44 protein-coding genes, 3 pseudogenes and 2 riboswitches are annotated in these 49589 nt (G+C 59.0%); of the genes and pseudogenes, 22 read left to right on the top strand and 25 right to left on the bottom strand.

All coding sequences use genetic code 11. The features are described from left to right. Window positions 1-170 precede the first annotated feature (170 nt). The gene (locus FQ182_RS27345) at window positions 171-1796 is read right to left on the bottom strand and encodes a methyl-accepting chemotaxis protein (RefSeq protein ID WP_149414633.1); all 1626 of its coding nucleotides are present in this window, start codon (window positions 1794-1796) and stop codon (window positions 171-173) included. A 237-nt stretch (window positions 1797-2033) separates the two neighbouring features. Here FQ182_RS27345 and FQ182_RS27340 point away from each other — a divergent pair, with 237 nt between their 5' ends. From FQ182_RS27340 to FQ182_RS27330, 3 genes are read left to right on the top strand one after another with little or no spacing between them, the layout of a single operon-like run. Further along, on the top strand, window positions 2034-3461 hold the full coding sequence (locus tag FQ182_RS27340) for a nucleobase:cation symporter-2 family protein (RefSeq protein ID WP_149414632.1): 1428 nt from the start codon (window positions 2034-2036) through the stop codon (window positions 3459-3461). A 12-nt stretch (window positions 3462-3473) separates the two neighbouring features. Next, the gene (locus tag FQ182_RS27335; RefSeq protein WP_133103273.1) at window positions 3474-3938 is read left to right on the top strand and encodes an LEA type 2 family protein; all 465 of its coding nucleotides are present in this window, start codon (window positions 3474-3476) and stop codon (window positions 3936-3938) included. A 19-nt stretch (window positions 3939-3957) separates the two neighbouring features. Further along, window positions 3958-4506 carry a GNAT family N-acetyltransferase gene (locus FQ182_RS27330; protein WP_149414631.1) on the top strand — a complete coding sequence of 183 codons (549 nt, stop codon included), beginning with the start codon at window positions 3958-3960 and terminating at the stop codon, window positions 4504-4506. Between the two features lie 7 nt (window positions 4507-4513). Here the strand turns inward: FQ182_RS27330 and FQ182_RS27325 are convergent, their stop codons facing one another. Beyond that, a complete protein-coding gene (locus FQ182_RS27325) occupies window positions 4514-4765 on the bottom strand; it encodes a hypothetical protein (protein WP_133103269.1) in 252 nt (83 codons plus the stop codon). 164 nt (window positions 4766-4929) lie between these two features. Between FQ182_RS27325 and FQ182_RS27320 the strand changes: the two genes are divergently transcribed. Further along, complete coding sequence (locus FQ182_RS27320) at window positions 4930-5250, top strand: YqjD family protein (protein ID WP_149414630.1); 321 nt, start codon at window positions 4930-4932, stop codon at window positions 5248-5250. Between the two features lie 45 nt (window positions 5251-5295). Here FQ182_RS27320 and FQ182_RS27315 read toward each other — a convergent pair whose 3' ends face one another. Further along, complete coding sequence (locus FQ182_RS27315) at window positions 5296-6333, bottom strand: Ldh family oxidoreductase (RefSeq protein ID WP_149414629.1); 1038 nt, start codon at window positions 6331-6333, stop codon at window positions 5296-5298. Window positions 6334-6639: 306 nt separating this feature from the next. Here FQ182_RS27315 and FQ182_RS27310 point away from each other — a divergent pair, with 306 nt between their 5' ends. From FQ182_RS27310 to FQ182_RS27280, 7 genes are all read left to right on the top strand, one after another. Next, window positions 6640-7632: a FecR family protein gene (locus FQ182_RS27310; RefSeq protein ID WP_149414628.1), complete on the top strand. Its 993-nt coding sequence runs from the start codon at window positions 6640-6642 to the stop codon at window positions 7630-7632. A 340-nt stretch (window positions 7633-7972) separates the two neighbouring features. Continuing rightward, on the top strand, window positions 7973-8434 hold the full coding sequence (locus FQ182_RS27305; protein ID WP_149414627.1) for a hypothetical protein: 462 nt from the start codon (window positions 7973-7975) through the stop codon (window positions 8432-8434). Then, the gene (locus tag FQ182_RS27300) at window positions 8431-8991 is read left to right on the top strand and encodes an adhesin (protein ID WP_149414626.1); all 561 of its coding nucleotides are present in this window, start codon (window positions 8431-8433) and stop codon (window positions 8989-8991) included. The genes FQ182_RS27305 and FQ182_RS27300 overlap by 4 nt, the downstream gene beginning before the upstream one ends. A 67-nt stretch (window positions 8992-9058) precedes the next feature. Beyond that, entirely contained in the window at window positions 9059-9802 is a 744-nt protein-coding gene (locus FQ182_RS27295; protein WP_149414625.1) for a hypothetical protein, read from the top strand. Between the two features lie 62 nt (window positions 9803-9864). Continuing rightward, a complete protein-coding gene (locus tag FQ182_RS27290; RefSeq protein ID WP_149414624.1) occupies window positions 9865-10545 on the top strand; it encodes a C39 family peptidase in 681 nt (226 codons plus the stop codon). Window positions 10546-10582: 37 nt separating this feature from the next. Beyond that, entirely contained in the window at window positions 10583-11335 is a 753-nt protein-coding gene (locus FQ182_RS27285) for a hypothetical protein (RefSeq protein ID WP_149414623.1), read from the top strand. Between the two features lie 49 nt (window positions 11336-11384). Next, a complete protein-coding gene (locus FQ182_RS27280; protein WP_149414622.1) occupies window positions 11385-12674 on the top strand; it encodes a transporter in 1290 nt (429 codons plus the stop codon). A gap of 64 nt (window positions 12675-12738) precedes the next feature. Here the strand turns inward: FQ182_RS27280 and FQ182_RS27275 are convergent, their stop codons facing one another. Beyond that, complete coding sequence (locus FQ182_RS27275; RefSeq protein WP_149414621.1) at window positions 12739-14064, bottom strand: sigma-54 dependent transcriptional regulator; 1326 nt, start codon at window positions 14062-14064, stop codon at window positions 12739-12741. Window positions 14065-14405: 341 nt separating this feature from the next. Between FQ182_RS27275 and FQ182_RS27270 the strand changes: the two genes are divergently transcribed. Continuing rightward, a complete protein-coding gene (locus tag FQ182_RS27270) occupies window positions 14406-14672 on the top strand; it encodes a hypothetical protein (RefSeq protein WP_149414620.1) in 267 nt (88 codons plus the stop codon). Window positions 14673-14840: 168 nt separating this feature from the next. On the opposite strand, the gene FQ182_RS27265 is transcribed toward FQ182_RS27270, so the two are convergent. From FQ182_RS27265 to tnpA, 5 genes are all read right to left on the bottom strand, one after another. Beyond that, entirely contained in the window at window positions 14841-16124 is a 1284-nt protein-coding gene (locus FQ182_RS27265; protein ID WP_149414619.1) for a hypothetical protein, read from the bottom strand. Window positions 16125-16407: 283 nt separating this feature from the next. Then, complete coding sequence (locus FQ182_RS27260; protein ID WP_149414618.1) at window positions 16408-17232, bottom strand: Cof-type HAD-IIB family hydrolase; 825 nt, start codon at window positions 17230-17232, stop codon at window positions 16408-16410. Then, window positions 17229-18752 carry a glucose-6-phosphate dehydrogenase gene (zwf, locus tag FQ182_RS27255; protein ID WP_149414617.1) on the bottom strand — a complete coding sequence of 508 codons (1524 nt, stop codon included), beginning with the start codon at window positions 18750-18752 and terminating at the stop codon, window positions 17229-17231. Before zwf ends, FQ182_RS27260 begins: the two co-directional genes overlap by 4 nt. Then, window positions 18749-19753, bottom strand: a complete 1005-nt coding sequence (gene gnd / locus FQ182_RS27250; RefSeq protein WP_256666352.1) for a phosphogluconate dehydrogenase (NAD(+)-dependent, decarboxylating) — start codon at window positions 19751-19753, stop codon at window positions 18749-18751. The genes zwf and gnd overlap by 4 nt, the downstream gene beginning before the upstream one ends. Before the next feature lie 86 nt (window positions 19754-19839). Next, on the bottom strand, window positions 19840-20256 hold the full coding sequence (gene tnpA, locus FQ182_RS27245; protein ID WP_149414615.1) for an IS200/IS605 family transposase: 417 nt from the start codon (window positions 20254-20256) through the stop codon (window positions 19840-19842). A gap of 21 nt (window positions 20257-20277) precedes the next feature. Here tnpA and FQ182_RS27240 point away from each other — a divergent pair, with 21 nt between their 5' ends. The 5 genes from FQ182_RS27240 to FQ182_RS27225 all read left to right on the top strand — a co-directional run bounded on the left by FQ182_RS27240 (window position 20278) and on the right by FQ182_RS27225 (window position 26649). Next, window positions 20278-21489, top strand: coding sequence for an RNA-guided endonuclease TnpB family protein (locus FQ182_RS27240; RefSeq protein ID WP_149414614.1), 1212 nt, complete (start codon window positions 20278-20280; stop codon window positions 21487-21489). Between the two features lie 302 nt (window positions 21490-21791). Then, window positions 21792-21968: a DUF6026 family protein gene (locus tag FQ182_RS29940; RefSeq protein ID WP_178114540.1), complete on the top strand. Its 177-nt coding sequence runs from the start codon at window positions 21792-21794 to the stop codon at window positions 21966-21968. 167 nt (window positions 21969-22135) lie between these two features. Continuing rightward, the gene (locus FQ182_RS27235; RefSeq protein WP_149414613.1) at window positions 22136-23875 is read left to right on the top strand and encodes a phosphoethanolamine transferase CptA; all 1740 of its coding nucleotides are present in this window, start codon (window positions 22136-22138) and stop codon (window positions 23873-23875) included. 157 nt (window positions 23876-24032) lie between these two features. Then, a complete protein-coding gene (locus tag FQ182_RS27230) occupies window positions 24033-26273 on the top strand; it encodes a TonB-dependent siderophore receptor (RefSeq protein ID WP_149414612.1) in 2241 nt (746 codons plus the stop codon). 154 nt (window positions 26274-26427) lie between these two features. Then, entirely contained in the window at window positions 26428-26649 is a 222-nt protein-coding gene (locus FQ182_RS27225) for a hypothetical protein (protein WP_149414611.1), read from the top strand. Between the two features lie 193 nt (window positions 26650-26842). Here FQ182_RS27225 and FQ182_RS27220 read toward each other — a convergent pair whose 3' ends face one another. From FQ182_RS27220 to FQ182_RS27175, 10 genes and pseudogenes are all read right to left on the bottom strand, one after another. Beyond that, window positions 26843-27334 carry a GNAT family N-acetyltransferase gene (locus FQ182_RS27220; RefSeq protein ID WP_149414610.1) on the bottom strand — a complete coding sequence of 164 codons (492 nt, stop codon included), beginning with the start codon at window positions 27332-27334 and terminating at the stop codon, window positions 26843-26845. 115 nt (window positions 27335-27449) lie between these two features. Further along, window positions 27450-28559, bottom strand: a complete 1110-nt coding sequence (zapE, locus tag FQ182_RS27215) for a cell division protein ZapE (protein WP_149414609.1) — start codon at window positions 28557-28559, stop codon at window positions 27450-27452. 43 nt (window positions 28560-28602) lie between these two features. Then, a pseudogene (locus tag FQ182_RS27210) lies at window positions 28603-28957 on the bottom strand (nuclear transport factor 2 family protein). Then, window positions 28917-29259: pseudogene (locus FQ182_RS27205) on the bottom strand (helix-turn-helix transcriptional regulator); the annotation flags it as partial. The pseudogenes FQ182_RS27205 and FQ182_RS27210, both read right to left, overlap by 41 nt. Window positions 29260-29402: 143 nt before the next feature. After that, on the bottom strand, window positions 29403-32060 hold the full coding sequence (gene pepN / locus FQ182_RS27200; protein WP_149414608.1) for an aminopeptidase N: 2658 nt from the start codon (window positions 32058-32060) through the stop codon (window positions 29403-29405). A gap of 13 nt (window positions 32061-32073) precedes the next feature. Continuing rightward, window positions 32074-32904, bottom strand: a complete 831-nt coding sequence (locus FQ182_RS27195; protein ID WP_149414607.1) for a DUF2797 domain-containing protein — start codon at window positions 32902-32904, stop codon at window positions 32074-32076. Continuing rightward, window positions 32901-33161, bottom strand: coding sequence for a YeaC family protein (locus FQ182_RS27190; RefSeq protein ID WP_133103236.1), 261 nt, complete (start codon window positions 33159-33161; stop codon window positions 32901-32903). Before FQ182_RS27190 ends, FQ182_RS27195 begins: the two co-directional genes overlap by 4 nt. A gap of 30 nt (window positions 33162-33191) precedes the next feature. Continuing rightward, complete coding sequence (locus tag FQ182_RS27185) at window positions 33192-34061, bottom strand: rhomboid family intramembrane serine protease (RefSeq protein ID WP_149414606.1); 870 nt, start codon at window positions 34059-34061, stop codon at window positions 33192-33194. Continuing rightward, on the bottom strand, window positions 34058-35032 hold the full coding sequence (locus tag FQ182_RS27180) for a metallophosphoesterase (RefSeq protein WP_178114542.1): 975 nt from the start codon (window positions 35030-35032) through the stop codon (window positions 34058-34060). The genes FQ182_RS27185 and FQ182_RS27180 overlap by 4 nt, the downstream gene beginning before the upstream one ends. Continuing rightward, window positions 35029-35919, bottom strand: coding sequence for an NAD(+) kinase (locus tag FQ182_RS27175; RefSeq protein ID WP_149414605.1), 891 nt, complete (start codon window positions 35917-35919; stop codon window positions 35029-35031). Before FQ182_RS27175 ends, FQ182_RS27180 begins: the two co-directional genes overlap by 4 nt. 143 nt (window positions 35920-36062) lie before the next feature. Here FQ182_RS27175 and FQ182_RS27170 point away from each other — a divergent pair, with 143 nt between their 5' ends. Further along, entirely contained in the window at window positions 36063-37013 is a 951-nt protein-coding gene (locus FQ182_RS27170) for a DUF1853 family protein (protein WP_149414604.1), read from the top strand. Between the two features lie 51 nt (window positions 37014-37064). On the opposite strand, the gene FQ182_RS27165 is transcribed toward FQ182_RS27170, so the two are convergent. Genes FQ182_RS27165 through cobW form a run of 4 tightly spaced genes read right to left on the bottom strand, consistent with a single transcriptional unit; the run spans window position 37065 to window position 43590 of the window. Further along, on the bottom strand, window positions 37065-37667 hold the full coding sequence (locus tag FQ182_RS27165; protein ID WP_149414603.1) for a VWA domain-containing protein: 603 nt from the start codon (window positions 37665-37667) through the stop codon (window positions 37065-37067). Window positions 37668-37720: 53 nt separating this feature from the next. Beyond that, the gene (locus tag FQ182_RS27160) at window positions 37721-38725 is read right to left on the bottom strand and encodes an ATP-binding protein (protein WP_149414602.1); all 1005 of its coding nucleotides are present in this window, start codon (window positions 38723-38725) and stop codon (window positions 37721-37723) included. Window positions 38726-38751: 26 nt separating this feature from the next. Further along, on the bottom strand, window positions 38752-42525 hold the full coding sequence (cobN, locus tag FQ182_RS27155; RefSeq protein ID WP_149414601.1) for a cobaltochelatase subunit CobN: 3774 nt from the start codon (window positions 42523-42525) through the stop codon (window positions 38752-38754). Between the two features lie 3 nt (window positions 42526-42528). Further along, entirely contained in the window at window positions 42529-43590 is a 1062-nt protein-coding gene (gene cobW, locus FQ182_RS27150) for a cobalamin biosynthesis protein CobW (RefSeq protein WP_149414600.1), read from the bottom strand. Window positions 43591-43688: 98 nt separating this feature from the next. Then, window positions 43689-43891, bottom strand: a riboswitch (cobalamin riboswitch). Between the two features lie 42 nt (window positions 43892-43933). Next, window positions 43934-44159: riboswitch (cobalamin riboswitch) on the top strand. 95 nt (window positions 44160-44254) lie between these two features. Between cobW and FQ182_RS27145 the strand changes: the two genes are divergently transcribed. From FQ182_RS27145 to cobM, 4 genes are all read left to right on the top strand, one after another. Next, window positions 44255-44443, top strand: coding sequence for a CbtB domain-containing protein (locus FQ182_RS27145; protein ID WP_149414599.1), 189 nt, complete (start codon window positions 44255-44257; stop codon window positions 44441-44443). Window positions 44444-44454: 11 nt separating this feature from the next. After that, the gene (locus tag FQ182_RS27140) at window positions 44455-45159 is read left to right on the top strand and encodes a CbtA family protein (RefSeq protein WP_149414598.1); all 705 of its coding nucleotides are present in this window, start codon (window positions 44455-44457) and stop codon (window positions 45157-45159) included. Then, window positions 45156-45569 carry a cobalamin biosynthesis protein gene (locus FQ182_RS27135; protein ID WP_149414597.1) on the top strand — a complete coding sequence of 138 codons (414 nt, stop codon included), beginning with the start codon at window positions 45156-45158 and terminating at the stop codon, window positions 45567-45569. The genes FQ182_RS27140 and FQ182_RS27135 overlap by 4 nt, the downstream gene beginning before the upstream one ends. A gap of 83 nt (window positions 45570-45652) precedes the next feature. Beyond that, window positions 45653-46399 (top strand): precorrin-4 C(11)-methyltransferase, encoded by a 747-nt coding sequence (gene cobM / locus FQ182_RS27130; protein ID WP_149414596.1) that lies wholly within the window; start codon window positions 45653-45655, stop codon window positions 46397-46399. 953 nt (window positions 46400-47352) lie between these two features. On the opposite strand, the gene nfuA is transcribed toward cobM, so the two are convergent. Together nfuA and FQ182_RS27120 are read right to left on the bottom strand one after the other, a co-directional pair. Beyond that, a complete protein-coding gene (gene nfuA, locus FQ182_RS27125) occupies window positions 47353-47937 on the bottom strand; it encodes a Fe-S biogenesis protein NfuA (protein WP_149415341.1) in 585 nt (194 codons plus the stop codon). A gap of 93 nt (window positions 47938-48030) precedes the next feature. Continuing rightward, window positions 48031-49476 (bottom strand): annotated as a pseudogene (locus FQ182_RS27120) (fatty acid cis/trans isomerase); the annotation flags it as partial. Window positions 49477-49589: the final 113 nt, after the last annotated feature.

Here is a 49589-nt window from a genome sequence, read left to right as displayed (position 1 = left end):
TAAGCGAGGCACCAAGTGGTGGGGCAAGAGCGCTTTGGTTACTTTCGTCTGGGCCGGCATTCCGGCTTTTCGAAAGTGACACGCCGTAAGGGCGTAACCCTAATCCGCCCTGACCAAAATAACGGATATGCCCCCAGCCCACACTAACCCTGCGTACGCTACAGATCAGGTCAGATCACAAACCTTGCAACCATCCCACTCAAATCCACCGCCAGCCTCGACAGTTCATGACTGGCGGCGCTGGTCTGGTTGGCGCCCGCCGCCGATTGGGTCGCAAGATCGCGAATATTCACCAGGTTGCGGTCCACTTCACGGGAGACCTGGGCCTGTTCTTCCGAAGCGCTGGCGATCACCAGATTGCGTTCGTTGATCAGGCTGATGGACTGGGTGATCTGCTCCAAAGCCACCCCGGCAGCACGGGCCATCACCAGGGTGTCTTGGGTGCGCTGGTTGCTTTGCTGCATGGACTGCACCGCTTCCCCGGTGCCGTTCTGGATACCGGCGACCATTTTTTCGATTTCCTGGGTCGACTGCGCAGTGCGATGCGCCAGCGCCCGTACTTCATCGGCTACCACGGCAAAACCGCGTCCGGCTTCACCGGCCCGCGCCGCTTCAATCGCCGCATTGAGGGCCAGCAGGTTGGTCTGCTCGGCAATCGCGCGGATCACATCCAGCACCTTGCCGATATCGCGGCCTTGAGTGGCCAGGCCTTCGATCATGACTGAGGTGTTCTGCACGTCCTGGGTCATAGTCTGGATCGCGCCGACGGTTTCCACCACGCGATCACGCCCTTCCCGCGCGGCCTGGTTCGACTGGCTCGACGCCTCGGAGGTGGATACAGCGTTGCGCGCCACTTCTTCCACGGCGGCGGTCATTTCGTTGACGGCGGTGGCGGCCTGGTCGATTTCGTTGTTCTGCTGCTGCAAGCCCTTGGAGGCTTCTTCGGTGACGGCACTGAGTTCTTCGGCAGCGGAGGCCAGTTGCGTGGCCGAGCCCGCAATGTGCTGGATAGTCTGGCGCAGATTGATCTGCATGGAGGCCAAGGCGCCGAGCAGGCGGGCCGGTTCGTCCTTGCCGTCGACCTCAATGACTTTGGTCAGGTTGCCAGCGGCGATGGTTTCGGCAACTTCCACTGCTTTGCGCAACGGGGTGACGATGCTACGGGTCAGCAGCCAAGCCAGCAGTATGGTCATCAGCGCCGCCGCCACCGATACCACGATGATGCCGGTGATGGCGTCTCGATAGCTTTGGCCCGCATATTCACCGGCCTGCCTGGCGTCGGCGACATTGATGGCAATCAATTTGTTCAACTGCTCGCCCATCTGGTCGGTGCCGTCCTTGATTCTGCCGTTGATCAGGGCGCGCATCTCTTCCACCTTGTTCTGCTGGGACAGTGCCAGCATCTCGGCCTGGGCCTTGAGGTAGTTATCCAGGGTGGTGACGAATGTTTTGTACAGCGCCGCTTCTTCATAACCGGCAGGCAGCGCCGCGTAGCTGGTTTGTGCCTGCCTGAGCTTATCCAGCAGTACCCCAATGCGCGTCTGAGCTTCCTGCAGCGCGGCGGGCTCGCGATTGACCAGTACACGAAATGACAAGATCCGCAGGCGCAGGACGTTTTCGGTCATGTTGCCGAGAAAGCCGACGCTGGGCAGTTGGTTGGCCCCCATGTTCACCGAAGTCTGGCGAATCAGGGTCATGCGGTTGACCGCAAACACCCCCAGGGCAATGACAAACAACGCAATGAACGCAAAACCGAGAAAGGCTCGAGGTGCAATATTCAGATTACGCAGGGACATAGGACGACTCTCAGAAGGTGATGGCTACGAGCATCCTTGCCGCGACACGGCCATCGAGCGTCAACGCGCTACCAATGACCGTTCGGCGCCACTGTTGTCATTAGTGTGTGGACCTAACAAGAGGTATCGGCAGGCTTGAGCATTTTATGCAGGGAGCGGAGAAATATATTTTCACACTTTTGACCGTTGACGCTTTCTGGCATCCTGCGCCTCCACTTTCTGACCCGAGCCTGAATTTTGTCTGACGCTCAAGCCCCTCGCCCCCGCTATAAATCCGACCTGATCTATGGCCTCGAAGACCGGCCGCACTTCACCGCGGCAATGTTTGCCGCGCTGCAGCATGTGCTGGCCAGTTTTGTCGGCATCATTACCCCGACCCTGATTGTCGGCGGCGTACTGGGCCTGGAAAGCGAGGTACCGTACCTGGTGAGCATGGCGCTGTTCGTTTCGGGGCTGGGCACCTTTGTCCAGGCACGGCGCTTTGGCCCGGTGGGTTCCGGGTTGCTGTGTCTGCAAGGCACCAGCTTTTCCTTTATCAGCGTGATCCTGAGCGCCGGCTTCATGGTCAAGGCCCGAGGTGGCGGCACCGATGAAATCCTCTCGACTATCTTTGGCATTTGCTTCTTCGCGGCCTTTATCGAGGTGGTGCTTAGCCAGTTCATCGGCAAGTTGCGCAAACTGATCACCCCGGTGGTCACCGGCACCATCATTACGCTGATGGGCCTGTCGCTGATCAAGGTCGCGGTCACCGACATGGCCGGTGGCTTTGGCGCCAGCGACCTGGGGGCGGCCAGTAATATGGGATTGGCAGCGCTGGTATTGCTGACCATCGTGGTGCTTAACCGTTTCAACAATCCGTTCCTGCGCCTGGGCTCGATTGTGATCGGCTTGACCCTGGGCTTTGTGGTCGCCTGGTGGATGGGCCGCGTCGACCTGGCAGCGTTGCCACAACTGCCGCTGATCAGCGTGCCGGTGCCGTTCAAGTACGGCTTTTCCTTCGACTGGGTAGCGTTTATCCCGGTAGCGGTGATCTTCCTGATTTCGCCCCTGGAGGCAGCGGGTGACCTGACCGCCAACTCGATGATTTCCCAACAGCCGGTCAAGGGCCCGCTGTATATCAGGCGCATCAAGTCTGGGCTGTTGGCCGACGGCCTCAACTCGGTGATGGCCGCCACCTTCAACAGCCTGCCGATGGTGACCTTTGCGCAGAACAACGGTGTGATCCAGTTGACCGGCGTGGCCAGCCGCTATGTGGCGTATTTCATTGCTGGCCTGCTGGTGATGCTGGGGCTGTTCCCGATGATTGGCGCGGTGCTGCAATTGATGCCCAAACCGGTGTTGGGCGGCGCGACGCTGATCATGTTCGGCACGGTGGCAGTGGCCGGGATCAAGATCCTCGCCGAGGCCGGTCTGCATCGGCGCAATATGCTGATCGTGGCCATCTCCCTGGGGATGGGCCTGGGCGTTGCGGCAGTGCCGGAAGTGCTGCGCGAACTGCCCAAGGCGCTGCACAACATCTTTGAGTCGCCGATCACCGTCGGAGCGTTCTGCGCTATCTTGCTGAACATCTTCCTGCCTGAGGAGTTCATAACGTTGCAAGAAGATGAATTTGATCCGGAGTCGTCGACCCTCAAGGTTATGCAGGACCCGGACGTCACGAAATAGGAGTACCTTGTCATGCGCAACCTCGTTGTCCTGTCCCTGCTGTTGTTTACCCTGAGCGCCTGCGCGTTATTCCCCAATCGCGACCCGGTGAACATCAATGTAGTGGGTATCGAGCCGTTGCAAAGCCAGGACCTGGAAGTGCGCTTCGCAGTGAAACTGCGGGTACAGAACCCCAACGAAACCGCCATCGACTACAACGGCGTGGCCCTGGACCTGGAGGTTAATGGCCGGCCGCTGGCAGCTGGGGTCAGTGATCAGCAGGGTTCCATCCCACGCTTTTCCGAGACCGTCCTGACGGTGCCGGTAAGTGTTTCAGCTTTTTCTGTGTTACGTCAGACCCTGGGCCTGAGCCAGACCCAGAGCTTGAACAACCTGCCCTACGTCTTGCGGGGCAAGCTGGCGGGCGGGCTGTTCGGGACCATGCGCTTTGTCGATCGCGGCACCCTCGACCTGCCGAACGCGGCCGCTACCTGGTAAACAAGGAGGTCACCACTACATGGACGTACTACCGACGCTGTACACCGAACGCTTGATCCTCAAACCCCTGACCCTGGACGATGCCGAGGGTATCCAGCAGCAGTTTCCTCACTGGGAAGTGGTGCGCTACCTCAACGCCATGGTGCCCTGGCCCTACCCGGCCGATGGTGCTCGAACCTACCTGGAAAAAGTCGCCCTGCCCGCTATCGCTGCGGGTTGCGAATGGCATTGGTCGATCCGTCTTAAAACCGCACCTGAGCAGTTGATTGGCAACGTCAGCCTGATGGATGAGCTCGACAACAACCGTGGTTTTTGGTTGGGCCCGCACTGGCAAGGCCAGGGCTTGATGGCCGAGGCCAGTGCAGCAGTGACCGAGTATTGGTTCGACGTGCTCAAGCGCCCGCTGATGCGGGTGCCCAAGGCCGCGCCTAACCTGGCGTCGCGGCGGCTTTCCGAGCGCACCGGCATGCGCTTGATCAGAAGCGACGAAGGCAGGTTCGTCGAAGGTAACTTTCCTCGGGATATCTGGGAAATGACCCGCGAGGAATGGCTGCTTAGTCAGCGATAAAACGCAGTTACTTGGCCGCCATCAACCGATTGACTTCACTACGCACCATGTTGGCGAACTCCGGCGGCGACATGCCGTCCAGCTCCGAGCGCACCCATTCAGCCCATTTGCCCTTGCGCTTGGCGCGCTCGCCGAACAAGCGGGCCCCCTCGCCCTTGGCCTTGCCCAGGTTGCTTTGCCACAAGTCATACAGACGGGACTTTTCATCTTCGAGCTCAGCGCGCTCGGCAAGGGGCTTGTTGGCCAGATTGAAGCTCATGTGGAATTCCCTGCGGTACAAATAGGTGACATCTTACACTGTAGGTCGAAATTTCCCGCTCTGGATTTTGCTCAGTCCAGGCCAGCGGAAAAAAAAGCTGCAACTTTTTCAGCCGGCGAATACTCCATTGTTCGCTGTCACATTCACCTGCAAGGAGTCACCCAATGGCCCGCAAAACTGCCGCGCAAGCCGTCGAAGAACAAATCAAGGATCAAGCCTTCAGCGAACTCCAGGCGCTGATCGAGGAATCGGACAAGCTGCTCAAGAGCAGCGCCTCCCTGGTGGGCGAAGAAGGTGAAACCCTGCGCGAGCAGGTAGCCCTCAAGCTCAAGCAGGCCCTGGACTCGGTGTCCAGCGTGCGTGAGCGCAGCAAGCCAATGGTGGACGCTACCGAAAACTATATCGGTGGTCACCCATGGCAGACCGTGGCAATTTCTGCAGGCTTCGGCCTGGTGGTCGGCCTGCTGTTGGGTCGTCGTAACTGAGGTTTTCCCTGTGGAGCGAGTTTGCTCGCTCCACAGTCGGCCGAGTTAACCTTGCACCAACCGCCGCAACCGCGCCAACTCCGCCACCTCGATAACAATCCCCTCCTCCTCGGCCCTCGCCCGTGCGCGATGACGACGATCGCCCGGCAAACGCCGCAACCCCGCAGCGTGCATCTGCCGCACCAGTTCCTGGCTGCGCTCGGCAAAGTTTTGCCCGGCGGTTTTGCTGGGGTCGATGACGATCAGTAACTGGCCGGTCCACGGTGTTTTGGCACCAGGATGATTGGACCAGTCGAACTCGAACGAAAAATTCCCGCCGGTCAGTGCTGCCGCCAGCAACTCGACCATCATCGACAACGCCGAGCCCTTGTGCCCGCCAAACGGCAACAAGGCGCCGCCTTCGAGGATGGCCCTGGGGTCCAGGGTCGGCTGGCCCAGGCTATCGACCCCAGTACCGGGCGGCACACGCTCACCCTTGCGCGCGGCGATCTGCACATCACCATGGGCGATGGCGCTGGTGGCCAGGTCAAAGACAATCGGCGGGCCGTCGGCCCGTGGCGCGGCAAAGGCAATCGGGTTGGTACCGAAAAGTGGCCGATCAGCACCGTGAGGCACCACGCACGTCATGCTGTTGACCACGCTCAGGGCCACCAGACCTTCGTCGGCGAAGGGTTCGACATCGGGCCACAGCGCCGCAAAATGATGTGAGTTACGGATGGCCAGTACTGCGATACCGGCGCTGCGGGCCTTTTCCACCAGCAACGGGCGGGCGGCGGCCAGGGCTGGCTGGGCAAAGCCATTACAGGCATCCACCCGGACAAACCCCGAGGCGACATCCTCGACAATCGGTACAGCCTTGCCATCCACCCAGCCGCTGTCCAGGGTCGATACGTAACCGGGCATGCGAAACACCCCATGACTCTGGGCGCCGTCGCGCTGGGCGCTGGCACAGTTGTTTGCCATCACGGCGGCGACGTTAGGCGAGGTGCCGTGGTTGAGGAAAATCTGCTTGAGCAAGGTAACCAGTTCGGGAAAGGCAATAGTCTGCGAGTCACTTGCAGCAATAACGGGCGTGGCTGACATCTGAAGCTCCAGAGTAATTATTGGAGGGGGCAACAGCCTGCTGGATTCAGCCTCTGGATTAAACAACGCCGAGCGAGTGGCCTGTCAACCACCCGTTTCGGTACAACGCTGTTTATTTAACGCTGGCGTTACACCACTCACTCCTGGGCTGGGTGGACTCCCAGGCTTGAGAGAGAATGACTTACATATCCTGATTTTTAGGGTGCCTGGGGCAAGAATTAGTTCCACATTGATGCTCATTCGCCATGATGGCTGTTCTCGGCACCGTGCCGGGAAGGTTAGAATGCATGAAACCAGGAAGAGCAAATGACCGAACAGTCCCTTTCAGAAGCCGAATATGACGCCATCACCGATGCCGCTGCGCACTGGTGTATGCGTCTGCATGCTTTCGATTGCACGACTGCCGAACGTCAGGCTTTTGAACAGTGGCATGATGCACATCCGCTGCATGCCTTCGAATACGCAGCCATGCTGGAAATCTGGGACGTCGCCGATCATTTGCCTCGCAACGAAACAGCGCCGGTGGCACGAATCGCACCGCGCAGCCTATTGCGTACCTATGCCATAGCCGCTGCGGTATGCCTGGTGGCGTTGCCGTTGGCCGCGTTCACGGGCTGGGAAGCTGGCTGGTTGCCCAACTCGTATAAACATTACGAGGCCGAGGGCGGGCTGCGACAAGTCACCCTGGAAGACGGCAGTCAGGTGGAGCTGAACCTGGGCACCGAACTGGTCTACAGCAACTACAAGGACGAGCGTCGAGTCACCCTGAAAAAAGGTGAAGCATTCTTCAACGTCAGCCATGACCGCCTGCGCCCTTTTGTGGTCCGGGCCGGTGATGGGCGGATCAGGGTTACCGGTACCCAGTTCAACGTCTGGAAATACGAAGACCAGGTCCGGATCATGTTGCTCGAAGGCTCGGTGCAGGTCACCAGCGATGTGGGCCACAGTGGCCTGAGCTTGTCCCCTGGCATGCAGGCCCGCTACGACCATGGCGACACCCGCCCTCATGTGAAGCCGATCGCGACAGACGATTGCGCCCTGGCGTGGCGTACGGGCAAGTTGATTCTCGACAACCTGGCCCTCGCCGATGCCTTGCCGCTGATCAATCGTTACCTGAGCAAACCGATGATGCTGGCAGACGCCAGCACCGGCGCCATTCGCATTGGCGGGATCTACAACATCCATGAAGTCAACAACCTCGTCTCCTCCCTGCCCAAGGTCCTGCCGGTTTACCTGACCCAGAACCAGGATGGCAACCCCGTAATCAACTCGATACCGGGCAAAGCGCCCAAGACTTGAGCTGCCCCTGCGGCGCACACCCCCTGCCATAAGCCAAGTGTCCACTTTTGAGACACTTGGCCTGCCTGAAACGTCCGCCGGCTGCGGGTTCATTGTTTTGTCATCAAACGTGTTTCATCTCTGATACAGGTAACGCCCCGCGACGTGCCCATGCCCGGCAAGGGCGACTGCTGGGCAGATCGACGTACTGTTGTCTCAGCGCTGATACACACGGGTTGCCTGCATCGCGATGATAAAAGCCAACCCATTGAATAATATATAAAAATAAAAAGCGGCACAGCTCCTGCTCTGTTCCTGATAACGCTGTTTAGGGTCAGCGTTAAAAACAAGGAATGCTGCCGTGGTCACTCTCAATTCAGGCTCGATGAGCCTACTGCTGATCAGCTGTGTACTCAGCACCAGTGTGAGTCTTCCAGCCCTCGCGGGCGACGGTGTCATCGTCATTGGTCGCAACGTGCAGGGTCATATGGCTGGCCGTTCCTCCTTCGCTCCTGACCCTTATCCAACCACCGTTAACGTCAACCCCGCGGCACAAGTACTGCGCGCCACCAGCGGCGAACTCAGCGATAACGATATCGCCGGGGTCAGCAGCGGTTCCACCATCACTCGCGCCATTCTGCCCAACGGCAACCTTCCCGGCCTGAGCACGTCCCACGGGACCAGTTCGTCCACCCTGGGAGCTGGCGCAGCGGCAGGTCATGGCGGCGGCGGTAGCAGCATCTCCGGGCAAATAAACGGTTCGATCCAGCGTGGCATGGCCCCGTTGAGCAATATTGGCAGCATGATGGGGGCGCAGCAATGAGCCGCTCATGGTTGCTTCTTCTCGCGCTGGGCTGCTCATCAGTCATGGCCGACAGCAACAACAATGCCGTGATCGATAACTCCGGCAAACAGTACAGCGGCAATCTCTCAGTCAACCAGGCCGCCGGCAATCAGCAACAACAAATCAACAGCCGCGCCATCGCCATCGGTGCCCATGCCCAGGTCGGCGGCGCGCTCATCCAGAAACTCGACGGCAAGGCCGATCCATCCCTGAATGCCAAGGCGGTGATCCAGGGTTCTTCTTTCAGCAATGGCAGCGGTGTACTGGGGGTCAACCAGTCGGCCGGGGCCAACAACCAAATGATCAATGCCGTGCGGATCAGCATTAGTGCTGGCCCGCAGGGCATCGATGACAGCGTCCTGTCGCAACAGAACATGACGCTGTTACCAGACTCAGGGCTCACCTCACCCACTGGCAGCCGCCAGGTCGTTACCAGCGACCAGGCCTTCACCGGCAGCCGGGGCGTGATTCAGGTGAACCAGAGTGCAGGGGTGGGGAACCGAGTGGCTAACACCCTGAACGTGAACATCAGGTAACCCCTGATGGTTGTGTGCAACACCGTACCAACACTTAACCAACTAATTAGAAGCAAGGAGATACACCATGAAACCTACAATGGCTCTTAAACCACTGGTTTTTGCTCTGGCTGCGCTCATGGCTGTTGCTGCACAAGCTGACACTAGCGACAAATACAAACCCACTCCAACCGGTGTCGTCGCTGCGGTGGTGACTGATTCTCAAGTCAGCAAAAACAACAAGTTCGACGACACGAAAACCGCCAACAATGCAGCCGCTAACGGTTCGCTGAACAACAGCGACGGCAACCTGGGTGGTAACGTGGCCTCTGGCTCCGGTAACCAGCAAGACAATGCCGCCGCAATCACCAGCAGTGCCGGCAAAGCCGGGTACGTCCTCGCCGAGGCCGATATCTTCCAGCAAAGCAAACACAACAACTTCGTAAACAAAGGGACGCAAAACAATGCATCCCTGAACAACTCGGCCAACGACAGCTCCGGTAACGTGGGCGTCAACGTCGCAGCCGGTCAAGGTAACCAACAGAAAAACAACCTGACTATCGTGACCGCCGATGGCACCTCGATTGCCGCTGTGGCAAACACCGAGCAAGTGTCGCTGAACAACAGCTACCTCAACCAGGCTGCTTCCAAGCACGGCTATGGCAAGCCTCAATACGTCACCAACAACGCCAGCCTGAACAACTCTGGCAACAACGCTTCCGGCAACATCGGGATCAACGTTGCCGCGGGTTCGGGCAACCAACAAAGCAACACCTTGTCTCTGGGCAGCGGCTGCACTGTATGCGCAAGCGGCAGCAAGCTGAGCTTCTGATCCAACTAGGGCCTTGGCAACAAGGCCCTTTTTAATTCCAGTGTCCATCAGGTCATTCGATCATGCGACTCGCCACCCTCACCTTCCTGTTACTGCTCGCCGGCCCTACCTGGGCAGGGCAAATGGCGATCTCCGCCATGCCCGGCGGTGCGGTGATCTTCAAGAAGGTCGAGAGCATTCGCGAGCGCCGGTTCGCCAACCTGGTGGAACAGAAAACCGATTTCAGCTGCGGTGCCGCGGCACTGGCAACCATCCTGCGCCAAGCCTTCTGGCTGGACGTCGATGAGGCTCACGTCATCAAAGGCATGCTGATCAACGCCGATCAGGACCTGGTGCGAACCCAGGGTTTCTCCATGCTAGACATGAAGCGCTACCTCGAAAGCATCGGCATGCGTGCAAAAGGTTATCGGATAGCGCCAGAAACCTTGGTCACAGTGAGAGTCCCCGTCGTGGTGCTGCTGGAAATTCGCGGCTACAAACACTTCGTGGTGATGCAGCGGGCTGACAAGGACTGGGTCTATATCGGAGACTCTGTCTTGGGCAACAAACGCTACTCCCATGACGACTTCATCAAGGGCTGGAACGGCATCGTGTTCGCTGTGTTGGGCGAAGGCTATGACAAGGCCAACGCCCTGCTCGACCCACCGACGCCCTTGACCGCCAAGAACAAACTGAACGAGTTCAGTCCTGTTCGGGATTCAGAGCTGATGGACTTCGGTTTCATCCAGAGCGACTTCTTCTAGAAGCGCAATAAGGGGCAGGACGCTCCAGGAGCAAATGATGAACACTTTCCGTTGGCTGACGGTCATGTGCCTGGCAGCCTCAATGCCCGCTTATGCTTCATCGGTGTTTAAGCCAATAGAAATGAAAGACTCGGAACTGGCCGAGCTGCGCGGTCGTTTTGTGATGCCCGGGCGGATCATCAGTTTCGGCATTGTCATGAGCAGCACCTGGACCAACGCTGCCGGTGACAGCATTACCGGCAAAGCCAGCATGAACATCGACGCATCCACCATTACCCCGCAATTTTATGTCTCCGCCACCGCAGACTCCGGCAAGGGGCCGACTTCGAACCCAACCATCGGCAGCGGCACAGTGGTCGGCGGTGCGGGCCTGGGCAGCGGCACAGGCGTAACCCAGAGCGTACGCGCGGCCGGGGATGGCAACAGCGCCTACAACAATGTCGGCATCAACATCAGCGAAAACGGCTTGGCTGCGGGCAATGTCGTGCAGTCGGGACAGGTATTGATGGCCGGCGGCACCCTCAGCGGTTCCAGCGGCGCAGGTCAGGTCAGCATTTCCAACGCCGGGGGCGGCATCAATATGGCGATCCAGGCCCGCAATGGCCAGGGCGATTCCCTGCAAAGGATTGCCCAGGGCGGCATGCAACAAGCGGTACGCCTGACGGGCAATATCAACCAGGTACTTAATACCACCACCCTCAATGTGGTGATGAATAACAGTGGCCTCAACAGCGGCGCTCTGAACTGCAACCTCGATCAACTCAAGGGCCTCCGCACTCTCGGTTATTGAACTACGCTGACCCTCGACACCTACGTATTAGAAAAGGACGGCTTATTTCATGCATCGATCGTTATCGCTACGTGCCGTTGTTTGTTTAAGCACGCTCTTGCCCGCAACCATGTTGTACGCCGCGCCGGACGCAGATATCGAAACGCTCAAACAGGAGCTCCTGGCACTCAAGCAACGTTATGAAGTGCAGCAAAAAGCCCTCGCGGTGCTGGAACAGCGGGTTCGCCAGGTCGAAGATCAACCCGCAACGCCTGCGCCCAAACGCCTGGCCAAATCACCAGCCGATTTCAAGAAAGGTGGCAGCACCGTTGCCGCCAGCAGTTCCGGCGCTGCGGCGGGTGGCAGTTCCTATGGGCAGTCGCTCAAGGACGATTCGGCCCCTGCGCAAAGCGTGAGCAACCTGTACAACGAGGCCAGCGGTTTCTTTGGCAATGGCAAGTTCAGCTTTGAAACCGGCGTCACCTACGCCCGCTACGATGCCCGTCAGTTGACGCTTAATGGCTTCCTGGCACTGGATTCGATCTTCCTCGGCAATATCAACCTGGACCGGATCAAGGCCGATAACTGGACCCTGGACATGACCGGGCGCTACAACCTGGATAATCGCTGGCAGTTCGACGTGAACGTGCCGGTGATATACCGCGAGTCGACGTATCAGTCCGGTGGCGCCAATGGCGGCAGCGCCACGGCAGCTTCGGAGGAGTCCGTCACTCGCGACCCGACAATCGGCGACGTCAACTTCGGGATTGCCTACAAATTCCTTGATGAAACGCCCAACCTGCCGGACGCCGTGGTTTCGCTGCGGGTCAAGGCCCCAACAGGCAAGGAGCCATTCGGCATCAAGCTGGTGCCCTCGCCTAATAACAGCAACCTGTTAGTGCCAGAAAACCTGCCCACCGGCAACGGCGTCTGGTCGATCACGCCAGGCATCTCCCTGGTCAAAACTTTCGACCCGGCGGTGCTGTTTGGCAGTTTGTCCTACACCCATAACTTCGAAGACTCGTTTGACGACATCAGTTCCACGGTCAACGAAAAAATCGGTGGCAAGGTACGCCTGGGTGACAGCTTCCAGATAGGCGTGGGTGTCGCCTTTGCGCTGAACGAGAGAATGAGCATGTCGTTCTCGGTCTCGGACCTGATTCAGCGCAAAAGCAAGCTCAAGCCTGACAGCGGTGACTGGCAATCGGTGGTGTCCAGCGATGCCAACGCCGGTTATTTCAACGTCGGCATGACCATTGCGGCCAGTGAAAACCTGACCATCGTGCCCAACCTGTCCATCGGCATGACCGACGATGCGCCGGACTTCACCTTCAGCCTGAAATTCCCGTACTACTTCTGATCAGCCCGCAAAGGGAAAAGCCCCGCCGCGATAAGGGTCGCGACGGGGCTTTTGTTTACCCGCCCTAGCGGATCTGGTGTTTGTGCAGCAACCGGTAGAACGTGGGCCGGGAAACCCCCAGCACGCGGGCCGCGACACTCAGGTTGTCGCTGTGCCGGTTGAGCACATCGCACAGCGCCTGACGTTCGGCGCGGTGTTTGTAATCTTCCAGTGTAGCCATAGGTAGCGCAATTGCATGCTGGCTTTGCAAGCCCAGATCGAGCGCTTCAATCTGCCGCCCTTCAGCCAACACCAGGCCGCGCCGTACCCGGTTGGCAAGCTCACGTACATTGCCCGGCCAGCCGTGTTTGCCCATGGCTACCAACGCATCCTCACTGAAACTGCGGGGGCGCCGGCCGGTTTCCTGGCTGTAGAAATGAGAAAAGTGGTTGGCCAGCATCCCGACGTCGCCGTGACGCTCACGCAAGGGCGCGGTCACCACTTGCAGGACATTGAGCCGGTAATACAAGTCTTCGCGAAAGGTGCCCTTCTCGATTGCCGCTTCCAGGTCGACGTGGGTAGCCGCCAATACCCGTACATCCACTGGAATCGGCTGGCTGCCGCCGACCCGCTCGATGTGTTTCTCCTGGAGAAAACGCAGCAGATTGGCTTGTAATTCCATTGGCAGGTCGCCAATTTCATCGAGAAACAAGGTGCCGCCATGGGCGGCTTCGATACGACCGACCTTGCGTTGATGGGCGCCGGTAAACGCACCTTTTTCATGCCCAAAGAGTTCGGACTGGATCAGGTGCTCAGGGATAGCCCCGCAGTTGATTGCCACAAATGGCTTGGCATGGCGTTGGGACTGCCGGTGCAGGGTCTTGGCCACCAGTTCCTTGCCGGTGCCGCTGTCGCCACGAATCAGGATGGGCGATTCAGTGGGTGCCAGTTTAGCCAGCAGCTTGCGCAGTTCGCGGATCGGGCGGCTGTCGCCCAACAATTCGTGCTCCGGTTCATCGACATGGGCGTTGCCTTTACCGCGCAGCCGCGCCATGCCAAAGGCCCGGCCCAAAGTGACCTGGACCCGGGAAACATCAAACGGCAAAGTGTGGAAGTCGAAAAACCACTCGCAAACAAAGTCACCGACCTTTTGCAGGCGCAACACGTCCTGGCTGAGCACCGCGATCCATTCCGTACCGCTGCGGCTGATCAACTCCTTGATCGCCTCGGGCCGCTCCAGGTGAAACGGCTGCAGGCGCAGCAGCCCCACGTCGCAGGATCGGTCACCGACCGCTTCCAGGGCGCAGCTGTCAACTGCCCATCCCGCCATGCGCAAACCGGGTATTAGCCGGTCGCAGTCACCACAGGGCTCGACCACAAGCAGACGACGCAGGGCAGGTGTAACAACCATGACTATTCCTTGGCGTCAAAATCATTAAGTTATTTAGAAACAACAGTTTGGAAAGGTTGTTGCTAACCCTAGCAAGATCTTGACGCCCCCTTGTATCGTTTCGCTATAAGTCCACTGACAAATACCTCCTTGAGCAGCCAACAAATAGAAAAATCCATTAGTTCAAACTTTCAATGAGCTTTCAAAACCACGATTTACATGACTTTAATCAGGGAAAGTTGAATTTTCTTGCTCTAGCATGTGACCCGTACCCCGCCTTCGTGCATCAGTACAGGTACTAGCCGAACGGTAAGCCCAACCGACGGCACATCTTTTGATTGGGCATTTAGAGAGAAGACCCCATGAACGCCCCGCTCCGTTTCAACGAAGCACTCTTGATCGCCGGCCACGCCTTTGAACCCTTTCAATGTGTGGCGTGGGCCCCGCAAGACGGCAATGGCGAACTCAGCCTGTCCGTTGTCGACCGCACCAATAACCGCATCGGGCGCAAACAGATCTCCCTCAGCGCGTACTCCGATCCCAAGCAACTGGAATCCCTGCTGCTGCAAGCGCGAGCCGAACTTGATAAAAACGGCTACCAGTTACAATCCTGGGCAATGCCCAAGTAACGACTCGCAGAGCCTGGAGTGCGGTCTCATTGATCTTCATTCCAGGCCCTGGTTGATCTAACGATTAACGACCTCGATAAAGAACACCGTTTGCGCTACTTCATAAGAGATGTTCGTGCGAAGAACATAAAGCAGTTGTTCGGGATTGTATGCACGCCTTTTCAACTGTCAGCCGTGGTAGCGCGTCACCACCCCACGAAACGCCCCATCCCGACCATGACCGGCCAGCAGGATCTTGCCATCTGGTTGTAGAACCAGTGCCGTCGCGGTGTCCACGCTACGCCCCAGTCGCGTGCGGACCCAACCACGACCGCTGGCAAAGGTCGGGTCCGGGCTGCCATCTGCCAGATGCCGGGCGACAACAAAATCCGCAGTAAAACCACCAATTGTTGCGCCGGCCATGACCAGCTTGCCATCCCCCTGCTCCGCCACCGCTTGCCATTGGCACGGGCTGCCGACAATCGCCGTCAGTGACGGTTGGCCGTGATTGAATGCCGGATCAGCCTCACCGTCGGCATCGACGGCCAGGGCCATGGCATGGATCGGCTCACGGCTGCTGCCCACGCCATGCAACCGACCGTCACGGCACTGGATAACCTGGCTAAAATGGGCGTTTCGCCCTTGCGCCGAGATTCGTGCGAAGCCCTGCTCGGCAAACGTTTCATCCAGACTGCCATCTGCCCGATAACGGGCCAGTAGCGCCTGCTGGGGAAAATCGATGGAGCCTGCCACAACGATGGCGCCATCCGACTGCAGGTGGACGCTGGACAACCAAGTGCTGAGCAGCAAACGCCGCACCATGACAAAACCACGGCCATTGAACGTGGTATCGAGACGACCATCAGGCTCCAGGCGAATCAGCAGCCCCGTGTGATTGGCCAGTTCAAAAGAATGATTGGCTACCAGCAGGATTCGACCGTCAGGTTGCACACACGCCGCACAGGCCTCGGCGCCAGGAATACCGGGCGGTAGCCACGTATCGCGAGTGCCGCTGGAGAGCCCGCCCGGCAATCGCACTACCTGCTTGCCGGCATCACCAAAACCTGGGTCGAGTTGCCCGTCCGGGTGAAACATCGCCAAGGCCGGTAATAACTGATGGCGACATTCGTAATGCAGCCCAACCAACAGGATTCGCCCATCCGGCAACTGAATCACTTTGTCAGCCATGGCGTCACCCTGGCCTTCAAAACAATCGACCACCGCGCCCGCCCGACCAAAGCGCTGATCCAGCGAACCCTTGGCGTCAAGCCTGGCCAACCCCAAGCCCGTCGTGCGGCCCCGGTAGACTTTAGCCGCCACCAGCAAACCGCCGTCCGGACACAACGCCAAGCCGTTGACCTGGCAGGAATCAACCCCATGCATAATCACGGCCGCCTTGCCTGAGTCGCCAAAACTCAGGTCAGGCTCGCCCGCTGCGCCTGGCCACCAGGCATTTGCGGTATTTGCGAACATACACGCCTCTGGGTAAAACAATGGCCGAGCCATACACGTCGGCAAGTGACAACTGTCGGGGCTTATTCAATCGACGCCAAAGGGTTTTCGCAACTATCAGAAATAACAGTTTTCATGGTTTAGCAGCCAATCCAGTGTCTTTATGGGACGCTTGGTAGTGAGGCAAACAACAATGCCTCAGCGCTGGCTAGGGGGGAGTTATTAGCGGTGAAGATCGTTCCCGTTTACGCGGGAACGATCAACTGGGTCAGGATGACGGCAGCCTATCGCAGGGCGTTGCGCCTCAACGCGCCGAAAGAATAAACCGCTCAATGGCCTCTGCTGCGCCGTCCTCGATATTGCTGCCGGTGACCACGTTGGCCTGGCGCTTGACCGCCTCTTCGGCCTGCCCCATGGCAATCGACAAGCCAGCCACATGAAACATTGCCGGGTCATTGCCGCCGTCACCGATGGCTGCCGTCTGCTCCAGGGGGACACCCAGGTGGGCCGCCAACGTCGCCAGCGCCTCACCCTTATTGGCCTTCATCGCGGTCACGTCGAGGTAGACCGGCTGTGAGCGCGATACCTGGGCCAGTCCTTCAACCTTGGGCTGCAACTGCGCCTCCAGTTCAATCAGCAACTGGGTATTGGTGCTGGCGGCGACGATCTTGTCGATCCGGTCCAGGAACGGCTCGAAACTTTCCACCACCACCGGCGCATACCCCAGGCCATGCTGCTCCCGAGGCACCATGGGGCCCGCCGGATCACGCAACATCCAGTCGCCATCGGCAAATACCCAGGTTTCCACATCAGGTTGATCGCAGAACAACGCCAACGCGATCAGCGCCGCTTCTGCCGGCAACCAGTGAGCAATCAGGATGCTGCCATCCGGATTGACCAGGGTGCCGCCATTAAACCCCGCCGTGGGCACGTCAACGCCCAAGGCTTCGATCTGCTGCAACATGGCCTTGGGTGGCCGCCCGGTGGCCAGGCTGAAAAAAACCCCGGCTTCGCGCAGGGCGCGGACCGAGTCAATGGTGCGTTGGCTGAGGCTGTGATCCGGAAGTAACAGGGTGCCGTCCATATCACTCAAAACAAAACGGATGGGATGGATCGCGGCATCACTCATCCGAGGCTGCGCCAGGTCCGGCCATCGCGGGCCAGCAACGCATCGGCCGCCGCCGGGCCATCTTCACCGGCTTTATAGGCTTGAACGCCATCATCTTCCTTCCACGCATCGAGGAAAGGCTGCACCGCCCGCCAGCCGTTTTCGATGTTGTCGGCGCGCTGAAACAGGGTCTGATCGCCGGTCAGGCAGTCGTAGATCAAGGTTTCGTAGCCAGTGGACGGCTGCATCTCGAAGAAGTCCTTATAGGCAAAGCCCAGCTCGATGTTGGCCACGTCCAGGGTCGGCCCAGGCTTTTTCGCCAGCAGGTCGAACCACATGCCTTCATTGGGCTGGATCTGGATCTTCAGGTAAGTGGGGTTGAGCTCATCGACTCCGGTGTCGCGAAACTGCGCATAAGGCGCGGGCTTGAAGCAAATGATGATTTCGGTGTCACGGATGCTCATGCGCTTGCCTGTACGCAGGTAAAACGGCACGCCGACCCAGCGCCAGTTGTCGATCATCACCTTGAGGGCGACGAACGTCTCGGTGTTGCTGACAGGTGCAACGTTGGCCTCTTCGCGGTAACCGGGCAATTGCTTGCCGCCGACTTCACCTGCGGTGTACTGGCCGCGCACCGAGTTAGCCCGCGCATCCTCCAGGGACCAGGGGCGCACGGCGCCAATCACCTTGGCCTTCTCGCCACGCACCGCATCGGCGCCAAAGGCAGCCGGTGGTTCCATGGCGATCATCGCCAGCAGTTGGAACAGGTGATTGGGCACCATGTCGCGCAAGGTGCCGGTGTGCTCGAAGAAGCTGCCACGGGTTTCCACGCCAACGGTTTCGGCGGCGGTGATTTGTACGTGGTCGATATAATGGTTGTTCCAGAACGCTTCGAACAGCACGTTGGAGAAACGGCTGATGAGGATGTTCTGTACCGTTTCCTTGCCCAGGTAGTGGTCGATGCGGTAGATCTGCTTTTCACTCATGACCTTGAGCAGGCAGGCGTTTAGCGCTTCGGCGGTGGCAAGGTCAGAGCCGAAAGGTTTTTCGATCACCACGCGACGAAAGGCCTCGGGGGTTTCTTCCAGCAGGTTGGCCCGGCCTAGGCGTTGTACCACCTCACTGAAAAAGCGCGGCGCTGTGGCGAGGTAGAACACCGCGTTACCGGTGCCGCTCTCGGCAATTTTCGCCGCCAGGTCGCTGTAGGTGCTGTTGTCGAGGAAGTCGCCCTGGACGTAGCTGATGCCCTTGGCCAACTGGCCCCACAAGGCAGGGTCCAGGGCGTTTTCGGCATTGCCCTTGACCTTGCTGGCGGCCTCGGTGCGAATGAAGTCTTCGAGTTTCTTGGCGAAGTCGGCATCGCTGATGGCGTTGTGATCAACTCCGACAATGCGCAGGCCATCGCCCAGCAAACCGTCGCGGCTGAGGTTGTACAGCGCCGGCATCAGCAGGCGCTTGACCAGGTCGCCATGGGCGCCAAACAGAAACAGGGTGGTGGGTGGAGCGGGTTCGGCCTTGAGTTTCTTGCCGTTGGCAGTCATTTTTTTGAAGTCTCCACATGACCACCAAATCCGAAGCGCATGGCCGAGAGCAGTTTGTCACCGTAGGTGCTTTGCTGGCGGGAGCGGAAACGGGCGAACAACGAGTTGGACAGCACCGGGACCGGGACCGACTGCTCCATGGCCGCCTCGATGGTCCAGCGCCCTTCGCCGCTGTCGGCGACGGAACCTGAATAGCCGTCGAGTTTGGGGTCAGTGGCCAAGGCGTCGGCTGTGAGGTCCAGCAACCAGGACGAAACCACACTGCCGCGGCGCCAGACTTCAGCGATATCAGCCACATTGAGATCGAAACGCTGCTCTTCAGGCAGGCTCTCCGAGTTTTTGGTCTTGAGGATGTCAAAACCTTCGGCGAACGCCTGCATCATTCCGTATTCGATGCCGTTGTGGATCATCTTGACGAAGTGCCCGGAACCGGCTGGGCCGGCGTGGATGTAGCCGCGCTCGGCACGGTCATCAGTAGCGGTACGGTCCTTGGTGCGTGGGATGTCGCCCAGGCCTGGAGCCATGCTGGCGAAGATCGGGTCCAGGTGTTTGACTGTCTCGGCATCGCCACCAATCATCATGCAATAGCCGCGTTCCAGGCCCCACACGCCGCCGGAGGTGCCGACGTCCACATAATGCAGGCCTTTTTCCGACAGGGTTTTGCCCCGACGGATGTCATCTTTGTAGAAGGTATTGCCGCCGTCGATGATGATATCGCCGGGTTCCATCAGTTCGCTCAGATCCTGGATGGTGGTCTCGGTCGGATCGCCCGCCGGCAGCATCACCCAGACCGCCCGGGGCTTTTGCAGCCCGGCCACCAGGGCAGCCAGGCCAGCAACGCCGGTGGCGCCCTCTTCACTCAAACCTTTGACGAACGCTTCATTGCGGTCGTAGACCACGGTGGTATGCCCATTGAGCATCAGGCGGCGCGCAATATTACCGCCCATGCGGCCTAGTCCAATAATCCCCAGTTGCATGTGCTGATGCTCCTTACTACGAATAATAAATGTGTGGCACAGTTTATCCGTTTGCGCGAAAAACCTCGCCCTTCAGGGCAGGGATGGATAGCGCGGACGGCGAAGCTGTCCTAAAGAGGTGTTCTCTGCTGCTCGATGTATCGGCGAATGACATCGATGGAGGCCCCACCGCAGCTACCGGCGAAGTAGGACGGGGACCACAAAGCTCCGGCCCACAGTTTCTTTTGAATGCTCTGTGAGTGTTTTTTGCGGATCATACGGCTGGATACCCCTTTAAGGCTGTTCACCAATGCTGAGATGGCCACTTTCGGTGGGTAGTTAACCAGCAGGTGTACATGGTCGTCCTCCCCATCGAATTCCACCAGTTCAGCCTCGAAATCGTGGCATACACTGGCGAAGACGATTCGCATGTCATCCAGAATGGGTTTTGTGAACACATCTCGGCGGTATTTTGTTACAAAGACCAAGTGAGCGTGCATAAAAAAAACACAATGTCTGCCATGCCTAATATCATTGTCATCATTCATAGGCCAAACTATAGTCGAGTGATGAAACGACTCCAAGCCTTTAAGTACGAACTGATGCCAGACGGCAATCAAGAGCGGCAAATGCGCCGCTTTGCGGGGTCGTGTCGGTTCGTTTTTAACAAGGCGCTGGCTTTACAGAAATCCAACCATGAGGCCGAAAACAAGTTCATCGGCTATGTTGAAATGGCTGCCCGGCTACCCATATGGAAGCGAGAGGCAGGCTTTGAATGGCTGAAAGACTCGCCATCCCAAGCACTTCAATACGCCCTCAAAGACCTTGAGCGGGCCTATTCCAATTTTTTCGCTAAACGTGCCGACTTTCCACGCTTTAAGCGTAAAGGGAAGAGCGAGAGCTTTCGTTATCCGGACAGCAAACAATTCAAGATCGACGAAGCCAACAATCGTATTTTCCTGCCCAAGCTGGGCTGGATGCGCTACCGCAACAGCCGCGATATTCTGGGCAAGGCCAAGAACATCACCATCAGCCTGTCTTGCGGCAAGTGGTACGTCAGTATCCAGACGGAGCGTGAGGTAGAGCAGCCATCCCCACAAGGCAACGCAGTGGGCATCGACCTGGGAATCACGCGGTTCGCCACGCTTTCAGATGGCACTTTCTATAAGCCGCTCAACAGCTTTAGGCAGCATGAGAAACGCCTAAGCAAAGCTCAGCGGGCGATGAGCCACAAGGTTAAATTCAGCAACAACTGGAAGAAGGCGAAAGCCCGCGTCCAGCGTATTCACGCCCGTATCGGCAATTCTCGCCGCGACTACCTGCACAAGACGACAACCACCATCAGCAAAAACCACGCGATGGTGTGTGTCGAGGATTTGCAGGTTCGGAATATGTCCACGTCATCAGCAGGCGATAGTGAGCAACCGGGAACGAATGTTCGGGCCAAGTCTGGCCTGAACAAATCCATCCTCGACCAAGGATGGTTCGAGTTTCGGCGACAACTGGACTACAAGCTGGCATGGAATGGTGGCTACCTCGTTGCGGTCCCACCGCACTATACAAGCCAGACCTGCCCATGCTGTACTCATGTCTGCAAGGACAACCGGCAGACTCAAGCTCAGTTCCGGTGTGTCGAGTGTGGCTTCGAGGAAAACGCCGATGTAGTCGGTGCGATCAATGTATTAAGGGCGGGACACGCCCGGTTCGCCTGTGAAGTGAGCGGCGCTGTCAGGCCGTCAGCAGCAGGAACCCGCCGAGGTGAGTCAGCCCTAACAGGCTGAACACGGTAGGAATCCCCCTCCTTTCCAGCGTGTCTGGGGAGGTCCTGCGTAGCAGGCCGAGAGGTGGGGAGGATGTCAAAGTGCAATGAGGCTAATGAGGGTTAGTCCAGAGCCATTCACCATAGTTTCATGACAAAAAGTTGCCACTGTTTCACCATCACTGGCAAAAAAGTCACAGGACAATAAAAAATAAAAAAGTTCCCTTGCGTCGAAAAAGAAATCAGAATTGCCCTGACTGTTGCCGAGAACCTCGATTCAAGCGCTCTGGCACCGCGATACACCGGCTATTTGCGAGGTAAGCAATGAGCACTGTACACATGACGCGTCCGCCACAAACCCTCTATGTCACCATCCGTCGCGATGAGTTACGCCAGTTGAAAGACGAGCGCGACCAGTTGCAGCAGGAAGTCATGCGTCTGCGCTCGCACCTGCAAGCCCAGCTCACACAACCGTCAAACGGGCAAGCCGCGATCTGCTGAACCCCCGTTTTACTGTGCTGTAGGCAATATTACTCAGACAGAACTCACAAAGTTTTCACACGTCCCTCCTGATAATCCCGCGCAATAAAGCCGCACCCCGTACGGGGGGCCGCTGTCGTGTGCCTTCAGTGCGCGACAAATGGAAAAATTATCGGGTGGAGCGCTGGATGGCGATGTTCAAACGCAGCACTAAGTCTGCGAAAGGTTTTGATTGGGCCGGCCTTGGCTGGATGTTCCTGTTTTTTTGGTACTTCTCGGGTATTACCCAACTGCTGATCCAACTGACCGGCACCTCGGGTTTCAGCGGTTTCCGCCAAGCCTTCTTCATGAGCGCGCTGTGGCTGGCGCCCATGTTGCTGTTTCCCAAGCGAACCCGCTTGCTCGCTGCGCTGATTGGCGTGGTGCTGTGGGCCTGTTCCATGGCCAGCCTCGGTTATTTCTTCATTTACCAGCAGGAATTCTCCCAAAGCGTCATCTTCATCATGTTCGAGTCGAACATCTCTGAAGCCGGTGAGTACGCCACCCAATACTTTGCCTGGTGGATTGTGCTGGCCTTTATCGCCCACACCGCCGTTGCGGTCTTCCTTTGGACTCGTGTGCGTGCGGTCTACCTGCCACGAGGCAAGGCGATACTGGCTGCCACCGCCATTCTGATCGCCGTTATCGGCTACCCGCTGGTCAGGCAGATCGCCAAGAGCGAAACCATGGAATTGGCCATGGACCGCTTCGAGACCCGCATCGAGCCGGCAGTACCATGGCAGATGATCGTCGCCTACCGCCGCTACACCGAACAGTTGGACAACATGCAAGGCATGCTGGACAACGTCAGCAAGATCGCGCCCCTGACCAATCTCAAGGACAGCATGGCCGGCCAGCCGTCGACCCTGGTGCTGGTGATCGGCGAGTCCACCAACCGCCAGCGCATGAGCCTGTATGGCTACCCGCGCAGTACCACGCCGGAACTGGACAAGCTGCGTAATCAACTGGATGTGTTTGACAACGTCATCACTCCGCGCCCGTACACCATCGAAGCACTGCAACAGGTGCTGACTTTCGCCGACGAAGATAACCCGGACCTGTACCTCAAGACCCCGTCCATCGTCAGCGTCATGAAGCAGGCGGGTTACAAGACCTTCTGGATCACCAACCAGCAGACCATGACCAAGCGCAACACCATGCTCACCACGTTCTCCGAACAGGCCGACGAGCAGGTGTACCTGAACAACAACCGTAACCAGAACGCCCGTCAGTACGACGGCGACGTATTGGAGCCGTTCTCCAAGGCTATGGCCGACACCGCCGAGCGCAAGTTCATCGTCGTGCATCTGCTGGGCACGCACATGAGCTACCAGTACCGCTACCCGCCGACTTTCGACAAGTTCACGGATCGCCAGGGCGTCCCTGCTGGCATCAGCGATGACCAGTTGCCGACCTACAACAGCTACGACAACGCGGTGCTGTACAACGATTTTGTGGTGTCTAGCCTGATCAAGGATTACGCCAAGACAGATCCCAATGGCTTCCTGCTGTACCTCTCCGATCACGGCGAAGACGTGTTCGACTCTGCGGGTCACAGCACCCTGGGCCGCAACGAAGGCAAGCCGACGGCGCCGATGTACACCATTCCGTTCATGACATGGGCCTCGCCCAAGTGGCGCAACAACCATGACTGGAACGTCGAAGGCGACCTGCAGCGTCCCTACAGCAGTTCGCAGTTGATCCACACCTGGGCAGACATGGCCGGCTTGAGTTTCGATGAGTTGGACCGCAGCAGGAGCCTGGTCAGCGACAGCTTCAAGCCGCGGCCCCTGATGATTGGCAACCCGTATGAGCGCCAGCAGAAAGCCTTGATCGATTTCAGCCTGATGAAACCCAAGAGCGACCCGGCCAAGGTGGTCTTGAAGTAGCACCGACGAACCCGGGGTTCACACGCGCAATGCGGTGAAACCCGGCTCGACGAAACACAAAGATAACAATTATTCTCGTTTGACCCTAAAGATCCCCTGCCCCTTTCGTCTTTGAGCCAATGGCATTTTTTTCATAGACGACAAGGAGTTCGCCGCGATGTTCGCGCCTATTACCCGTTGCATGACCTTGACCCTGGGGCTTTTCAGCGTTGCGCTGAGCCCGGATTTACTGGCTGAAAACGACGCTAATCAGAAAGTCAACGAGACCGCCAAGGACCTTGAACTAGCCAGTACCAATATCACCGCTGATAGTCTGGGATCGGATACCGAAGGCACTGGATCCTACACGACCGGAGCCATGAGCACGGCGACACGCCTGAACCTGTCGATCAAGGAAACTCCGCAATCCGTTTCGGTCATCACCCGCCAGCAGATGGATGACTTCAAGCTCGGCACCTTGAGCGAGGTGATGAACCAGACCACAGGCGTGGTGGTACAGCGCAACGACTCCGAACGCTTCAACTTCTATTCACGTGGCTACAGCATTCAGAACTTCCAGATCGACGGGATGCTAAACACCTTCTCTGGATTGAAGTCCGACTCCGACACGGTGATTTATGACCGCATCGAAGTGGTACGCGGTGCCACCGGCCTGACCACGGGCGCAGGCGACCCGTCAGGCACCATCAATATGGTACGAAAACGCCCTACCCATGAATGGGCGGCCAAGATCGGTGGCAGTGCAGGCAGTTACGATAATTACTACAGCTACGTCGATGTTGGCGGCCCCCTGGGTTTCGATGGTCGCTTACGCGGGCGTACGGTATTGGCCTACCGCGACAGTAAATCCTTCCGCGATCGTTATGCCCTTGAGCGTAAGGTCGGCTACGGCATTCTCGAAGCGGACCTTAGCGAAGATACGGTGCTGGCAGTGGGTTACGACTATCAGGACAAACAAATCGAGGGGGCTACCTGGGGCAGCGTGCCCTATTGGAACTCCTTGGGTGACAAGGCCAATATGCCGCGCTCCAACAATATCACCACGCCCTGGAGCAATTGGCCACTCACCGATCGCACCCTGTTCGCCACCGTGGATCAACGATTGGCTAACGACTGGCGCCTCAAAGCAGCCTATACACACAGGGAAAGCGAAACCGACGGCAAGGTCTACTACGGCGGTGGCGGCTATCCGAATCCTGACCGAAGTGGAATAAGTGCCTATAGCAGCCATTTCAGCGGCGACGACAAAATGGATGCCGTAGATTTCAATATTGCGGGCGCCTATTCGCTGCTGGGGCGTGAGCATGAGGCCATGATCGGCTATGGCCAGGCCAGGCACCGGGATTCCTCGCCGTACATTATTGAGGGGGACATGCCGGATAATTACCTGGAGATTCCAGACTGGGCAAATACAGGTGACATTCCTGAGTTTCCCGATGAAACCACCAGCATGGACGCGAACAACAGCAGTACCTATCAAAAAGCCGGCTACTTGGCGACCCGCCTGAGTCTGAACGATGCTTGGCATGCTGTGCTCGGCAGTCGATATGGCAGTTGGAAAACCAGCAGCTCCAACTATGACTATGAGGGCCGACAGTTGGTAAAGGTGCACCCCAGCAGCCAGACCCAGAATGATGTCTGGACGCCATATGCCGGCTTGCTTTACGACATCAACCAGGATTTCACCGCCTACGTGAGTTACACCGATATCTTCAAGCCGCAGACGCAAAAAGACGTGAGCGACAAATACCTGGAGCCTATCGTTGGCAAGAGCTACGAATTGGGACTCAAGGGCAGCCTTTTGAATGATCGACTAACCTTCTCCAGCGCCGTGTTCAGGACTATTCAGGACAACGTGGCTGAAATAGATGACTCCATACCGCTGGGCCCCAATGGTCAGCAGTACTACAAGTCCGGCGGCGTGGGTAACAAGGTACAAGGGTTTGAACTGGAGATCGCAGGCGAAGTCCTGCCCGACTGGAATGTTAAAGCGGGTTACACCTACACCCACTCCGTGAATGGTGAAAAGGAACGCAACAACACGGCGCAACCCCTAAATCTGCTGCGCACCTCCACCACCTATCGTTTGCCAGGTCAGTGGCGGGCGCTCACCGTAGGCGCTGGGGTCAACTGGCAGAGCGACATCTACCGCTACGCCGGCCGTCCCGTTGGGCGCGATGCCGACGGTGACATCATTACCCAGAGCACTGCAATCCGTCAGGAGGCCTACGCTCTGGTCAATCTCATGTCTCGGTATGAGTTCGACAAGCACCTATCGGCGTCACTGAACGTAAATAATTTTTTCGATAAAAAGTACTACAACAATGTCGGTTTCTATAACGGCGTTTATTGGGGTGACCCACGTACCATGACGTTGAGTTTGGACTGGAAGCTTTAATCGCACTTGAGCCCCCTCTATCCAAAGTTAACAAAATCGCTAACTTTGGATTCGCTGACGTTAACTTCCACTTAATACAAGTGCTGCAGAGTACGCCCATGAATCTGATCAAGGACGGAGCGGATACCGATTACTCTTAATGGGAACACACACGATGAAACTTTCGACATTGATGCTTGCCGGCCTGATGGGCCTGACCTCCGTCGCAGCCCTTGCAGAAGGCGGTAGCGAGCGCTCGAAGGAGTTCTACAACAACTTTAGCTTCATCCAGGAACAAACCCACGGCACGACAGAACAGACCGCCTCCACCGATGCAAAGAGCAAAAAAACCGGTGCGACCGAGCAGTCTACCGATGCGCAACAACCCAATAGCTGATTTAACCGTACTACCCTGCGTCATTGTGCTCCGATGGTGAAGGTCAACTTGGCGCCCGAAATCGGGCGCTTTTTTTATGTCTGGAAATTACCACTGGTCGATATGACTAACTTTAACGCCTTTCTGACAGTTAATAACTAGACCAAACGATTCAAGTGTTAACGCCAAGTTAATCCTGGCTATAGCGCACTCATTAAAGCGCCTTGCTCCAGAACAACATTCGACCGTGGACCGGATCAAAGATATTGTCGTCGAACCCAAACTTGCTATACGCCCCCTGAGCCACGGCATTACCTTCAAGCACCTCCAGGGTGATCTTGCAGCAGCCGCGCTGACGGGCGATTTCCTCGACCTTTTGCAGCATTTTCTGACTCAGGCCCAGACCGCGAAATTTATCCATGACCGCCACGTCGTGGACGTTGACCAACGGCCGACAGGCAAAGGTCGAGAACCCTTCGAAACAGTTCACCAATCCGGCTGGCTCGCCGCCGACAAAGGCCAGGACACTGAAAGCGTGAGGGCGCTTGGCCAACTCGGCCGGCAGTTGCAGCAGTCGATCGGCAGGCAAGCCCTGGCCACCGCCCATGGGGTCTTGCGCGTAGTGGTTGAGTACCAGGCCAATGGCCTCTGCATGCACGGGATTGCTATAGCTTGCTTGCAGCACCAGTATTTCTGCGGCGTCCATTTCCTTCCTCGATAACAGCTTGATGGGGATGACCTCCCCTGGGAGGCCTGATTGTAAGCATGGCGCAGGCATTAGATGAAGGAGATTAACGACATCTTCGCGCAGGAGTCTTCTTTCACGGCTGGCCGAAGCGCTGTAGCTGCATCTCTTGCAAACGACTCAAGGTGCGGCGGAACGCAAACTCCAGATACCCTTCGGTGTAGAGCGCTTCCAGCGGCACCTTGGCTTCGATATACAGCGCCACCTTACGGTCATAGCACTCATCCACCAACGCGATAAAGCGACGAACGCTGTCGTCATGCACCGATAACTCGGGCAGTTGGCGATCTCCAGCATCCACACGCAGGGCGCCGTCTTCGGTACCGCGAGCGATTCGTCCAGGGCGTTTTTGCGCACTCAGGTTAGGCACTTCACCGAGCAAAATGGCCTTGAATCGATCACACAGCAGCATGAAATCCATGGCCGCTAATGGCTGTTCGCACAGGTCGGCGTAACGGCACCACAATACGGTGTCGCTGGACTGCACCACGGCGATCGAACGGTAGCCAACAATAACTGGCTCGTCGCTGGTCTGCTGCCCATTGCTCATGCCTTGAAACAGCTCAACCAGCGCCTGCGGCTGGTCAACCCAGTAACGCTGTACTGCCGCGCCGGGGTGCAGCCGATGGTCTTCGCTACCGTCTACCGCCACCACTTGCATATGCCGCTTGATCGCGTCAATTCCAGGCAGGAAGCGATCACGGTTGAAACCGTCGGCATAGAGTTGGTCTGGCGGTTGATTGGAGGTGCAGACCATCACCACCCCTTCCTCGAACATCACCTGAAACAGTCGACCAAGGATGATGGCATCGCCGATGTCATTGACGAACAGCTCATCAAAGCACAACACCCGCACATCTCGGCTCAACTCCCTGGCCAAAGCCTGCAAAGGGTCATGGGTGCCGGTCAACTGGAACGAGCGCTGATGCACCCACCCCATGAAATGATGGAAATGCTGGCGCCGCGCCGGCACCCGCAGGCTCTGGTAAAACTGATCCATCAGCCAGGTCTTGCCACGACCGACCGGCCCCCACAGATAAACACCGGTGATGGGCGTGCGGCCTTGATGCAAGGCTTCGTGACAGTGTTGCAGGGCTTGCACGGCCTGCCATTGGGCCTTGTCGGGGACATAGTCGTTTTCATCGAGGGCATGTTGATAAGCAGCGAGTGGCGAGTCGAAAGTCATAAGAGGCAGTATGCCATGGCGGCGCCATGCCTCGAAGACTGCGTTACAGGGAAATATCCAGCCGCGAGATCTTGCCCTGCTCATTGAGCCGAAAAGTGTAGCGCAATTGCAATGGGCTACCGGGAAAGCTGCCGGTGATCAGGTTGTTCACCAGCACCTTGCCGGTGCGCTGCTGAACATCGAGCACTTCGACCCTGGGCTGGTAACGACGGCCGTTATATTCCATCCAGCGGGCGATGGCGGCGGTGCCAACCTGGTGTCACCCTCATCGAATACATTGGCATCGTCGGCGAAAAATGAGGCACAGCTGATGTATCACCGGCATTGGCGGCAGCAATGTAAGCGGCAATCGCCCTGGGCAATAGGATCGAGGACGGCTTCGATTTTCGCCAGTGCATTCGCGGCCGCCTGACTCAGCACCTCATCGCCGCGCTGATCAACATAACGCAAGCCCAACACGATGGCTTCCGTCTCGTCGGCGTTAAGCATCAAGGGCGGCAGGAACAACCCGCTGCGTAGCACATACCCGACGCCGGCCTCACCGAAGATCGGCGCACCCAGCGCGGTCAATTCAGCAATATCGCGGTAAAGCGTGCGCTCGGACACCTCCAACTCCGTGGCCAGCACGGCGGCGGTCACCGGGCGTTTTTTTGCCCCGCAGGAGTTGTAGCAAGGTCAATAGACGGCTGGTCCGCGACACACTCATCACGCTCGAAGAAAGGGAGACGGCGCAGCTTAGCAAAGAGTCCTGCCAGGAAGTGTCAGTAGCGAGCAGTGGCTCAAGGTGATGGGCTGGGCTGGGCCGGCCCACTCACCAAAATGGGTCGACCCAGAGGACGAGGATTACGCCAGGCTTTTGCTGACCACCTCAAACACATCACTGGACAGTTCGCCGCAAGAACGAATCCGCTCCAGCTCAGCCTTCATCAGCGCCTGACGAGCGCTGTCGTATTTGCGCCAGCGAGTGAGCGGCGCCAATTGCCGGGAGGCGATCTGCGGGTTGAAGGCGTTCAACTGGATCACCATGTCAGCCAGGAAACGATAGCCTGAGCCGTCGGCTGCATGGAAGTTGATCAGGTTCTGCCCGGCGAACGCGCCCACCAAGGCCCGCACCTTGTTCGGGTTCTTGATATTGAACAATGGGTGCTGCATCAACGCCTTGACACGCTCCAGACCGCCCGGCAAGCCGCTGCCAGCCTGAACACTGAACCATTGGTCCATGACCAGCGGGTTGTCCTTGAAGCTCTCGGCGAATACTGCCAGAGCGTTGGCCTTTTCTGTTTCAAATGGCGAGTTGACCAGTACGGCCAATGCCGTCAGGCGCTCGGTCATGTTGTCGCAGGCGTCGAACTGCTCAAGGGTCGCGACCAGCACTTCAGGTTTGCCGCTGAGCATCAGGTACGACAGTGCGATGTTCTGCAGGGCGCGTCGGGCAAAATGCTCGGCAGCGGCCACGTACGGCGTTTGCTTGGACAGGTCGCGGTTGGCCTGGTAGCGCAGCCACAGGCCTTCGAACAAGTTATCGGCCAATTGCTTGCGAGCAAATTCGCGTGCAGCGTGGATGGCGTCGACATCTGCCACTTCACTGATTTGCGCCAGGTAGGCTTCGCTCGGCAACGACAGCATTTCCGCCACCATCGCCTGATCCAGGCTTTCGTCACTCAATACGCTGCGCAGTGCGGTAATCAGACGTTGATCAAGCACCAGTGTCTTGCCTTGCTGATGTTGACCGATCAGCTCCTGCAACACCTGCACCGACAGTTGCTGGCCGGCGTCCCAGCGATTAAAACCGTCGCTGTCGTGCTGCATGAGGAACATCAACTGGTCGCGGCTGTAGGGAAAGCTCAGTTTCACCGGAGCCGAGAAACCCCGCAGCAACGAAGGCAATGGCTGTTCGGCGATGCCGACGAAGGTGAAGGTTTGTTCGGCTTGCGTCACAGACAACACGCGGGACGTACTGCCAGCCGCCGCTTCACCCGCCAGGCGCAAGGCGATATCGGCGCCCTTCCCGTCCAGCAAGCCCAGTTCAACTGGAATCACAAATGGCAGCTTCTCCACCTTGTCCGGGGTTTCAGGGCAGCTTTGACGGAAGGTCAGGATGTAGGTTTTCGCTGCTGCATCGTAGGATTCACTGACCGCCAACCGTGGCGTGCCGGCCTGGCTGTACCAGCGTTTGAACTGGGTCAGGTCGGCGCCATTGGCGTCTTCCATGGCCTTGATGAAGTCGTCGCAGGTCACTGCCTGGCCGTCGTGACGATCAAAGTACAGGTCGCTGCCTTTGCGAAAGCCTTCGGCACCGAGCAAGGTGTGGATCATGCCGACCACTTCAGAGCCCTTTTCGTACACAGTCAGGGTGTAGAAGTTGGAAATCTCGATAAAGCTGTCCGGGCGTACGGCATGGGCCATCGGGCCGGCATCTTCGGCGAACTGGTGGGTGCGCAGGTAGGCCACATCCTGGATACGCTTGACGGTGGCCGAGTTCATGTCGGCGGAGAAGCCCGAATCACGGAATACGGTGAAGCCTTCCTTGAGCGAGAGCTGGAACCAGTCGCGGCAGGTCACGCGGTTGCCCGACCAGTTGTGGAAGTACTCGTGGGCAACGATGGCCTCGACCCGCTGGTGTGCAGCGTCGGTGGCGGTTTCGGCCCGCGCCAGCACGGCGCTGGAGTTGAAAATGTTGAGGCCCTTGTTCTCCATGGCGCCCATATTGAAGTCGTTGACCGCAACGATCATGAAGATGTCCAGGTCGTACTCGCGGCCATAGACTTCTTCGTCCCAGCGCATCGACTTTTTCAGGCTGTTCATGGCGTGCTGGCACTTGTCGATGTTTTCCGGCTCGACATAGATGCGCAGGGCTACCGAGCGTTCGCTCATGGTGGTGAAGGTGTCTTCCACGCACCACAGGTCACCGGCCACCAGCGCAAACAGGTAAGCCGGTTTCATGAACGGATCTTCCCAGGTCGCCCAGTGACGGCCGTCTTCGCCGGGGCCTGTGGCAATCGGGTTGCCGTTGGAGAGCAATACCGGGTAGCTATGTTGCTCGGCGATCACCGTGGTGGTGAACTTGCTCATCACGTCCGGGCGGTCGAGGTAATAGGTGATCTTGCGAAAACCTTCAGCTTCGCACTGGGTGCAGAACATGCCGCTGGACTTGTACAGGCCTTCCAGGGCGGTGTTGGTCTGCGGGTGGATCTTGACGCTGGTGTCGAGGGTAAACGTATCGCTGGCCGGGTGCAGGGTCAGGTGGCTGTCGGTCAACTGGTAGTCAGCCGCCGTCAGTTCCTGGTCAGCCAAGGTCACCGACAGCAGCTCAAGTTGCTGGCCGTCCAGCACCAGCGGCGGCAGGCCCGCGCCACGTTCAGGATTGCGGCGCATCACCAGCTGCGCGTGGACCAGGCTGTGGTCCTCGAACAATTCGAAGGTCAGGTGTGTCTCGTCGATCAGGTATTCAGGCGCCTGATAGTCCTTCAGGTAGATCATCTTCGGTTGTTCGGTGCGCATGCGTCGAATCCTTCTACTGATACACGGCGAGCTGGTAAGCCGTGTATTTACGAATATTGATAACGCCGGTATCGAAGATCAGGTACTGGCCCTTGATCCCCATCAGCGTGCCCTCGGCAATCGGGTTCTTGTCCAGGTTGAAGCTGACAATCTTGGTGGGATACTGCTCCACCGGGTAGCGGATTTCGATAGGCTCGATGTCAGCCACAGGTTGGATGGCTTGTAGGCCAAAGCGTTCCTGCAAGCTCAACAATCCCTCGGCACAGGAGGCAAACAGCTCGTCACGCACCTGTTTGAGGTCCACTGCCGGGGCATCGCCCTTGAGCAGTGCACGCCAATTGGTCTTGTCTGCCACCTGGCTGCGCAACACGTCTTCGACGAAACCGGATTGCTGACGGGTGGCCACGCGCATGATTGGCAGTGCCTGGCTGGCACCCTGGTCCAGCCAGCGCGTCGGCAGCTGGGTGGCACGGGTGATGCCGACCTTGACACCCGACGAGTTGGCCAGGTACACCACGTGGTCGGTCATGCAGAATTTTTCACCCCAGGCCGGATCGCGGCAGGTGCCTGCGTCAAAGTGGCAGCGCTCGGGGCTCATGATGCACAGGTCGCACTGGGCCAGCTTGGTCATGCACGGGTAGCAGTACCCCTGGCTGAAACTGGTCTTGGTCTTGCGTCCGCAATGGCTGCAATGGATCGCGCCCAAGTATTCCAGGCGCACGGTAGTACCGATCAACGGATTGACCGGCACCTCGGCATCGCCCAGGCGAAAGGCATATTGAACGGTCGGCGAGCCCAACTGCACCGACATCTTGCTGACTGCACCACGGCCAATCTCAATCAATGGATGGCATCCGACTTGAACAGGATATTTTCCACGGTGGTCGACTTCGACTGGCATTCTTGCGGGCCCATATAGCCAGTGCGCTGGTCTTCCGGCAGATTTTGCAGCTCCCAGGCGATGACCGCTTGCAGGGACAGTTCACGCTGTTCAGCGGTGAGCTTGCGGCCATCGGACCACTTGCCGATTTCCACGGCGAGCTTGAGGCTCTCGTAGATGTCCGGGGTGATGTTTTCGATCATTTCAGCAAAAGAGGACATAAGACTCTTCCTTAACTAATTAGGAGATATTCAAAGGGCTTGTTTGCGGCGGCTGTACAGCCCGCCCAACAAGCCGGTCAGGCAACCCACTACCAACCCGCCAACGTGGGCGGCGTTGGCGATTTCGCCGAAACCGATCATCGAGACCAGGCCCGACAGGCAAAGCAGCAACCACACCAGCATCATCACCAGCACCCCACGGGGCAGGCGATACGCCGGGTTTGGCGAAAGCATTTGATAGATCCAGCAATGTCCCAGCAGGCCATACAGCACGCCGGACAACCCGCCAAACAGGCCGGGACCGCCGAAATAGTACTGAGCGTAGTTGGAGACCAGGCTGAACAACAGGGTCAGGCCCAGCAGATTGATACTGCCCTGGTGCGACTCGATGCGCCGCCCCAGCTCCCAGTACCACATGCCGTTCATGGCCAGGTGGAGGATGCCGAAGTGGATCAGCATCGGCGTCACCAACCGCCACCACTGCCCCGCCGCCAGGCTGTCGGCCAGGGGTGTGAAATACAGATACTCGCCGGCTACATGGAAGTCCAGGAAGGTCAGCCAGCTCATGGTTTGCAGGTTATCGCCGAGCATGGTCACCGCGCCGACGATCAGGCTGAGCAACAAAATTGCTGCAGTCAGCGGGCTATGGCGCAGTTGCTGGAGAAAACCAGGGCGCTTGGCGACTGGCGCTTCTGGAACATCCAGTTGCTGCTGCGGATCACCAGCGGGAAAACGCTGATACAGGGTCCGCACATCCTCGCTGATGGCATCAGGCACCCACAGCACCTGCTCCCCTGCTTCCTCACTGACGCGATGGGGCACTTGCATGCGCTGCAACAGTTTGACGAAACCACCCAAGTCCACGGTCAAGGGCAAGCGCAATACTGCAACGGTACTCATGAAATCACCTCAGGGCGCTCGACATCGACCCAGACAAACTTGTGCGGGTCCAGACGACTTTCCTGATCCAGCCGATAAGCGACCAGTTTTCCGTACAGCACGGCGCTGTAATCCAGGCAGGCCAGGTTGGGACGGATTGGCGCCGGCTTGCCACTGCGCCAGTAATGGCCGACGAACAGCAATGGCTCGTCGACGCCATAGCGCAGCAGGGAACTCTTTTCAGTGGAAGACAGCGGCGTAGCTGCCACCGGTTCCGGCAGTGCATCGGGCTGGAACACGATATCGCCGTAGGTTTTCGGGTCGTCTTCCCAGAACTTGGTGCGGAAAAATGACCGTGTCAGGCCATCGCCACCGGTCAGCGTCAAGCCGTCCGGCAGGCGCATGTCAGTGCCCCGCAGCAGACGGTCGAAGGCATTGCTGGCGAAACTGCCCGGCACCGCAGCGGCTTGCAGGAAATGCTGGTCAATGCAGCCGTCAGGGAAGTGCGCACGCAGGGGTGCGATAAAACCGTCGTCCCAGCAGGCGTGTACCACGCGAAAGCGCCCGGCATCGACAAACAGCGGCATGTCGTAGAACCAGCCGAGGAAGTCATGCCAGTCTGCCGGGTGCTGTTCGAACTGCTCCAAGGTCTCGTGGATCAGCCGAGCGTGGCGTGGCGTGCGCTCGCGCACAAACTGTTTGCTGCTGCCCGGCGGCGCTGGCGTACTCCAGCCCAGGGCGTTGAACTCATGGTTGCCCATGATGCACAGCGCCTGGCCGGCCTCGGTCATGTCGTGGACGATATGCAGGGCTTCACGGATGCGCGGGCCGCGGTCGATGATATCGCCGAGGAACACGGCCATGCGCGATGGGTGGCGCCAGGTGCCGCCCTGTTTGTGGTAACCCAACAGGTCGAGCAAGTGCTCAAGGGTATGAGCGCAACCGTGCACGTCACCAATCAGGTCGTAGCTACGCGCGGGATCGAGCATCAGTCGCCTCCACCCCCCAAGCGGCTGCCCCAGCCCAGCTTGGTCCGGCAAACTTCGTAATAGTTGTGGTCCAGTGGGTGGATCAGCCGCAGTTTCTGCGCCTTCTTGCTGACGGTGATGGTGTCACCGGGGGCGCAGGTAAAATGGTTCTGCCCATCACAGGAGACTTGCGGGTATATCTGCATGTCTTTGGACACCACGATTTTCAGCTCACTGTTGCCGTCGACCACGATGGGCCTGCTGGACAACATATGGGGGTACATCGGCACGATCACAATGGCGTCGAGCTTGGGGTGCATGATCGGGCCACCCGCCGACAGCGCGTAGGCCGTGGAACCCGTGGGCGTGGCGACGATCAGGCCATCGGCCTTCTGGCTGCAGACAAACTGGCCGTCGATGTACAGTTCGAACTCGATCATCCGCGTCGACTTGCCGGGGTGCAGCACCACATCGTTGAGGGCATCGCCCTGGCCAATGGCTTCGCCGTGGCGGCGCACTTCGGCCTGCAGCAGGAAGCGGTTTTCCACCAGGTAATGGCCGTCGAGCACCTTGGCCACTTCGACTTCCAGCTCATCGGGGCGAATGTCGGTGAGAAACCCCAGGCTGCCACGGTTGATCCCCAGCACCGGCACGTTATGCCGGGCCAGCGCGCGCGCAGCGCCCAGCAGGCTGCCGTCGCCGCCGACCACGATGACCATGTCGCAGACTTCGCCGAGCATCTTGCGCGAAGAGGTTTGCAGGCCATGGCCCGGCAGAATCTCGGCGATAGTGTCTTCGAGAATCACATGCAGGTGGCGCTCAAGCAGAAACTTCTTCAGCCGGCGGACGGTATCCAGGGCCTGTGTACTGCCCAGGCGACCGATAATGCCGATATTGCGAAATTGCTCCATGGGGCTCCTGCAGGGTTGGGGTCTGGCAAAAAAGAACGATTATGGGCGAAAGGCGGCGTTAGACAAAATCCTTTGTAGCCGCAAAGGCCAGACGACAACGGTTCTCAGCCACGCATGCCCGCGTAAAAGGCTATGCTCGCACCATGACTTTGTTCGCTGATTTACAGAACCTGCCCCGCCAGCTGTGCCACCCCGAGGTACGCGACCTAGCGTGGGTGATACTCGCCCCACCGATGCTGGCGCAAACACCCTGGCCGCAACGCCATCCGCTGGCAGGCAGCGATTGGGTGCAAGCACCGCACCAGTTGGAACAATGGCTGCACCAGTTGGACCAGGACAGCAGCGCCTTGCAGCACTGGTTGAACCAGGCCCGAACCCGGCGCCTGGGCTTGTATTACGAGCGGTTGTGGCAATTCGCCGTGCAGCACGCGCCGGGAGTGGAACTGCTTGCCGCCAACCTGCCGATCCGCCAGGCCGGGCATACCTTGGGTGAGTTGGACATATTGCTGCGTGACCGCGACGGCGTGCATCACTTGGAACTGGCTATCAAGCTGTATCTGGGACCTGCAGAGGGTGACGGCCGCGATACAGCGCAATGGCTGGGGCCTGGCTGTCACGATCGGCTGGACCGCAAGCTGGCTCACCTGGCGCAGCATCAATTGCCAATTTCCGCCCGCCCGGAAAGCCGTGAAGCCCTGGCAGCGCTGGGTATCCAGCACTTTGATGCACACTTGTGGCTGGGCGGGTACTTGCTGTATCCGTGGCCTGGTATTGCCCAGGCTCCGACTGGTGCGCATCCGCAGCACTTGAATGGGCGTTGGTTGCATCAGCGGGACTGGCCAAGGTTTACCAAACAAAGCCCGCCTGGACGCTGGCAGCCTTTGCCCCGCCATGCCTGGCTCGCGCCCGCGCATTACCCGGCTGATCAGGTGTGGAATGAAGAGCAGATGCGAGGCTGGCTGGCGCAGCTGGACCCAATAGCGCCGGCGCAACTGCTGGTACGACTGGCTGAAAATAGCGCAGGCGATTGGGAGGAAGCCGAGCGGTTATTTCTGGTGGCAGACCTTTGGCCGAATGTGCCGGGTGCTGGTTGAATGAGATTCTGGAATTGGGCTCGACAGCTATGAGGAACAATGAGTGCGCCGTTAAAGGCTATCGATATGCCGATAATCCACATTCAACCCGAGAGCCAGCTCTTTGGCGCGACCCAGCCTGATCGGCCCCCGCTCGATATCCACCAGTAATCCCGGACAGTCGAGCTGCGCTAATCCCATCACATCCTTAAGTCGCCCATCAGTGATCACCAGCAACCGCTGCTGCTCCGCCGGATAGCGTTTGCGCCGGGCAACCAGCCAGTCGCTGGCCTCGCCAAGTGCCGCCAGCAATGGCGTGCCGCCGCCAGCGCCGAGTTCGTCGAGCCACCGGCTCAGCCCTTTTGCCGCCTTCAACCCCTGCACCTGCCATTTGGGCAACTGGCCGCTCACCGTCAGCAACGCCATCCGGGCGCGCTGGCGATAAGCATCATCAAACACCTGCGCCAGCAAGCCCTTGGCGTCGCTCAGTGCTTGATGCCGCCGAGTAGACGCCGAGGCATCGACAATCACCAGCCATAACTCATGGGGTGAGCGGTTGCGCAGGCGGTACAGCAAATCCTCACGGCGTTGCGGTCGCCCGCCGAGCAAGGTACCCGGCCAATTGATCGAGCCCTCGCTGGCGGTTCGCGCCTGCCCTTGTCTGCCCTTGTCCAATCGACCCGCCTTGGGTCGGGCATCCGCCCCCGCGTCAGGTCGAGGGCGAATGCCTAGGGCTTTTTTGGCCAGGTTGGAACATCCCGCCGAGCACCGACCGACAATGCGGGCGCAGGCATATCGCCCCACAGCCCTTGGCCCTGGGCAGGCGATGAGTCGGCTGGTTTCGATGATTGACCTGTATTGGGCGGGCTCGCCGGCGGGGAGTGTTCCTCACGGCGGTGACGCAGGGCGAACTCAGCCACGGCCTCGATATCTTCCACGCTGATGGTGCCAGCCCCACGCCACGCGGCATGGGCTCGAGCGCCACGCAGCCAGACCAGGTCGGCACGCAAACCATCGACCCCAGCGGCAAAGCAACGCTCAGTGATCTCGGCCAACGCCTGGTCATCCAGGGGAATACTTTCCAGCACTGCCCGCGCCTGGGTGCAACGCTCACGCAGCGCCGCCTGTTGATCAGCCCACTGCGCGCAGAACCCTTGGGGATCGCTGTCGAAATCCAGGCGGCGGCGGATGATCTGCCCACGTTCGGCAGGCAGGGTTTGCCCACTCAGGGCCACGTTGAGCCCAAAGCGGTCGAGCAACTGCGGGCGCAACTCGCCTTCTTCCGGGTTCATGGTGCCGATCAGTACGAAGCGCGCTGAATGCCGATGGGAAATGCCGTCACGTTCGATCAGGTTGGTGCCGCTGGCGGCCACGTCCAACAGCAGGTCCACCAGATGATCGGGCAACAGGTTGACCTCATCGACATAAAGCACGCCGCCGTCGGCCTTGGCCAGCACGCCAGGGGAAAACTGTGCCCGGCCTTCGCCCAGCGCCGCGTCGAGGTCGAGGGTGCCTATCAGCCGTTCTTCGGTGGCGCCCAAGGGCAGCGTGACGAACTGACCGCTGGCCAACAGGTCCGCCAGGCCACGGGCCAAGGTGGACTTGGCCATGCCGCGCGGGCCTTCGATCAGTACCCCGCCGATTTTCGGGTCGATGGCGGTCAGGCACAGGGCCAGCTTGAGGTCATCGGCGCCGACAACGGCGGACAGCGGGAAATGAGGGGTATCAGTCATCGCGAGTTCTCGGTGAGTGCTGTGACTCAGTTGTCTTCTTCTATATCCAACAACAAATTTTCCAACGCCTCGCGGTACGCTCCAGGCTCCTGCCACATACCCCGCTGCTGGGCTTCCAGCATGCGTTCGGTCATATCGCGCAAGGCGTCGGGATTATGTTGCTGCACGAAAGCACGGGTGTCAGGGTCGAGCAAATAGGCGTCGGCCAACAGCGCGTACTGGTGATCGTCGATCAGCGCGGTGGTGGCGTCAAAGGCAAACAGGTTATCGACCGTTGCCGCCATCTCGAACGCGCCTTTATAGCCATGGCGCTTGACCCCTTCGATCCACTTGGGATTCGCTGCACGGGCGCGGATCACCCGGTTCAGCTCTTCCTTCAAGGTGCGGATTTTCGGCAGGTCCGGCTGGCTGTGGTCGCCATGATAACTGGCGGCCTTGTCGCCACTCAGGGTTTCCACGGCGGCGAGCATGCCACCCTGAAACTGGTAGTAATCGTTGGAATCAAGCAGGTCGTGCTCGCGATTGTCCTGGTTCTGCAACACCGCCTGGACCTGGCTCAGACGCTGGGCGAACTGTTCGCGGGCGGCGGTACCTTCATCGGAGCCGCCATAAGCGTAACCACCCCAATTGAGGTACACCTCGGCCAGGTCTTCGCGGCTCTGCCACAGACGACCGTCGATTGCGCCCTGCACGCCAGCGCCGTAAGCACCCGGTTTCGCCCCGAAGATTCGCCAGCCGGCCTGCTTGGCAGCGGCTTCTTCATCCAGACCGGACAAGCGCAAGGCCTCTCGCTCGCTGCGCACCTTGGCAGCCAGCGGGTTCATATCATCAGGCTCATCCAACGCGGCGACCGCTTGCACCGCAGCATCAAACAACCGGATCAGGTTGGCGAAGGCATCGCGAAAAAACCCCGAGACCCGTAACGTGACATCAACACGCGGACGGTCCAGCAGGCTCAACGGCAAGATTTCAAAGTCATCCACCCGCTGACTGCCGGTGGCCCACACAGGGCGCACGCCCATCAGCGCCATGGCCTGGGCGATGTCATCGCCGCCGGTACGCATGGTAGCAGTGCCCCACACCGACAGGCCGAGCTGACGCAGATGGTCTCCATGGTCTTGCAGGTGTCGCTCAAGAATCAGGCTGGCTGACTGGAAGCCAATGCGCCAGGCGGTGGTGGTCGGCAGGTTGCGCACGTCCACCGAGAAAAAATTACGCCCAGTGGGCAGCACGTCCAACCGACCACGGCTGGGCGCTCCGCTGGGACCGGCGGGGACGAAGCGCCCGCTCAGGGCATCCAGCAAGCCGCGCATCTCCGCCGGGCCGCAGGCATCCAGGCGCGGAGCGACGACGATGCGCAGGCTTTCGATCACCGCCTTGACGTCGTGCCAGCCGGGTTCTTCAAGTTGCTCGACCGGCCCTTCAAGCGCCTGCTCAATCAAGCGCGCGGCATACAGTTCCAGGCGCTCACGGGTGTCGCCAGCGGTGCGCCACAATTGTGGATCGATCGTGTGTAATACCTCGGGGCGAGGCCCGGTCCAGGGTTCGGCCAGGGCGCAATCCAGCGGATCGAAGCCCAGCTCGAAAGCCTTGGCCAACACCCGCAGCAAACTCGATTGCGGACCACGGCCATCGCCACGGGGAATGCGTAGCAAAGCCAGCAACGTGTCGATGCGCAAGCGGCCAACGGGTGATTCACCGAAGATATGCAAGCCGTCGCGAATCTGCGACTCCTTCAGATCACACAGGTAAGTATCCAGGCGCGGCAGCCAGATCGCCGCATCGGCGTCGCTGTCGAGGTTTTCGTCCAGCGCCAACTCTTGGTCGATGCGAGTTTCCCGCACCAGCTTGAGAATGTCCTTTTGCAGCTCCCTGGCTCGACGCGGGTCGAGCAGTTGCGCTTCGTAATACTCGTCGGCCAACAGTTCCAGGTTACGCAATGGGCCGTATGTTTCGGCGCGGGTCAGCGGCGGCATCAGGTGGTCGATGATCACCGCCTGGGTGCGACGCTTGGCCTGGGCGCCCTCGCCCGGATCATTGACGATAAACGGATAGATATTCGGCAGCGGGCCAAGTAATGCATCCGGCCAGCAATTTTCCGAAAGCCCGACGCCTTTACCGGGCAACCACTCCAGATTGCCGTGCTTGCCAACGTGAATCACTGCGTGGGCGCCGTAGGTCTGGCGCAACCAGAAGTAGAACGCCAGGTAACCGTGGGGCGGCACCAGGTCCGGGTCGTGATACACCGCGCTGGCGTCGACCTGATAACCCCGGGCCGGCTGGATACCGATAAACGTCAGGCCCAAGCGCAGGCCGGCGATCATCATGCGCCCGTCGCGGAACATCGGGTCGGTGTGCGGCGAACCCCAGCGTGCGAGCACCGCCTGCCGATTGCTTTCAGGCAGGCGATTGAACATTGCCTCGTAGTCGTCCAAACCCAGGCTTTGATGGCAGGGACGCAGGTCGAGGCTGTCGAGGTCGTTGGTGACACCGCCCAGCAAGTCCTGGATCAGTTGCGTACCACTTTGCGCTAACACGTCCGGCAGCGGATAACCTTCAATCTGCAACGCCCGCAGAATATTCAGCGCGGCGGCCGGGGTATCGAGGCCTACGCCATTACCGATGCGGCCATCACGGGTTGGATAATTGGCGAGAATCAGGGCGATGCGTTTTTCAGCATTAGGCACCCGCGCCAGGTCGACCCAGCGCCGCGCCAGGTCGGCGACGAAGTCCATGCGCTCAGGTTGCGCCCGGTAGCACACCACATCGGACTGGCTGCGCTCGCTGCGCCAAGCCAGGTCCTTGAAGCTGATGGGGCGGCTGATGATCCGCCCGTCCAGCTCCGGCAAGGCAATGTGCATGGCCAGGTCACGGGGGCCAAGGCCTTGCTCGCTGGCCTGCCAGGCGGGTTCGTTGTCCTGGGCACAAATGGCCTGGATCACCGGAATATTGCGGCGAAACGGTCGCAAGTGCGGCGCTTCGGGGCTGGATTGGGCGAAACCGGTGGTGTTGAGAATCACCGCGGCCTGGACCTCATCCAGCAAGTCCTCGACCACTGTCAGGCAGCCGGGCTCTTTCAAACTGGCCACAGCCATGGGCAATGGGTTCAACCCCGCTGCCTGCAGGCGCTGGCAGAACACATCGATAAAGCCGGTATTGGCCGCCTGCAAATGGGAGCGGTAGAACAGCACTGCTGCCACGGGAAGATCGGGCTGCCAGTCGGCCTGCCAATCACTCAGGCACGCGTTGGCTTTATGGGGATGATAAATCGCCGTACGCGGCAGGATTTGCGGCTCGGACCAGCCATAGTCGCGCCCCAGATACCCGTTGGCCAGGCAGCGATAGAAATCCAGCGCATTGCCCAGGCCGCCCTGGCGCAGGAAGTGCCAGAGCCGATCGCGCTCTTGCGCGCTGACGGTACTCAGGCCGCTGAGTTCCGGGTCTGGACGGTCGTCACCTGGCACCAAAATCAGTTGCACGCCGCGCTCGGCCAACTGCACCAAACGCTCGATACCGTAACGCCAATAACCGATCCCACCATGCAGCGAAATCAGGATGACCTTGGCGTGGCGCAGCACCTCATCGACATACAGGTCGACCGAGCCGTGGTTCTGCACCTGCATCGGGTTGGCCAGGCGCAGGCTCGGGTAATCCTCGGGCAACTGCTGGGCAGCTTCGGCCAGCAGCGCCAGGCTGGAGTCGCCGCTGCACAGGATCACCAAGTCGGCGGGGGTTTGTCCAAGGTCGGCAATGTTGTCATCCGAGACGAAACCGCCGGGCTGGGTCCTGAGCAGGTGCATGGCTTAAACGCTGAGGGCGGCGCGTAATTGCGCTTCGAGCAAGGTGGCGTCCAGCTCCTGGCCGATCAGCACCAGATGTGTGGCGCGCGGCTCATCGGCGCGCCAGGCACGGTCGAAGTGCTTGTCGAAACGGGTGCCCACACCCTGGATCAGCAGGCGCATTGGCTTGTTGGGGATTGCGGCGAAGCCCTTGACCCGCAGGATGCCGTGTTGGACCACCAGTTGGGTCAAGGCATCGAGCAGCAGACTTTCGTCGGCTTGTGGCAGCTCGATGGAAATCGAGTCGAAGGCGTCATGGTCGTGGCCATGCTCACCTTCGTGATGATGATCGTGATGGCTGTGGCGGCCGTCGATGTGTTCTTCGGAACCGGCGCCCAGGCCAATCAACACGTCCAATGGCACGCGACCGCTGCTGGCTTCGATGATCTTCACCGCTGGCGGCAACTCTTCAGCCACTTCCAGGCGCACGCGGGCCAAGTCTTCGGCGCTGATGAGGTCAGATTTGTTGAGGATCACCAGGTCGGCGCTGGCCAGTTGGTCGGCGAACAGCTCGTGCAGTGGTGATTCGTGGTCCAGGTTCGGGTCAAGTTTGCGCTGGGCATCCACCTGATCCGGGAACGCAGCGAAGGTGCCAGCAGCCACGGCCGGGCTGTCGACCACGGTGATCACCGCATCCACGGTGCAGGCGCTGCGAATTTCCGGCCATTGAAAAGCCTGGACCAACGGTTTTGGCAGGGCCAGGCCCGAGGTTTCGATGAGAATGTGGTCGAGGTCGCCGCGTCGGGCTACCAGCTCGCGCATTACCGGGAAGAACTCTTCCTGAACGGTGCAGCACAGGCAACCGTTGGCCAGTTCATAAACGCGGCCGTTGGCTTCTTCTTCGGTGCAACCGATGGAGCACTGCTTGAGGATTTCACCGTCGATGCCCAGCTCGCCGAACTCGTTGACGATCACGGCGATGCGGCGGCCCTGAGCGTTGTCGAGCATATGGCGCAACAAGGTGGTTTTACCCGAACCGAGAAAGCCGGTAACGATGGTGACGGGGAGTTTGGCCAGTGTTTTCATCGGATGCCCTTTGGCAAGGTGGCGGGCATACGGGACGATTGGCCCTGCGGCGGCGCGCAGAAGCCCATTTCGCCACCGGATCACCCCGCCCGGTTGAAAGTTAAGAATCGTAGCGAGGCAGGTCTCCTGGCTTGGGGCTTGCCGGTCTTGCGACTGGCGCTGGCTGCGCCTTCCCGCCTTGTTCAGGCAGTGGCGTGGCAGTCAGATCAACCCTTTACAGTTGCGGGGGCAGCCGCGGCATCAACCGCGTTCCCTTCTTAGCTTCGACCTGGGCCGAAGAACCTCGAAAGCGCAAGGCTACAGGGGCTCGGCCAATTTGACTACCATCCCTCGCCCATGCTCTCCTACACATCTTGTTTCGGGTGCCCTTCACAGGGTGAAACGGGAAACCGGTAAATCATGTGCTTGACTCAAGCCATGACCAGTCCGGTGCTGCCCCCGCAACGGTAAGCGAGCGAAGCATCAGATCCACTGTGCCGAGATGGCATGGGAAGGCGATGCTTTTAGGTCGACTCTTTTCAAGAGCCCCCTCGCAAGCCCGGAGACCGGCCCGATCAATCAAATAACAAACCCGCGGTGGGCGGGCGCTGTTCAGAACCCTGCGTGCCTGGCTCGCAGGGTTTTCATGCGCTCGTTTCACCCTGACACTCGAAAGGGACGTGCCATGTCGATCATCAGCAGCACCTCGCATACCGCAAGCAACACCGCCACCTTGAGCCAACGCCTGACCGCCGCCATCGGTGCGTCGATTCTGGGCGCGTGCCTGGTGTATTTCGCCGGCTTCTCCCATATCGAGGCCGTGCACAACGCCGCCCACGATACCCGCCACAGCGCCGCGTTCCCGTGCCATTGAGACCTGCCGACATGATCAAGCGAATTGCCCAAACCGCAGGGTTCACTGGCCTGCTGGCTGCCCTGTTGCTGACCCTGCTGCAAAGCTTCTGGGTCGCGCCGCTGATTCTCCAGGCGGAAACCTTCGAAAACGTCACGGCCGCTGTCGAAGTACATGAACATGCCAACGGCACCGCTGCCACTCACAGCCACGACGCCGAAGCCTGGGAGCCGGAAAACGGCTGGCAGCGCGTGCTGTCCACCACGGGCGGCAACCTGGTGGTCGCGGTCGGCTTCGCGCTGATGCTGGCCGGCCTCTACACCTTGTGTGCGCCAACCCGCACCGCTCAGGGCCTGCTGTGGGGCCTGGCCGGTTACGCAACCTTCGTCCTGGCGCCAACCCTTGGCTTGCCACCGGAACTGCCGGGCACCGCTGCGGCTGACCTGGCGCAACGGCAAATCTGGTGGATCGGCACGGCCGGTTCCACTGCCGCCGGTATTGCGTTGATCGTGTTCGGTCGCAACTGGCTGCTGAAAGTGTTGGGCGTAGCAATCCTGGCGGTGCCCCATGTGATTGGCGCACCGCAACCGGAAGCCCATTCAATGCTGGCTCCTGAAGCGCTGGAAACGCAGTTCAAGATTGCCTCGCAATTGACCAACGTTGCCTTCTGGCTGGCCCTGGGCCTGATCAGCGCCTGGCTGTTTCGCCGTAACCGTGACGATCAATACTCGGCATGACCACTGACAACACAGCCCCGACCCTGGTGGTCGGCCTGGGTTGCCAGCGTGGCTGCGACACTGACACCCTGCTTGCCCTGTTCAACAAGGCCCTCGACGAGGGCGGCATCGATCGCCAACGCATCACTGCGCTGGCCAGTATTGATCTCAAACAGGATGAACCGGGGCTGTTGGCATTGGCCAAGGCCTTGAACCTGCCGCTGCAGTTTTTCAGTGCCGGGCAATTGGCACTTTATGAACCCCGGTTGAGCCACAAGTCTGCTATCGCCTTCACCCATACCGGCTGCCATGGCGTTGCCGAAAGTGCCGCCCTGGCCTTGGCTGAACACTTGGCCCAGGGGTCGGCGAGACTGCTGATCACCCGTCAGAAAAACGCCCAGGCCACCTTTGCGTTAGCCAGTTGCGGCTAAAATCTCGATAATCGCCAGCCTTGATCATGAGCAATCTTCATCTGAAGCCTTGCACGCTTGTTTTTTTTGCATAGGAAACCGTCATGACCGTCTTTTTCATCGGCGCAGGCCCCGGCGATCCCGAACTGATTACCGTCAAGGGCCAGCGGCTGATTCGCAACTGCCCGGTGATCATTTATGCAGGCTCACTGGTACCGGCCGCCGTGCTGGAAGGCCATCAGGCCGAACAGGTGATCAACAGCGCCGAATTACACCTTGAGCAGATCATCGGTTTGATCAAGGCCTCCCACGAAAAAGGCCAGGACGTGGCACGGGTGCATTCCGGCGACCCGAGCTTGTATGGTGCGATTGGCGAGCAGATTCGCTGCCTGCGGGAGCTGGGCATTCCCTTCCAGATCATTCCGGGCGTGACAGCCGTGGCCGCCTGTGCGGCGCTGCTGGAGGCTGAACTGACCCTGCCGGATATCGCCCAGAGTGTGATCCTGACCCGCTATGCCGATAAAACTGCGATGCCAGCGGGAGAGTCATTTAATAGTCTGGCCAGCCACGGTACGACTATGGCGATTCATCTGGGGGTCAATCATCTGGAGAAGATCGTCGCTGAACTGCTGCCTCACTACGGCGCCGACTGCCCGATTGCCGTGGTGCATCGCGCAACCTGGCCAGATCAGGATTGGGTTATCGGTACGTTGGCGGATATTGCCGAAAAGGTAGCGGCCAAGGGATTCAGGCGGACGGCGTTGATTGTGGTGGGCCGGGTGTTGGCCAGTGACGGTTTCAGCGAGTCATCGTTGTATCGTGCAGGTCATGCGCACTTATATCGGCCTTGAGTATTCCCGGATGCTAATGCAAAACCCTGTGGGTTGGGTTGGGTACATATCCGTTATTTTAGTCAGGGCGGCTTAGGGTTACGCCCTTACGGCGTGTCACTTTTGAAAAGAGCCCAAAAGTAACCAAAAGGCTCTTGCCCCACCACTTGGTGCCTCGCCTAGGCTCGGCATGCCTTCACTCCGGCATTGCTCCGTGGGCCGCCGCGATGGGCCATCCTTGGCCCAGCGCGGCTAAACCGGCGTCCTGCCGGTTTACCCACGGATCAATACCTGCGTTCAGCCATCGTGGTTAACGGGGCGCCTAAGATCAAAAGCAAAAGCACGGCGGCCTGGTAGCCGACCTGAGTGGTGAAAAGCAAGAGCGGATCTACTGCCACCTGTAGGAGCGAGCTTGCTCGCGATGGTCGTTAACGATGACGCTGGCATCCTGAATCACCGCGGCGCCCTCAGGTTCTTCGCGAGCAAGAACTAGGCGTCCCCCTCGCTCCTACAGAAAAACGGATGGCTCTTGATCTGCCTGCCCATAAAACCAGAGGCCGAACGCAGGTGTTACGCAGTGGGTAAACCGGCAAGGATGCCGGTTTAGTCGCGCTGGGCCAGGGATGGCCCATCGCGGCGACCCACGGAGCAATGCCTTCGTTCGGGTACGCCGAGCCTAGGCGAGGCGCCGATAGGTAGGGCAGGAGCGTTTTGGTTACTTTGCCGCTTTTGCAAAGTGACACGCCGTAAGGGCGTAACCCTAAGCAGCCATTACCGCAGCAACGGATATGTACTCTAATCTGCCCCCAGCCATCAGTAACCTCAAGAGAGGTATAGATACCTATGGCTATCGCAGGCAAACCTTCCCCCCACACTTAACCCTAATTATTACAAAACCCATATAACCCGTTGAATTAAGCTCATAAAAAAACGGCGCTCACGGGGCGCCATTTTTCATGCTCGCAGCGAACACCTTAGTAGTAGGCGTTTTCTTTCTGCGTGTGGTCAGTCACATCACGTACACCCTTGAGCTCGGGAACCCGCTCAAGCAAGGTGCGCTCGATGCCTTCGCGCAAGGTCACGTCCGCCTGGCCGCAACCCTGGCAACCGCCGCCGAATTTCAACACGGCAATACCGTCATCCACTACGTCGATCAGGCTGACCTGGCCGCCGTGGCTGGCCAACCCAGGGTTGATCTCGGTTTGCAGGTAATAGTTGATACGCTCGTTGACCGGGCTGTCGGCGTTGACGCTCGGCACCTTGGCGTTAGGCGCTTTGATGGTCAACTGGCCGCCCATGCGATCGGTGGCGTAGTCAACCACGGCATCGTCAAGAAAGGCTTCGCTGAAGGCGTCGATGTACGCCGTGAAGCTTTTGAGCCCCAGGGCGGTATCTTCGGGTTTCTCTTCCCCCGGCTTGCAGTAGGCAATGCACGTCTCTGCATACTGGGTGCCAGGCTGGGTGATAAAGACACGGATACCGATGCCTGGAGTGTTCTGCTTGGACAGCAGATCAGCCAGGTAATCGTGGGCGGCGTCGGTAATGGTTATGGCAGTCATGGAAAATCCTCACAGGCTTGTCGGCAGTTTACGCCAATCATTGCGGAGGCACAAAGTCCTAGTATTTTTGTCGGAAAAGAAAACGCGCCGTAATCAAAGGTTTTCATAGCGATTCATGTCCAATACGCCCTCTTCCATCGGCGTTGTTTCACGGATGTACTGCGACAAGTCGTGGAAATACAGCCAAAACTGCGGATGAGTGCGGCGCACACCCCAGCGGTCGACAATTCTCTCAAACCGCTTGGCATCCTTGGCGTGTTCCATGTCTTCGACGAACTCGGGCACGTCTTCGGCAGCCATATTGAATATGAAGTTCGGATAGCTGCTGAGTACGCCGGGATAAATGGTCAGGGTGTCCAGACCAGGCTGATAGCGATAGGCCTCACCGAGCATGAACGCTACGTTGCTATGGGCGCGATTGCGTAACAGGCTGTAGACCTCGCGCTTGCCGCTACGGGTCTCGATGCGCAACATCGTTGCTTCAGGCAGTTGCTCGATCACCTTGAGGCCCGCCGCAGGTCGGGAGGTCAGGCGACTCAACGCCTGCTCGGCGTCTCGCAACGCCGGATCAATTGCGGGCCGCGAACAGTACGCGCCGATGCAGCGGTTGATCGGGTCAGGGCTGGCATTGAGGTCGCCATAACGGGCGAGCAACTGGTTGGCAAAATCGCGCTTGGGGTCCTTCTCATCCAGCTTCAGCCCGCTGGGCTTGTCATTATCGATAGCCTCATAGTCCAGCCACAGCTTGACCTTGCCGCTGTTCTGGTACCAGTCATCGAGAAATCCATCCCGGGAATCGGCGGGCATCAAGCGCAGGAAGTTCTGCTCGGCGCCGTTGCGGATCAGGTCGAAATACAGCCGGGTCTGCGCCTGGTGGGAGACATTGCCGAACACGTCAAAGTTGACCGCCAACTGGTAATAGGTCCGCTCCAGCAGCGGATAGTCGAACAACCACATCGTTTGCGGTACTTCGCCGATCAGGCCCTTGTTCACTGACGCGCTGTCGAAATGGCGGAAGACCGACAGCAAGGCATTGTCATTACCCGTCCACAGGCTCGACCAACTCGGCGGCGGCAGATCCGCGTAGCTGTCCCGGCGCAGGGCTTCGTATTCGTTGCGCTTGTCGCGGTAGGCCCGCCACAGGCTCAACACACTGCCCACATCGTCGTTCTGCCCCGGCATCGCCAGCAACGGAGTGGTCTGGCCGCGATAACTGGCGTCGGTGATGTACAGGTCGTGCTCAGGGTCTTGGAACAGGGTCCAGTAGTTGTCGCGGATCACGTCCGTGGCGATTTGCCCACGGCATACCGGCCCGCGAATAAAGGTGCGCACGAAGTATTCCGCGTTATCCAGCATGAACTGGTAGCGCGCCTTGGCCGGGATGGCCTCGAAGGTCTCGAACGGATTGGCCCGGCGTGCAGGACCATAGCCAGGTAGCGCGTGGACCTGCCAGTCGCCGCTGTAGAACAGCGCCTTGATCCGGGCCATTTTCTCGGCGCTGAACGGGTACGTGATATGCGTCTTGTGTGGATTTGCCCCTACAAAACCGGACACCAACTCCCTGTTAAATTGGTGCTGCCGCCAAGCGCCTGAACTCCCTCGGTGAGCGATAGTTCAAAGCGCTGTGCGGATGCTGCTCGTTGTAATGTTCA

Origin of the sequence: Pseudomonas sp. ANT_H4 (genome assembly GCF_008369295.1) — a bacterium.
Classification (GTDB): Bacteria; Pseudomonadota; Gammaproteobacteria; order Pseudomonadales; family Pseudomonadaceae; genus Aquipseudomonas.
The sequence above is the reverse complement of the archived record's forward strand: the minus strand, read 5'-3'. Positions and strand labels throughout refer to the sequence as shown.

Bases quoted from the DNA above. Each gene is read 5' to 3' on its own strand.
- FQ182_RS27185 (WP_149414606.1), bottom strand. From the start codon at position 34,061: ATGAGTACCGTTGCAGTATTGCGCTTGCCCTTGACCGTGGACTTGGGT.
- FQ182_RS27335 (WP_133103273.1), top strand. From the start codon at position 3,474: ATGCGCAACCTCGTTGTCCTGTCCCTGCTGTTGTTTACCCTGAGCGCC.
- cobM (WP_149414596.1), top strand. From the start codon at position 45,653: ATGACCGTCTTTTTCATCGGCGCAGGCCCCGGCGATCCCGAACTGATT.
- FQ182_RS27235 (WP_149414613.1), top strand. From the start codon at position 22,136: ATGGCGATGTTCAAACGCAGCACTAAGTCTGCGAAAGGTTTTGATTGG.
- FQ182_RS27330 (WP_149414631.1), top strand. From the start codon at position 3,958: ATGGACGTACTACCGACGCTGTACACCGAACGCTTGATCCTCAAACCC.
- FQ182_RS27160 (WP_149414602.1), bottom strand. From the start codon at position 38,725: ATGACTGATACCCCTCATTTCCCGCTGTCCGCCGTTGTCGGCGCCGAT.
- FQ182_RS27135 (WP_149414597.1), top strand. From the start codon at position 45,156: ATGACCACTGACAACACAGCCCCGACCCTGGTGGTCGGCCTGGGTTGC.
- cobN (WP_149414601.1), bottom strand. From the start codon at position 42,525: ATGCACCTGCTCAGGACCCAGCCCGGCGGTTTCGTCTCGGATGACAAC.
- FQ182_RS27265 (WP_149414619.1), bottom strand. From the start codon at position 16,124: ATGTTCGCAAATACCGCAAATGCCTGGTGGCCAGGCGCAGCGGGCGAG.
- FQ182_RS27225 (WP_149414611.1), top strand. From the start codon at position 26,428: ATGAAACTTTCGACATTGATGCTTGCCGGCCTGATGGGCCTGACCTCC.
- FQ182_RS27280 (WP_149414622.1), top strand. From the start codon at position 11,385: ATGCATCGATCGTTATCGCTACGTGCCGTTGTTTGTTTAAGCACGCTC.
- FQ182_RS27170 (WP_149414604.1), top strand. From the start codon at position 36,063: ATGACTTTGTTCGCTGATTTACAGAACCTGCCCCGCCAGCTGTGCCAC.
- FQ182_RS27220 (WP_149414610.1), bottom strand. From the start codon at position 27,334: ATGGACGCCGCAGAAATACTGGTGCTGCAAGCAAGCTATAGCAATCCC.
- FQ182_RS27345 (WP_149414633.1), bottom strand. From the start codon at position 1,796: ATGTCCCTGCGTAATCTGAATATTGCACCTCGAGCCTTTCTCGGTTTT.
- FQ182_RS27240 (WP_149414614.1), top strand. From the start codon at position 20,278: ATGAAACGACTCCAAGCCTTTAAGTACGAACTGATGCCAGACGGCAAT.
- FQ182_RS27310 (WP_149414628.1), top strand. From the start codon at position 6,640: ATGACCGAACAGTCCCTTTCAGAAGCCGAATATGACGCCATCACCGAT.
- zapE (WP_149414609.1), bottom strand. From the start codon at position 28,559: ATGACTTTCGACTCGCCACTCGCTGCTTATCAACATGCCCTCGATGAA.
- FQ182_RS27275 (WP_149414621.1), bottom strand. From the start codon at position 14,064: ATGGTTGTTACACCTGCCCTGCGTCGTCTGCTTGTGGTCGAGCCCTGT.
- FQ182_RS27270 (WP_149414620.1), top strand. From the start codon at position 14,406: ATGAACGCCCCGCTCCGTTTCAACGAAGCACTCTTGATCGCCGGCCAC.
- nfuA (WP_149415341.1), bottom strand. From the start codon at position 47,937: ATGACTGCCATAACCATTACCGACGCCGCCCACGATTACCTGGCTGAT.
- FQ182_RS27260 (WP_149414618.1), bottom strand. From the start codon at position 17,232: ATGAGTGATGCCGCGATCCATCCCATCCGTTTTGTTTTGAGTGATATG.
- zwf (WP_149414617.1), bottom strand. From the start codon at position 18,752: ATGACTGCCAACGGCAAGAAACTCAAGGCCGAACCCGCTCCACCCACC.
- tnpA (WP_149414615.1), bottom strand. From the start codon at position 20,256: ATGAATGATGACAATGATATTAGGCATGGCAGACATTGTGTTTTTTTT.
- FQ182_RS27175 (WP_149414605.1), bottom strand. From the start codon at position 35,919: ATGGAGCAATTTCGCAATATCGGCATTATCGGTCGCCTGGGCAGTACA.
- FQ182_RS27325 (WP_133103269.1), bottom strand. From the start codon at position 4,765: ATGAGCTTCAATCTGGCCAACAAGCCCCTTGCCGAGCGCGCTGAGCTC.
- pepN (WP_149414608.1), bottom strand. From the start codon at position 32,060: ATGCGCACCGAACAACCGAAGATGATCTACCTGAAGGACTATCAGGCG.
- FQ182_RS27230 (WP_149414612.1), top strand. From the start codon at position 24,033: ATGTTCGCGCCTATTACCCGTTGCATGACCTTGACCCTGGGGCTTTTC.
- FQ182_RS27300 (WP_149414626.1), top strand. From the start codon at position 8,431: ATGAGCCGCTCATGGTTGCTTCTTCTCGCGCTGGGCTGCTCATCAGTC.
- FQ182_RS27285 (WP_149414623.1), top strand. From the start codon at position 10,583: ATGAACACTTTCCGTTGGCTGACGGTCATGTGCCTGGCAGCCTCAATG.
- FQ182_RS27295 (WP_149414625.1), top strand. From the start codon at position 9,059: ATGAAACCTACAATGGCTCTTAAACCACTGGTTTTTGCTCTGGCTGCG.
- FQ182_RS27315 (WP_149414629.1), bottom strand. From the start codon at position 6,333: ATGTCAGCCACGCCCGTTATTGCTGCAAGTGACTCGCAGACTATTGCC.
- FQ182_RS29940 (WP_178114540.1), top strand. From the start codon at position 21,792: ATGAGCACTGTACACATGACGCGTCCGCCACAAACCCTCTATGTCACC.
- FQ182_RS27145 (WP_149414599.1), top strand. From the start codon at position 44,255: ATGTCGATCATCAGCAGCACCTCGCATACCGCAAGCAACACCGCCACC.
- FQ182_RS27290 (WP_149414624.1), top strand. From the start codon at position 9,865: ATGCGACTCGCCACCCTCACCTTCCTGTTACTGCTCGCCGGCCCTACC.
- FQ182_RS27320 (WP_149414630.1), top strand. From the start codon at position 4,930: ATGGCCCGCAAAACTGCCGCGCAAGCCGTCGAAGAACAAATCAAGGAT.
- cobW (WP_149414600.1), bottom strand. From the start codon at position 43,590: ATGAAAACACTGGCCAAACTCCCCGTCACCATCGTTACCGGCTTTCTC.
- FQ182_RS27140 (WP_149414598.1), top strand. From the start codon at position 44,455: ATGATCAAGCGAATTGCCCAAACCGCAGGGTTCACTGGCCTGCTGGCT.
- FQ182_RS27190 (WP_133103236.1), bottom strand. From the start codon at position 33,161: ATGTCCTCTTTTGCTGAAATGATCGAAAACATCACCCCGGACATCTAC.